This is a genomic window from Aeromonas sp. (assembly GCF_050252055.1).
In the GTDB taxonomy this organism is placed as follows: domain Bacteria; phylum Pseudomonadota; class Gammaproteobacteria; order Enterobacterales; family Aeromonadaceae; genus Aeromonas; species Aeromonas caviae.
On record NZ_JBFWLQ010000009.1, the window covers coordinates 1 to 55733 of the forward strand.

Annotated in this window: 53 protein-coding genes, 2 rRNA genes and 1 pseudogene (1 of these 56 running past the window's edge); 35 read left to right on the forward strand and 21 right to left on the reverse strand. The window is 63.0% G+C overall.

Annotated features, from left to right (window positions below):
- Window positions 1-107 (forward strand): 23S ribosomal RNA (locus AB7E19_RS15775); the annotation flags it as partial.
- A gap of 81 nt (window positions 108-188) precedes the next feature.
- Window positions 189-303 (forward strand): 5S ribosomal RNA (gene rrf / locus AB7E19_RS15780).
- 101 nt (window positions 304-404) lie between these two features.
- Here rrf and AB7E19_RS15785 read toward each other — a convergent pair.
- From AB7E19_RS15785 to ilvY, 3 genes are all read right to left on the reverse strand, one after another.
- Window positions 405-2978, reverse strand: coding sequence for a bifunctional acetate--CoA ligase family protein/GNAT family N-acetyltransferase (locus AB7E19_RS15785; RefSeq protein ID WP_322131885.1), 2574 nt, complete (start codon window positions 2976-2978; stop codon window positions 405-407).
- An 89-nt stretch (window positions 2979-3067) separates the two neighbouring features.
- On the reverse strand, window positions 3068-3259 hold the full coding sequence (locus AB7E19_RS15790; protein ID WP_124245145.1) for a hypothetical protein: 192 nt from the start codon (window positions 3257-3259) through the stop codon (window positions 3068-3070).
- A gap of 107 nt (window positions 3260-3366) precedes the next feature.
- Window positions 3367-4260: an HTH-type transcriptional activator IlvY gene (gene ilvY, locus AB7E19_RS15795; RefSeq protein ID WP_043153306.1), complete on the reverse strand. Its 894-nt coding sequence runs from the start codon at window positions 4258-4260 to the stop codon at window positions 3367-3369.
- A 193-nt stretch (window positions 4261-4453) separates the two neighbouring features.
- Between ilvY and ilvC the strand changes: the two genes are divergently transcribed.
- On the forward strand, window positions 4454-5935 hold the full coding sequence (ilvC, locus tag AB7E19_RS15800; RefSeq protein ID WP_322131886.1) for a ketol-acid reductoisomerase: 1482 nt from the start codon (window positions 4454-4456) through the stop codon (window positions 5933-5935).
- 163 nt (window positions 5936-6098) lie between these two features.
- On the opposite strand, the gene pgi is transcribed toward ilvC, so the two are convergent.
- Complete coding sequence (gene pgi / locus AB7E19_RS15805; protein WP_427935900.1) at window positions 6099-7748, reverse strand: glucose-6-phosphate isomerase; 1650 nt, start codon at window positions 7746-7748, stop codon at window positions 6099-6101.
- 421 nt (window positions 7749-8169) lie between these two features.
- Here pgi and AB7E19_RS15810 point away from each other — a divergent pair, with 421 nt between their 5' ends.
- The gene (locus AB7E19_RS15810; protein WP_029314882.1) at window positions 8170-8358 is read left to right on the forward strand and encodes a hypothetical protein; all 189 of its coding nucleotides are present in this window, start codon (window positions 8170-8172) and stop codon (window positions 8356-8358) included.
- Between the two features lie 115 nt (window positions 8359-8473).
- Here the strand turns inward: AB7E19_RS15810 and AB7E19_RS15815 are convergent, their stop codons facing one another.
- From AB7E19_RS15815 to coaBC, 5 genes and pseudogenes are all read right to left on the reverse strand, one after another.
- Entirely contained in the window at window positions 8474-9310 is an 837-nt protein-coding gene (locus AB7E19_RS15815) for a mechanosensitive ion channel domain-containing protein (RefSeq protein ID WP_042864726.1), read from the reverse strand.
- A 386-nt stretch (window positions 9311-9696) separates the two neighbouring features.
- A pseudogene (locus tag AB7E19_RS15820) lies at window positions 9697-9780 on the reverse strand (nucleoid occlusion factor SlmA); the annotation flags it as partial.
- 27 nt (window positions 9781-9807) lie between these two features.
- Window positions 9808-10404 (reverse strand): nucleoid occlusion factor SlmA, encoded by a 597-nt coding sequence (gene slmA / locus AB7E19_RS15825; RefSeq protein ID WP_010676117.1) that lies wholly within the window; start codon window positions 10402-10404, stop codon window positions 9808-9810.
- Between the two features lie 70 nt (window positions 10405-10474).
- Window positions 10475-10933: a dUTP diphosphatase gene (gene dut, locus AB7E19_RS15830; RefSeq protein WP_010676116.1), complete on the reverse strand. Its 459-nt coding sequence runs from the start codon at window positions 10931-10933 to the stop codon at window positions 10475-10477.
- 76 nt (window positions 10934-11009) lie between these two features.
- The gene (coaBC, locus tag AB7E19_RS15835) at window positions 11010-12212 is read right to left on the reverse strand and encodes a bifunctional phosphopantothenoylcysteine decarboxylase/phosphopantothenate--cysteine ligase CoaBC (protein WP_042879081.1); all 1203 of its coding nucleotides are present in this window, start codon (window positions 12210-12212) and stop codon (window positions 11010-11012) included.
- Between the two features lie 147 nt (window positions 12213-12359).
- On the opposite strand from coaBC, the gene radC reads away from it, so the two are divergent.
- From radC to AB7E19_RS15865, 6 genes are all read left to right on the forward strand, one after another.
- A complete protein-coding gene (gene radC, locus AB7E19_RS15840; RefSeq protein WP_039040991.1) occupies window positions 12360-13034 on the forward strand; it encodes a RadC family protein in 675 nt (224 codons plus the stop codon).
- A gap of 136 nt (window positions 13035-13170) precedes the next feature.
- Window positions 13171-13407, forward strand: coding sequence for a 50S ribosomal protein L28 (rpmB, locus tag AB7E19_RS15845; protein ID WP_005307492.1), 237 nt, complete (start codon window positions 13171-13173; stop codon window positions 13405-13407).
- Between the two features lie 11 nt (window positions 13408-13418).
- Window positions 13419-13586 (forward strand): 50S ribosomal protein L33, encoded by a 168-nt coding sequence (gene rpmG / locus AB7E19_RS15850; RefSeq protein ID WP_005323752.1) that lies wholly within the window; start codon window positions 13419-13421, stop codon window positions 13584-13586.
- 90 nt (window positions 13587-13676) lie between these two features.
- Window positions 13677-14132, forward strand: a complete 456-nt coding sequence (locus AB7E19_RS15855; RefSeq protein ID WP_041212007.1) for a hypothetical protein — start codon at window positions 13677-13679, stop codon at window positions 14130-14132.
- A 14-nt stretch (window positions 14133-14146) separates the two neighbouring features.
- Window positions 14147-14959, forward strand: coding sequence for a bifunctional DNA-formamidopyrimidine glycosylase/DNA-(apurinic or apyrimidinic site) lyase (mutM, locus tag AB7E19_RS15860; RefSeq protein ID WP_223919796.1), 813 nt, complete (start codon window positions 14147-14149; stop codon window positions 14957-14959).
- A gap of 176 nt (window positions 14960-15135) precedes the next feature.
- Window positions 15136-16008, forward strand: a complete 873-nt coding sequence (locus AB7E19_RS15865) for a VirK/YbjX family protein (RefSeq protein ID WP_319873552.1) — start codon at window positions 15136-15138, stop codon at window positions 16006-16008.
- A gap of 74 nt (window positions 16009-16082) precedes the next feature.
- Here the strand turns inward: AB7E19_RS15865 and coaD are convergent, their stop codons facing one another.
- A complete protein-coding gene (gene coaD / locus AB7E19_RS15870; protein WP_010676110.1) occupies window positions 16083-16565 on the reverse strand; it encodes a pantetheine-phosphate adenylyltransferase in 483 nt (160 codons plus the stop codon).
- Window positions 16566-16786: 221 nt separating this feature from the next.
- On the opposite strand from coaD, the gene AB7E19_RS15875 reads away from it, so the two are divergent.
- The gene (locus AB7E19_RS15875) at window positions 16787-17830 is read left to right on the forward strand and encodes a glycosyltransferase family 9 protein (RefSeq protein ID WP_041214218.1); all 1044 of its coding nucleotides are present in this window, start codon (window positions 16787-16789) and stop codon (window positions 17828-17830) included.
- A gap of 338 nt (window positions 17831-18168) precedes the next feature.
- Here AB7E19_RS15875 and AB7E19_RS15880 read toward each other — a convergent pair whose 3' ends face one another.
- Window positions 18169-18945 carry a glycosyltransferase family 2 protein gene (locus tag AB7E19_RS15880; RefSeq protein ID WP_010676108.1) on the reverse strand — a complete coding sequence of 259 codons (777 nt, stop codon included), beginning with the start codon at window positions 18943-18945 and terminating at the stop codon, window positions 18169-18171.
- Between the two features lie 339 nt (window positions 18946-19284).
- Between AB7E19_RS15880 and waaF the strand changes: the two genes are divergently transcribed.
- The 3 genes from waaF (at window position 19285) to AB7E19_RS15895 (ending at window position 22642) form a co-directional block, all read left to right on the forward strand.
- A complete protein-coding gene (gene waaF, locus AB7E19_RS15885; RefSeq protein ID WP_113069244.1) occupies window positions 19285-20382 on the forward strand; it encodes a lipopolysaccharide heptosyltransferase II in 1098 nt (365 codons plus the stop codon).
- Window position 20383: 1 nt separating this feature from the next.
- Window positions 20384-21652 (forward strand): lipid IV(A) 3-deoxy-D-manno-octulosonic acid transferase, encoded by a 1269-nt coding sequence (waaA, locus tag AB7E19_RS15890; protein WP_322131888.1) that lies wholly within the window; start codon window positions 20384-20386, stop codon window positions 21650-21652.
- Window positions 21653-21763: 111 nt separating this feature from the next.
- A complete protein-coding gene (locus AB7E19_RS15895; protein WP_322131307.1) occupies window positions 21764-22642 on the forward strand; it encodes a DMT family transporter in 879 nt (292 codons plus the stop codon).
- Between the two features lie 188 nt (window positions 22643-22830).
- Here the strand turns inward: AB7E19_RS15895 and AB7E19_RS15900 are convergent, their stop codons facing one another.
- Complete coding sequence (locus AB7E19_RS15900; RefSeq protein ID WP_011707879.1) at window positions 22831-23694, reverse strand: YicC/YloC family endoribonuclease; 864 nt, start codon at window positions 23692-23694, stop codon at window positions 22831-22833.
- A gap of 146 nt (window positions 23695-23840) precedes the next feature.
- On the opposite strand from AB7E19_RS15900, the gene rph reads away from it, so the two are divergent.
- The 9 genes from rph (at window position 23841) to AB7E19_RS15945 (ending at window position 33410) form a co-directional block, all read left to right on the forward strand.
- A complete protein-coding gene (rph, locus tag AB7E19_RS15905; RefSeq protein ID WP_322131306.1) occupies window positions 23841-24557 on the forward strand; it encodes a ribonuclease PH in 717 nt (238 codons plus the stop codon).
- Window positions 24558-24631: 74 nt separating this feature from the next.
- The gene (gene pyrE, locus AB7E19_RS15910) at window positions 24632-25285 is read left to right on the forward strand and encodes an orotate phosphoribosyltransferase (RefSeq protein WP_010676102.1); all 654 of its coding nucleotides are present in this window, start codon (window positions 24632-24634) and stop codon (window positions 25283-25285) included.
- A gap of 179 nt (window positions 25286-25464) precedes the next feature.
- The gene (locus AB7E19_RS15915; protein WP_322131305.1) at window positions 25465-27894 is read left to right on the forward strand and encodes a heavy metal translocating P-type ATPase; all 2430 of its coding nucleotides are present in this window, start codon (window positions 25465-25467) and stop codon (window positions 27892-27894) included.
- Entirely contained in the window at window positions 27891-28280 is a 390-nt protein-coding gene (gene cueR / locus AB7E19_RS15920; protein ID WP_010676100.1) for a Cu(I)-responsive transcriptional regulator, read from the forward strand. Before AB7E19_RS15915 ends, cueR begins: the two co-directional genes overlap by 4 nt.
- A 153-nt stretch (window positions 28281-28433) precedes the next feature.
- Window positions 28434-29588, forward strand: a complete 1155-nt coding sequence (locus AB7E19_RS15925) for a GGDEF domain-containing protein (RefSeq protein WP_041211999.1) — start codon at window positions 28434-28436, stop codon at window positions 29586-29588.
- A 30-nt stretch (window positions 29589-29618) separates the two neighbouring features.
- Window positions 29619-29882 carry a YihD family protein gene (locus AB7E19_RS15930; protein WP_010676098.1) on the forward strand — a complete coding sequence of 88 codons (264 nt, stop codon included), beginning with the start codon at window positions 29619-29621 and terminating at the stop codon, window positions 29880-29882.
- A 197-nt stretch (window positions 29883-30079) separates the two neighbouring features.
- Window positions 30080-31528, forward strand: a complete 1449-nt coding sequence (gene ccoG, locus AB7E19_RS15935; protein WP_010676097.1) for a cytochrome c oxidase accessory protein CcoG — start codon at window positions 30080-30082, stop codon at window positions 31526-31528.
- Window positions 31529-31602: 74 nt separating this feature from the next.
- On the forward strand, window positions 31603-32592 hold the full coding sequence (locus AB7E19_RS15940; RefSeq protein WP_039039688.1) for a serine/threonine protein kinase: 990 nt from the start codon (window positions 31603-31605) through the stop codon (window positions 32590-32592).
- A gap of 209 nt (window positions 32593-32801) precedes the next feature.
- On the forward strand, window positions 32802-33410 hold the full coding sequence (locus AB7E19_RS15945; protein ID WP_010676095.1) for a thiol:disulfide interchange protein DsbA/DsbL: 609 nt from the start codon (window positions 32802-32804) through the stop codon (window positions 33408-33410).
- 74 nt (window positions 33411-33484) lie between these two features.
- On the opposite strand, the gene pncB is transcribed toward AB7E19_RS15945, so the two are convergent.
- Window positions 33485-34663: a nicotinate phosphoribosyltransferase gene (gene pncB, locus AB7E19_RS15950; protein WP_010676094.1), complete on the reverse strand. Its 1179-nt coding sequence runs from the start codon at window positions 34661-34663 to the stop codon at window positions 33485-33487.
- 101 nt (window positions 34664-34764) lie between these two features.
- On the reverse strand, window positions 34765-35400 hold the full coding sequence (locus tag AB7E19_RS15955) for a nicotinamidase (RefSeq protein WP_069652407.1): 636 nt from the start codon (window positions 35398-35400) through the stop codon (window positions 34765-34767).
- A 74-nt stretch (window positions 35401-35474) separates the two neighbouring features.
- On the opposite strand from AB7E19_RS15955, the gene AB7E19_RS15960 reads away from it, so the two are divergent.
- Both AB7E19_RS15960 and AB7E19_RS15965 read left to right on the forward strand, forming a co-directional pair.
- A complete protein-coding gene (locus AB7E19_RS15960) occupies window positions 35475-36125 on the forward strand; it encodes an NUDIX hydrolase (protein WP_427935913.1) in 651 nt (216 codons plus the stop codon).
- Between the two features lie 76 nt (window positions 36126-36201).
- A complete protein-coding gene (locus AB7E19_RS15965; RefSeq protein WP_103255145.1) occupies window positions 36202-36687 on the forward strand; it encodes a DUF523 domain-containing protein in 486 nt (161 codons plus the stop codon).
- Here the strand turns inward: AB7E19_RS15965 and AB7E19_RS15970 are convergent.
- From AB7E19_RS15970 to AB7E19_RS15980, 3 genes are all read right to left on the reverse strand, one after another.
- Window positions 36633-37589, reverse strand: coding sequence for an acyltransferase (locus AB7E19_RS15970; protein WP_319891177.1), 957 nt, complete (start codon window positions 37587-37589; stop codon window positions 36633-36635). The genes AB7E19_RS15965 and AB7E19_RS15970 overlap by 55 nt on opposite strands.
- 7 nt (window positions 37590-37596) lie before the next feature.
- Window positions 37597-38496 (reverse strand): acyltransferase, encoded by a 900-nt coding sequence (locus AB7E19_RS15975; protein WP_319891178.1) that lies wholly within the window; start codon window positions 38494-38496, stop codon window positions 37597-37599.
- Between the two features lie 132 nt (window positions 38497-38628).
- The gene (locus AB7E19_RS15980; protein ID WP_052815775.1) at window positions 38629-40146 is read right to left on the reverse strand and encodes a YifB family Mg chelatase-like AAA ATPase; all 1518 of its coding nucleotides are present in this window, start codon (window positions 40144-40146) and stop codon (window positions 38629-38631) included.
- Between the two features lie 384 nt (window positions 40147-40530).
- On the opposite strand from AB7E19_RS15980, the gene ilvG reads away from it, so the two are divergent.
- From ilvG to ompA, 6 genes are all read left to right on the forward strand, one after another.
- Window positions 40531-42177 carry an acetolactate synthase 2 catalytic subunit gene (gene ilvG / locus AB7E19_RS15985; RefSeq protein WP_322131304.1) on the forward strand — a complete coding sequence of 549 codons (1647 nt, stop codon included), beginning with the start codon at window positions 40531-40533 and terminating at the stop codon, window positions 42175-42177.
- The gene (gene ilvM / locus AB7E19_RS15990) at window positions 42174-42431 is read left to right on the forward strand and encodes an acetolactate synthase 2 small subunit (RefSeq protein WP_010676086.1); all 258 of its coding nucleotides are present in this window, start codon (window positions 42174-42176) and stop codon (window positions 42429-42431) included. Before ilvG ends, ilvM begins: the two co-directional genes overlap by 4 nt.
- A gap of 12 nt (window positions 42432-42443) precedes the next feature.
- Window positions 42444-43388: a branched-chain amino acid transaminase gene (locus AB7E19_RS15995; protein ID WP_039039680.1), complete on the forward strand. Its 945-nt coding sequence runs from the start codon at window positions 42444-42446 to the stop codon at window positions 43386-43388.
- Window positions 43389-43534: 146 nt separating this feature from the next.
- Complete coding sequence (gene ilvD, locus AB7E19_RS16000; RefSeq protein WP_043153414.1) at window positions 43535-45376, forward strand: dihydroxy-acid dehydratase; 1842 nt, start codon at window positions 43535-43537, stop codon at window positions 45374-45376.
- A gap of 64 nt (window positions 45377-45440) precedes the next feature.
- Window positions 45441-46973, forward strand: a complete 1533-nt coding sequence (gene ilvA / locus AB7E19_RS16005) for a threonine ammonia-lyase, biosynthetic (RefSeq protein WP_041211987.1) — start codon at window positions 45441-45443, stop codon at window positions 46971-46973.
- 248 nt (window positions 46974-47221) lie between these two features.
- Window positions 47222-48352 carry a porin OmpA gene (ompA, locus tag AB7E19_RS16010; protein WP_041211986.1) on the forward strand — a complete coding sequence of 377 codons (1131 nt, stop codon included), beginning with the start codon at window positions 47222-47224 and terminating at the stop codon, window positions 48350-48352.
- 52 nt (window positions 48353-48404) lie between these two features.
- On the opposite strand, the gene AB7E19_RS16015 is transcribed toward ompA, so the two are convergent.
- A complete protein-coding gene (locus AB7E19_RS16015; RefSeq protein ID WP_419188813.1) occupies window positions 48405-48863 on the reverse strand; it encodes an HPP family protein in 459 nt (152 codons plus the stop codon).
- A gap of 87 nt (window positions 48864-48950) precedes the next feature.
- On the opposite strand from AB7E19_RS16015, the gene AB7E19_RS16020 reads away from it, so the two are divergent.
- Entirely contained in the window at window positions 48951-49490 is a 540-nt protein-coding gene (locus AB7E19_RS16020) for a TetR/AcrR family transcriptional regulator (RefSeq protein ID WP_201888812.1), read from the forward strand.
- Here AB7E19_RS16020 and priA read toward each other — a convergent pair.
- Window positions 49487-51694 (reverse strand): primosomal protein N', encoded by a 2208-nt coding sequence (priA, locus tag AB7E19_RS16025; protein ID WP_322131303.1) that lies wholly within the window; start codon window positions 51692-51694, stop codon window positions 49487-49489. The two genes, AB7E19_RS16020 and priA, sit on opposite strands and share 4 nt — an antisense overlap.
- A 147-nt stretch (window positions 51695-51841) precedes the next feature.
- Here priA and rpmE point away from each other — a divergent pair, with 147 nt between their 5' ends.
- The 3 genes from rpmE to AB7E19_RS16040 all read left to right on the forward strand — a co-directional run bounded on the left by rpmE (window position 51842) and on the right by AB7E19_RS16040 (window position 55043).
- On the forward strand, window positions 51842-52057 hold the full coding sequence (rpmE, locus tag AB7E19_RS16030) for a 50S ribosomal protein L31 (protein ID WP_010676078.1): 216 nt from the start codon (window positions 51842-51844) through the stop codon (window positions 52055-52057).
- 116 nt (window positions 52058-52173) lie between these two features.
- On the forward strand, window positions 52174-53607 hold the full coding sequence (locus AB7E19_RS16035; protein WP_322131302.1) for a DUF2867 domain-containing protein: 1434 nt from the start codon (window positions 52174-52176) through the stop codon (window positions 53605-53607).
- A 179-nt stretch (window positions 53608-53786) separates the two neighbouring features.
- On the forward strand, window positions 53787-55043 hold the full coding sequence (locus tag AB7E19_RS16040; protein ID WP_043153426.1) for a malic enzyme-like NAD(P)-binding protein: 1257 nt from the start codon (window positions 53787-53789) through the stop codon (window positions 55041-55043).
- A gap of 71 nt (window positions 55044-55114) precedes the next feature.
- Here AB7E19_RS16040 and AB7E19_RS16045 read toward each other — a convergent pair whose 3' ends face one another.
- Both AB7E19_RS16045 and rstB read right to left on the reverse strand, forming a co-directional pair.
- Window positions 55115-55297: a hypothetical protein gene (locus AB7E19_RS16045; protein WP_010676075.1), complete on the reverse strand. Its 183-nt coding sequence runs from the start codon at window positions 55295-55297 to the stop codon at window positions 55115-55117.
- Window positions 55298-55351: 54 nt separating this feature from the next.
- Window positions 55352-55733, reverse strand: partial view of a two-component system sensor histidine kinase RstB gene (rstB, locus tag AB7E19_RS16050; protein WP_319859182.1) — the 3' portion only. Its footprint extends 944 nt past the window's final position; the window shows 382 of its 1326 coding nt (coding positions 945-1326); its start codon lies beyond the right edge, outside the window; it ends in the stop codon at window positions 55352-55354.

Consider the following 55733-nt stretch of genomic DNA (forward strand, 5'->3'; position numbering starts at 1 on the left):
TGAGGGTCCTAAAGGGCCGTTGGAGACCACAACGTTGATAGGTGGGGTGTGTAAGCGTAGCGATACGTTGAGCTAACCCATACTAATTACCCGTGAGGCTTAACCATACAACACCCAAGAAGTGTTCTAAGGCTTGTAGCAAATACGAACGAATTACTTACATCAGCTTTCTCAGATTGAAGAATTTGCCTGGCGGCCATAGCGCCGTGGAACCACCTGATCCCATGCCGAACTCAGAAGTGAAACGCGGTAGCGCCGATGGTAGTGTGGCATTCGCCATGCGAGAGTAGGACACTGCCAGGCACCCAATACAAGAAACCCCGCTCACTCGAGCGGGGTTTTTTATTGCCTGAAATTCACGTTATCCATCTATATCTGGTTGATTTACCACCACGATTGCATCGTTATACAACCTGATCAGCACAGGGCAGCTCCATGTTGACTATCCCATCTTCCAGCTGAATATCGATCTTGAAACCGAGCCGTTTGGCCAGATTGATCATGCCGCGATTGCTGGGCATGGTCATGCCAGAGAGCTGGCCTATGCCACGCTCTCTGGCATAGCGCACGATCTTTTCCATCATCAACTTGCCGAGTCCGAGGCCTTTCAAGTCTGAGCGGACCAGGATGGCAAACTCCGCATCCGATTGATCCGGGCTGGCAATGGCTCGCACCACTCCCAGGATCTGCTGGCTGAAAGGGCCGTCCTGACCCACGGCGACGAAGGCCATTTCCCGGTCATAATCGATCTGGGTCATGCGGGCCAGCTCCTCATGCCCCAGCTCCCCCACGTCGGCGAAGAAGCGTTTGTACCTGTCTTCATCAGACACCTGCCGCACGAACTGCTTGTGGGCCGGCTCGTCTTCGGGGCGAATGGGGCGCAGCAGCACATGACTCTGATCTTTCAGCCAGGCACCCTCTTCCAGCTCGGTGGGATAGGGGCGAATGGCCAGTGGCAGCACTTGTTGCCCTCGCTCTGCCAAGACGAGCCGGGCATCCAGGATCACCATCTCTTCGCCACAGGCCTGCAGCGGGTGCAGATCCAGTTCTTGTATCTCGGGGAAGGCCAGCAGCAGCTCGGAGAGCTGGCACAGCACCTGGCCGAGGGCGTCGATATCGAGCCGTACCGGACTGGCCTGCTCGCGGATCTTGCCATCCTTGAGGGCACCAATGATCTGGTAGCGAGCCAGTGCCTGGTTGAGGGGAGGAAGGGCCGCGACCATGTCGCGGGGCTCTGCGCCGGATTCCCCGAGCAGGATGACGGGGCCGAAGACAGGATCCTGCTGCAAGCGGATCCGTAGCTCCAGACCCCCGCTGCGGCGTGCCATGCGTTGTACCAGAAGCCCTTCTATGCGGGCGCCAGGATCGTGCTGACGTACCCTGTCCAGAATGGCATCCGCCGCCTGGGCGACTTCCGCCGAGGTGCGTAGGTTCAGCATGACACCGTGTACATCGGATTTGTGGGCGATGTCGGGAGATCGCAGCTTCACCGCTACGGGGTAGCCAATCTGTTCTGCAGTCAGTGCGGCCTCGATGGCATCGGAAACGATCCAGGTCGCGAGGGTGGATAGCCCGGCTGCCTGCAAGATGGGATGGGCCAGGTGAGTGTCCAGCACCCGCTGCTGGCGGTCCAGCGCTTGCCCAAGGAGCTGCTGGCAGCGCTCGACATCGAGCCTGTCGCCCTGCAGGGAGGCCGGTGTTTCCATCAACTGTTTCTGGTTGCGGCGATATTCCACCATGTGCATGAAGGCCGTGACGGCGCTTTCCGGGGTGCGATAGGTCGGGATGCCCGCCTCGTTGAACAGGCGTCTCCCCTCTTGGGCGGAGTATTCGCCTGCCCAGTTGGTCAGTATGTTGAATCGTCTGGCCCTGGGATGCTGCTTGATGAAGTCGATCAGGTTGCTGGCGAGGGTGACACCTCGGGCGGTGAGGGATGGTGCATGGATCAGCAGGATGGCATCGGCACTGTCCCCTTGGAGCAGCGTCTCGAGTGCACTCTTGTAGGCCTCGATATCTGCATCGCTGCCGATGTCGAGGGGTGGCATCGCCAGCTTGCCTCCCCGAGACAGCAGTACGTCTGCGGCCATGTTGGCGAGGCCGCGCCCATTGGAGAGGATGGCGAGCCGCTCCCCCTTGAGGGTCAGGGAGTGGCTCAGGGTCTCGACAGTGGCAAACAGTTCGTGGGTATCCCGGACGCGCAGCATGCCAGCCCGGCGGATGGCGGCATCATAGACATTGTCGAGACCGTTGGCCGGGTCGTGCCGACCGCTCTTGAGGATCAGGATGGGTTTGTTACGCGAGGCGGCACGGGCGGCGGAGAGAAAGTGCCTGGCATCGTGCAGCTTGTCCATGTAGATCAGGATGGCGCGGGTCGTCCCGTCCCGGGAGAGCTGATCCAGCAGTTGGCCAAAGTCGATGTCGCAATGATCGCCCAGGGAGATGAAGGCCGAGAAGCCGATTTCGCGCTGCTTGGCCCAATCCAGGATGGTGGTGCTGACCGCTGCCGACTGGGAGAGAAACGCCACCTGTCCCGGAGTCGCTGCAATGGGGGAAAAGCTGGCGTTGATACCCTGCCCGGGGAGCAGCATGCCCATGCTGTTGGGGCCGAGCAGCCGGATGCCGTATTGCTGGCACAGATGCTTGAGCCGCAGGCGCTCGTCAGTGGAGAACTGGGCGGCCAGTATGATGGCGGCTCCGGTTCCTTTCTTGCCGAGCTCCTCGATGAGCGGCAGTACCCGTTCGTGCCGGGTACAGACGATGGCGAGATCGGGGGAGAGGGGAAGGCTCTCTATGTCCGGATAGGCGAGCACGCCAGCGATGGCCTGGCTGCGGGGGGCTACGGGCAGTATAGGGCCCTGGAACTGACCCGCCAGCAGGTGCCGGATGACCACATGGCCTGCCTTCTGCGGATCACTGGAGGCGCCGATGACGGCGATCGAGTGAGGTTTGAAGAGCCGATCCAGGCCGCTTTGTTTCATGGGCACTCCTCGTGGTGGCCCCCGGGGCGAGGGGACGGATGGTGCCAGTCTAATACGCTTTGCGTGCGGGTTCTGTGACCGATTGCGGATCACGATCTGGCCAGTGCGCTGGCGCGCAGATAAAAGCGCAGCTCCCCCTGAATGCATTGCACCGTGGCGAGGTGCCTGTCCTGGAGATAGATCTCCTGCTCCCGATCGAGTTCATGGCGCTGGACCCCGAGGCTTTGCAGATATTCTGCGAACAGGATGGCACTGCGGATTTCGACAAGATGCTCGCTCACGCTCTATTCCTTGATGGTGGCTGGATGGTGCCGGCCAGTGTCCCCTCTTCTCCCCCACTTTCATACTGATACATTTGACACTCACAGTGGCTCCGACGCCTGCCGGATCAGCGAAGGCCTCCCTGGCCGCGTGCGGTGTCCCAGAAGGCGCGGATCAGCGGCTCTTCCAGCCGCTTCTTGAGCACGGCGATGCCGACGTCGAACGCCTTGAGCGCCGGTTTGGGCTCTACCACACGCACCTTGTCCCCCATGGGGCTGTGATCGATGACGGCGGCAGGCACGACACCCACACCGAAGCCGAGGGCCACCATGGCGACGATGCCCTCGTTGCCCGCCACTTCTGCATAGATGTTGGGAGCTATCCCCTTGTTGCGAAACCATTGATCACAGCGCTTTCGGGCCAGCCCCTGCTCGGAGAGGATCAGTGGCAGCCGCTCCCAGTCTGGCTCTCCCTGAGAAAACCACTGGCTCTGCTGCGGTGCGGTGCGGGGGGCGATGAACACCAGCGGTACCTGCTGCAGACTGGCAAATTCCAGCTTGGCGGAGAGGGCATCCGGGCGGGCGGCGATGGCCAGATCGGCCTCGTCGGCCAGGATCTTGTCCACCGCCAGCGCCGGGTCGCCGGTCTCCAGCTTGATCTCCAGCTGGGGATAACGGCGGCGAAAGCGCTCCAGTACTTCGGGCAACAGAAAGTAGCTGGCGGTGACCGAACAGAAGACCCGCAGCCGTCCCTGCAGCGGCTCGTCGCTGCGCTTGAGCTCCTGTTTGAGTTGGCGCCACTCCTGCAGCAAGGCACCGCCAAACTCCCGCAGCTTGTCACCAGCAGGGGTGAGCCGCACCGAGCGGTTGTCACGCTCGAACAGCACGCAGCCGGTCTCCTGTTCCAGTCGCTGGATGGCGCGGCTCAGGGTGGAGGGGCTGACCGCCATGGCATCGGCGCTTTTGCCGAAGTGGAGGGAGTCGGCGAGGTGGAGAAACAGTTCGAGATTGCGAAGGTCCATCTTTTTATTCCTGCGGCGTTGTCAGGCGTCCTGTAGCACGATGGCTCGGCGGCGGGAGATTGCGGGAAATCACATTTCAATTCCTGCAACGTACTGTTTCGAATATATCAGTTCAGGCAATAAGTGTCCCGCGCTATAGTGGTTTCGACAACGCCGCTATCCGGCATGGAATCAATCGAACGGAGCAATCACCATGGCTAACTATTTCAACACCTTGAACCTGCGTCAGCAGTTGGCCCAGCTGGGCAAGTGTCGTTTCATGCAGCGCGAAGAGTTCGCGGACGGCTGCAACGTGCTGAAGGGCAAGAAGGTGGTGATTGTGGGCTGTGGCGCCCAGGGCCTGAACCAGGGTCTGAACATGCGCGACTCCGGGTTGGACATCTCCTACGCCCTGCGCAAGGCCGCCATCACCGAGAAGCGCGCCTCCTGGCAGAAGGCCACCGACAACGGCTTCGTGGTCGGCACCTATGAAGAGCTGATCCCGACCGCCGATCTGGTGCTGAATCTGACTCCGGACAAGCAGCACTCCGACGTCGTCAAAACCGTGATGCCGCTGATGAAGCAGGGCGCCGCGCTTGGCTACTCCCACGGCTTCAACGTGGTGGAAGAGGGGCAGCAGATCCGTTCCGACATCACCGTCGTGATGGTTGCGCCCAAGTGCCCGGGTACCGAAGTGCGTGAAGAGTACAAGCGCGGCTTTGGCGTACCGACCCTGATCGCCGTCCACCCGGAGAACGATCCCCAGGGCGAGGGCATGGCCATCGCCAAGGCGTGGGCCTCTGCTACCGGTGGTGACCGTGCCGGCGTGCTGGAATCCTCCTTCGTCGCGGAAGTGAAATCCGACCTGATGGGCGAGCAGACCATTCTGTGCGGCATGCTGCAGGCCGGTTCCCTGCTCTGCTACGACAAGCTGGTTGCCGAGGGCACCGACCCGGCCTATGCCGGCAAGCTGATCCAGTTCGGCTGGGAGACCATCACCGAGGCCCTGAAGCAGGGTGGCATCAGCCTGATGATGGACCGTCTCTCCAACCCGGCCAAGCTGCGTGCCTTCGAACTCTCCGAGCAACTGCGCACCCTGATGCGTCCGCTGTTCGAGAAGCACATGGATGACATCATCGCCGGCGAGTTCTCCCGCGGCATGATGGCTGACTGGGCCGAAGACGATGCCAAGCTGTTCGGCTGGCGCGAAGAGACCGGCAAGTCCGCCTTCGAGAATGCTCCTGCCTATGCTGGCAAGATCGCCGAGCAGGAGTACTTCGACAATGGTGTGGTCATGGTGGCCATGGTCAAGGCGGGTGTCGAGCTGGCGTTCGAAACCATGGTGGCCTCCGGCATCTATGAAGAGTCCGCCTACTACGAATCCCTGCACGAGTTGCCGCTGATCGCCAACACCGTTGCCCGCAAGCGTCTGTACGAGATGAACGTGGTCATCTCCGATACCGCGGAGTACGGCAACTACCTGTTCGCCAACGCTGCCGTGCCGCTGCTGCGCGAGCACTTCATGCCGACCCTGCAAGCAGGGGACCTGGGCAGTGCCCGTGCCGATAGCAAGGCGGTGGACAACCTGGCCCTGCTGGCTGCCAACGAAGCGACCCGCAACCACCCGATCGAGAAGATCGGCCAGACCCTGCGTGGTTACATGAAGGACATGAAGCGTATTGCCGTCGGCGGTTAAGCCTTCGCTGAGCGGCATCGGAAGGGGCGGGGATGACGATCCCCGTTACTGGCTGGCTTAGACACCCGGCCTGTCGTCCGGATGATGCAAACAGACCGATTGATAGCAATAAAAAAGCCCCGCTCATCGAGCGGGGCTTTTGCATTCTGAAGGGCGGGAGCAATCAGGCCTTCCAGGCTTTCCAGGTGTTGATCAGGCCGTTGGTGGAGCCGTCGTGGCTGGTGACGGCCTCATCGGTGCCCAGCTCCGGCAGGATCTTGTTGGCCAGCTGTTTGCCCAGCTCCACACCCCACTGGTCGAAGGAGAAGATGTTCCAGATTGCGCCCTGTACGAAGATCTTGTGCTCGTACATGGCGATCAGGGCACCCAGCGTCTTCGGGGTCAGGCTCTTGAACAGTATGCTGTTGGTCGGGCGGTTGCCTTCGAACACCTTGAACGGCACCAGCTCTTTAACTTGGTCGAGCGTCTTGCCGGCGGCCAGGAACTCGGCCTCCACCGCTTCCTTGCTCTTGCCGAAGGCCAGGGCTTCGGTCTGGGCGAAGAAGTTGGCCAGCAGTTTCGGGTGGTGGTCACCGATGGGGTTATGGCTGATGGCCGGCGCCAGGAAGTCGCAGGGGATCAGCTTGGTGCCCTGGTGGATCAGCTGGTAGAAGGCGTGCTGGCCGTTGGTACCCGGCTCACCCCAGATGATGGGACCGGTCTGGTAGTCCACCGGATTGCCGTCGCGGTCCACGTACTTGCCGTTGGACTCCATGTTGCCTTGCTGGAAGTAGGCAGGGAAGCGATGCATGTACTGATCGTACGGCAGGATGGCTTCGGACTCGGCACCATGGAAGTTGTTGTACCACAGGCCGATCAGGGCCAGCAGTACGGGCACGTTCTGTTCATAGGCGGCAGTGGCGAAGTGCATGTCCATCTCGAAGGCACCTTGCAGCAGGGCCTCAAAGTGCTCGAAGCCGAGGGAGAGGGCGATGGGCATGCCGATGGCGGACCAGGAGGAGTAGCGGCCGCCGACCCAGTCCCAGAACTCGAACATGTTGTCGGTGTCGATGCCAAACTCGGCCACGGCCTTGCCGTTGGTCGAGAGGGCGACGAAGTGCTTGGCAACGTGGGCCTTGTCACCGGCGTGACCGAGGAACCAGTCGCGGGCGGTCAGGGCGTTGGTCATGGTCTCCTGGGTGGTGAAGGTCTTTGAGGCCACCAGGAACAGGGTGGTTTCCGGATCGATCTTCTTGAGCGTCTCGGCGATGTGAGTGCCGTCGACGTTGGAGACGAAGTGCATCTCCAGGTGATTCTTGTAGGGGCGCAGGGCCTCGGTGATCATGACGGGGCCCAGATCGGAGCCACCAATGCCGATGTTGACCACGTGCTGGATGGCCTTGCCGGTATAGCCCTTCCACTCGCCACCGATGACCTTCTCGCAGAAGCCCTTCATCTTGGCCAGTACGGCGTTCACTTCCGGCATCACGTCCTTGCCGTCAACCTCGATGGGACGGTCGGTGCGGTTGCGCAGGGCGGTGTGCAGTACGGCGCGTCCTTCGGTCATGTTGATCTTGTCGCCGTTGAACATGGCGTCGATGGCGCTGCGCAGATCGGTCTCGCCAGCCAGGTTCACCAGCAGCTTGAGGGTCTCTTCGGTGATCAGGTTCTTGGAGTAGTCGACCAGGATGTCGCCACCGAAGGTGAGGGAGAACTTGTCAAAACGCTTGGGATCCTGTGCGAACAGATCCTTGAGACGCATCTCCTTGTTGGCTGCAAAATGGGCTTCCAGTGCCTGCCAGGCCTGGGTCCGGGTTGGATTGATATTTTTCATAGGATTATCAGTCTTCCAAGTTGTGTTTGAACCTTGCAGGCAAGGCTCCCGCCAAACCTTATTATGCGAGCATTATACCGGGCACTCCGTGCGCCCCGTGTAACAGAGCATTACCAATTGTCTGCAACGAGGGAGTGTACAACCAAAACAGTGCGATTATGAGTCACCCAGTACCCCGGGATCTTGCGTTCGCGCATGCTTGTTCGGGTTGAAAAGGCTTTCATTTCAAGGGGAGCGCTGCCGTGGCTCTGGAAAGCTGGCGTGACAGATCAAAGGGTATTCAACAGACGCTCATCGGACGGTTTTTTGAGCAGGCGCAAATGGTGGGCAACAGACGCTGGCTATCATATGAGCCGAATGGACGAGATCTCCCAGGGATGGCCAAGGTATGGAATCAATGGTGTGGAATGAGGAGATCGAGATGAAAGCCCTGCTATCCCTGTTTGCCCTGAGCCTGATCGCCACCGGTCTCATCGGTTTGCTGACCCTGACGCTGGCCAATGCGGCGCCGACGCTGGAGATCCGCGTACTGGCGGTGATCGGAGCCGTGCTGGGGGGTTATGTGCTGATGCAGCCCCTGCTCAACCGGGTTGCACGCCGGCTGGGGTGAGAACGCGGTGCGACCTGGTGCGCAAGACCGGCCTGTGGCCGGTTTTTTCATGTCACAGAAGGCAGAAACGACAGTGCCAGCCCGAAGGCTGGCACTGGAGAACGCACACCGAGGATCAATCCGCCGTCTTTTGCATGTGGACCACACGCTGGGGGAAGGGAATCTCGATGCCCTCAGCGTCGAAGGTGAGCTTCACCTTCTCGTGGAAGTCGAACCAGACACCCCAGTAGTCGCCGGTCTTGACCCAGGGACGCACCACGATGTTGACTGAGGAGTCGGCCAGCGCGGCAACGGCAATGGTGGCGGCCTGCTCCTTCAGGATGCGGGGCTCTTCGCTCACCAGCCGCTCCAGGATCTGTTTGGCCTTGCGCAGGTCGGAGCCGTAGCCGATGCCGAAGGTCATGTCGACGCGGCGGGTATCCATGCGCGAGTAGTTGACGATGGTGCCGTTGAGGATGGCGGAGTTCGGCACTACCACCATCTTGTTGTCACCCGAGGTGAGGGTGGTGGTGAAGAGCTGCACCGATTGCACAACGCCATTGGTGCCTGCCACCTCGATGAATTCCCCTGCCTTGATGGGGCGGAAGATGATGAGCAGGAAACCGGCGGCAAAGTTGGAGAGAGAGCCCTGCAGCGCCAGACCGATGGCCAGACCGGCGGCACCGATGATGGCTACGAAGGAGGCGGTCTGCACCCCGACCCGGCCCAGAGCGGCGATCACCACGAACACCAGAATGGTGTATTTGAGGATGCTGCCGACGAAGTGGGTGACGGTGGTGTCCAGCTTGCGGGTCTGCATCACCTTGACCACGCCACCGCTGAGAAGGTTGGCGGCAATGTAACCGACCAGCAGGGTGATCAGGGCGGCGGCGATGTTGACCGCATACTCGATGATCAGTCCCTGGTTGTTGGTCAGCCAGGTCTGTGCTTCGGTAATGATCTCGGGTTCCATAGGATGTCCTGTTGGTGTGAAGATTTATGGCAGATGAATCTAACACTTGAGCGCGACAAGCTGGGTCGCATCTGGTGCTTGTCTCTTCTTTTGTGCCACAAAAAGCAAGGGAGGCCAAGGCCTCCCGTTTTGTCACAACCCTGCTGGCGCAGGGACGCTCGGCATGTGCGCACTCAGCTTTGCAGCTGCTGGCTGCGGATAAACTGCCACTGATCCTCAGTGGGCTTGATTTTGAACTCGGAGCGGACGTGCATTGGTTGATGCGGTCTGCTGGCTCAGCTTTGCAGCTGCTGGCTGCGGATGAACTGCCACTGATCTTCAAACCCGGCGGTGGGTTTGATTTTGAACTCGGAGCGGACGTGCATTGGTTGATGCGGTCTGCTGGCTCAGCTTTGCAGCAGCTGGCTGCGGATAAACTGCCACTGATCTTCAAACCCGGCGGTGGGTTTGATTGTGAACTCGGAGCGGACGTGCATTGGTTGATGCGGTCTGCTGGCTCAGCTTTGCAGCAGCTGGCTGCGGATAAACTGCCACTGATCTTCAAAGCCGGCAGTGGGCTTGATTTTGAACTCCGAGCGGACGAACTGGCTGATGCGGCCCTCGGTATAGGCCAGCAGCAGGTTGGCCAGCATGGTCTCGTCGAGCTGGAAGCCCTGGCCTTCCCGCAGCCGTTTCTCGCGCAGTACCTGCTTGATCTGGGTCTCCAGCTTGTCGAACAGGATGCTGATGCGATCCCGCAGCCGATCGTGTTCGCCCAGCAGGGCATCGCCATTGAGAATGCGGGTGATGCCGGGGTTGCGCTCGGCGAATACCAGCAGCAGCTGCAGTATGTGATGGCAGCGGGCCATGGTGTCCTTCTCTTCGGCCATGATCAGGTTGACCCGTGACAGCAGGGAATCCTCGATAAAGTCGATCAGCCCCTCGAACATCCTCGCTTTGCTGGGAAAATGCCGGTAGAGGGCCGCCTCGGACACGCCCACCTCGGCCGCGAGGCGTGCCGTGGTGATGCGCTGGCCCGGGCTGGTTTCCAGCATGTGGGCGAGTGCCTGCAGGATCTGATCGCGCCGACTCTGTTTCTGGTTACTGCTTGCCATGGATTCCCCTAAAAAAACAATGGCTTGATTCTATTATTTGGCACGTGCCCCAGGAGGCCGTGTGGTCTTGTTATTGGCGACCAGAAGAACCAAACCCGCCTTCACCCCGTTCACTCTGATTGAATTCGTCGACCAACTGGAAGCTGGCCTGTACCACCGGCAGGATCACCAGCTGGGCGATGCGCTCGCCAGGCTGCATGGTGAAGCTGTCGTTGCCACGGTTCCAGACCGAGACCATCAACTGACCCTGGTAGTCGGAGTCGATGAGGCCGACCAGGTTGCCCAGCACGATGCCGTGCTTATGGCCGAGGCCGGAGCGGGGCAGGATGGTGGCGCACAGACCCGGATCCTGGATGTGAATGGCCAGCCCGGTCGGCACCAGCGTGGTGTCGCCCGGGGCCAGGGTCAGCGGGGCATCCAGCAGGGCGCGCAAGTCCATGCCAGCGGAGCCCGGTGTGGCGTAAGCGGGCAGCGGGAAGTCGGTGCCGATGCGGGCATCCAGGATTTTCAGTTCAATTTGTGTCGTCATGAATCTTTTTCAATTGGATCGCCTGGCGATCGGGTGGTACTGCAGGAGCCTGGGGCTCCCGGCATGTTCAATGGGCTCATGGTCGATAATGGCGTGCAATCAGGGCGACAAGATGACGGGCGAGCGTCAGCTTATCGGCCAGGGGCAGGGCGGCTTGACCCCCTTGCCAGAAGACGGTCAGGGCGTTGTCATCGGCATTGAAACCCTGGCCTGCACGGGACACATCGTTGGCTGCGATCATGTCCAGCCGCTTACGTCGAAGTTTGTCGAGGGCGTATTGTTCCACATCCACGGTTTCGGCGGCAAATCCGACGGTGAAGGGTTTGTCTGACAACGCCCCCACATCGGCGATGATGTCGGGGTTTTTGACCAGGGTCAGCTGCATCTGGTCGTTGTCGCCGGTCTTCTTGATCTTTTGCTCGGCCACCTGGGCGGGACGGTAGTCGGCGACGGCAGCGCAGCCGATAAAGAGGTCGCACTCACCGACCCGGCTCATCACTGCTTCGTGCATCTGCAGGGCACTCTCCACATCGATGCGGGTAACGCCGGCCGGGGTGGCCAGTGCCACCGGGCCGCTCACCAGGGTCACCTCCGCGCCCGCTTCGCGCGCGGCGCGGGCGATGGCGTAGCCCATCTTGCCGGAGCTGTGGTTGCTGATATAGCGCACCGGATCCAGCGCCTCGCGGGTCGGCCCGGCGGTGAGCAGCAGCCTGACGCCTGCCAGGAGCGGTTCGGCGGCGAGCTGCTGGCAGCAGCGTTCCACCAGTTCCAGGGGATCCAGCATCCGGCCCGGGCCCACGTCGCCGCAGGCCTGGCTGCCGGAATCTGGCCCCCACAGCTGAATGCCGCGCTCGGCGAGGGTCTGAAGGTTGGCCTGGGTAGCGGCGTTGCGATACATCTGCTGGTTCATGGCTGGCGCCAGGGCGACAGTCGCCGGGGTGGCCAGGCAGAGGGTGGTGAGCAGCTCGTCCGCCATGCCGGCGGCCATGCGGGCCATCAGATTGGCGCTGGCGGGGGCGATCAGCACCAGATCGGCCCACTTGGCCAGCTCGATGTGGCCCATGCCCGCCTCGGCAGCCGGGTCGAGCAGACTGTCGGCCACCGGGTGGCCTGAGACGGCTTGCAGGGTCAGCGGGGTGATGAACTCCTTGGCGGAGCGGGTCATCACCACTCGCACCTCGGCCCCCTGATCTTTCAGGCGACGTACCAGTTCGGCACTCTTGTAGGCGGCGATCCCGCCACTGACACCCAACAGGATGCGTTTATCGGCCAATCTCATCTGCTGCTTCTCTTCCGGCTCACTCTGACTGGTCGGCTAAGATAGCACAGGCAATGGGTGGCGACAGAGGCTGACATGGGGGAGTTGTGGTCGGGCTCGCGGGATTCTTTGCTATGTTTTCTCTCAATAGCCATGAGGGAGAGACAAATGAGCATCAAGGAGTGGCCGGAAGAGGAGCGCCCGAGGGAAAAGCTGCTGCGCCGAGGGGCGGCGACGCTCTCCGATGCCGAACTGCTGGCCATCTTCCTGCGCACCGGAGTCAGCGGGTTGAGTGCGGTGGATCTCTCCCGCCAGTTGTTGCAGCAGTTTGGTTCCCTGCGGGCACTGCTGGGGGCCGAGCAGCAGGATTTTTGTGGCGCTCACGGGCTGGGACCTGCCAAGTATGCCCAGTTGCAGGCGGTGCTGGAGATGGGGCGGCGCCATCTGGCCGAACAGTTGCAACGGGGAGAGGCGCTCACCTCGCCCGGGCTTACCCGTGACTTTCTGCAAGCCCAGTTGCGGGATCGGGGGCGGGAGGTGTTCGCCCTGCTGCTGCTCGACAACCAGCACAGGGTCATCCGGTTTGTCGAACTTTTTTACGGCACCCTCGACTCGGCGAGCGTCTGGCCCAGAGAAATCGTGCAGATCGCGCTCAAACATAATGCAGCCGCCGTGATTCTGGCGCATAATCACCCGTCCGGCGTGGCCGAGCCCAGTCGGGCGGACCGCCAGATCACGGATCGGATCCTGGCCGCCCTGGCCCTGGTCGATATCAGAGTGCTTGATCACCTGGTGATCGGTGATGGCATCACGGTTTCTTTCGCAGAGCGTGGTTGGTTGTGACTGGGCTCTGGCACTGTATTAGTTGATCTTTGATCACGGATGCTGTATAAAATGCCGCCTTCTGTTTGCCCCGCAATCGAAGGCCAGCGGGGCAGATATTTGCTCGAGCAATGAAGTAAGATTTGGAGAGACTGACATGTCTAGAGTATGCCAAGTAACCGGCAAGCGCCCGGCAGTTGGTAACAACCGTTCGCACGCTAACAACGCTACCAAGCGTCGTTTCCTGCCGAACCTGCACACTCACCGTTTCTGGGTTGAGAGTGAAAAACGCTTCGTGAGCCTGCGCGTATCCGCAAAAGGCATGCGTATCATCGACAAGCGCGGCGTTGAAGTGGTTCTGGCTGAACTGCGTGCCAGCGGCGTTAAGGTATAAGGAATTAGATCATGGCTAAAGGTATTCGCGATAAGATTCGCCTGAACTCCAGCGCCGGTACTGGTCACTTCTATACCACTACCAAGAACAAGCGCACCATGCCCGAAAAAATGGAGATCAAGAAATTTGATCCCGTGATTCGTCAGCATGTGATCTACAAAGAAGGCAAAATCAAGTAATTACTTGGTTTCGCTGCAAAAACCCGGCCTCGTGCCGGGTTTTTTTATGGCTGGAATTCAGTACACTGCCGATTCGAAGGGAGGCTAGCCATGTTCAAACTGAGCCGCAAAGGCTGGAACAACGTGATCATCGTGGTCGTGTTGATCGTCATTACCCTGTTGCACCGGCTGGAGCAGGCCCAGCAGGAGAACAGTGCCAAACGCGCGCGTCCGCTGTTGCCGGAGAGTGCCGTGGTGCTGACCTGGCAGGGGCCGAGCTGGCAGATAGAGCGTATCGGCCAGGGCTGGCGCAGCGCGCCGGATCTGGGGCTTGGCAGCACCCAGCTGGCGGCCCGCATCGAGGCGTGGCAAGGCTGGCTGCTGCCCCCCGGCGAGCCCGTGCGCGGCACCCCGGTGACCCTCAAGATCTGGATCGCCGGACAGAGCGATCCGGTGGAAGTCGGGCTCTATCAGGACGACGGCAAGTTTGCCGCCCTGCTGCCCTCCTCGACCTGGCTCAGCTTGAGTCAGGCGCAATACCGTGACCTGATGCGTCCCATTCCCTGAACGAGAGATCGCCCATGCCTGAATTACCGGAAGTCGAAGTCAGCCGCCAGGGCATCTCCCCCTGGCTTACCGGCATCAAGGTGACCCGCGTGGTGGTGCGGGACGGCCGCCTGCGCTGGCCCGTGCCCGGCGAGATCCAGGAGCTGGTGGATCTCGTCATCCACCGCGTCAGCCGCCGCGCCAAATACCTGTTGCTGGAGACCGACTTTGGCACCGCCATCCTGCATCTCGGGATGTCCGGCAGCCTGCGGGTGCTGGACATCGGCACCCCGGCCGAGAAGCACGATCACGTGGATATCGAGCTGGCCAACGGCAAGCTGCTGCGGCTCAACGATCCGCGCCGTTTTGGCGCCCTGCTGTGGACCCGCGAACCGACCGAGGCCCATGCCCTGCTCGCCAAGCTGGGGCCGGAACCCCTCACCGATGCCTTCCATGCCGATTACCTGCGGGAGCGGGCGAAGGGGCGCAGCACCGCCATCAAGCAGTTCCTGATGGACAACCACGTGGTGGTCGGGGTGGGCAACATCTACGCCAACGAGGCGCTCTATGCCGCCGGCATTCATCCCAGGCGGGCGGCGGGCAACATCAGCGCCGAGCGGCTGGGCACCCTGGTGAGCGAGATCAAGCGGGTGCTGGCCGAAGCCATTCGCCAGGGGGGCACCACCCTCAAGGACTTCACCAGCGCCGACGGCAAGCCGGGCTATTTCGTCCAGCAGTTGCAGGTCTACGGCCGCGGGGGGCAGCCCTGTTTCCACTGCCACACCCTGCTCACCGAGGTGAAGATGGGCCAGCGAACCACGGTGTTCTGCTCCCACTGCCAACGCTGAAAGTGGGATTTTTGAGCCGGGATCGGCCAAGTTGTAAGAGAGTATTTCCGGTCTGTTGAAGCGGCGTCAGCCCATGACTACTATCTCGCCAGTTCAGGCTGCGAGGTAATAAAATGACAGCTAAATCAATAGACTGGGAACATTTATCCCGGCAGGGGCACTATTGTGCCCACGATATGGCCCGCTTCCTCTATCCCGAAGACAGCGCCCGCAAGACCTTCAATCGTGGCAAGTTTTTGCTGCGCAGTCTGCTCTACCGTGCGCAGTTGAACCGGGTATTCGAGCTGTTCCAGAGCGCCCCCCTGCGGGCGCTTCCCGCCCGCCACCCCGAGCTGCTCGACAAGCCGATGCGCCCCTATCGCTTCGCCTGCTCGACGGTGAACCAGCGGGTCAAGATGGTGGAGGATCACTACCGCCTGCTGCTGGGCCTGTACCCCGAGCTCATCGACCCGCTCTATCTGGGGGAGGGGATAGTGCTGGGCCATTATCCCGATGGCGGCTGGCACATCGTGCTGCGTCACGACGGCACCTTCCGCCGGGAGGCGGAGCTGGCGCTCTCCATCGTCAACGCGCGGGGGGAGCGACTCTACAGCTGTGCCTTCTCCCTGGCGGGCAACGAACAGGAGCTGGCCCTGGTGATCGGGTCGGTGCAGGGGCCAGAGCCCTGTGTCGAGCAGCCCCAGGAGCAGGTGCGGGCATTGACCCGGGCGGGTCAGGGTCTGAGACCCAAGTCGCTGGTGGTGATGCTGGTGATGGCGCTGGCCGGGGCCATGGGGGCCCACCGGGTCTGTGCGGTGCGCATGAAGGCCCACATCTTCCAGGCAAGACGGTACAGCAAGAAGAAGAAAGCCTGCCTGCAGGCGGACTACGACGAGCTGTGGCAGGAGTTTGGCGCCCTCGAGCAGGACGCCAACTTCGTGCGGCTGCAACCCGTGGTGCGCAAGCCGCTGGAGGAGATCGCCTCCAAGAAGCGGGCCATGTACCGGCGCCGTTACGAGTGGCTCGATCAGCTGGAGCTGGCGATCCGCCAGCAGTTTGCCCGCAGCTAGGCGTGCAGTGCGTTGATGCAACAAGGGCTACCCGCGGGTAGCCCTTGTTCGTTTCTGCCCATCAGGGGAGGGGATTAGCGCTGCTGTCTGGCGGCAATGGCCTGAGCCACCAGGGGGTCGACGAACTGGTGGATGTCACCTCCGTGCAGCGCCACCTCCTTCACCAGGGTGGAGGAGATGAAGGAGTTCTCCTCCGCCGGGGTAAGGAAGACGCTCTCCAGGGTAGGCATCAGGCGACGGTTCATGTTGGCGAGCTGGAACTCGTATTCGAAGTCGGAGACGGCGCGCAGGCCGCGGATCAGCACGTTGGCCTGCTGCTCCCTGGCAAAATCCACCAGCAGGCCGGAGAAGCCCACCACCTTGACGTTGGGCAGGTGAGCCGTCACCTGCCGGGCCAGCTGAACGCGCTCCTCGAGATCGAACAGCGGCCGTTTGCTCGGGCTGTTGGCCACCCCGACCACCACCTCGTCGAACAGTCTGGCGGCGCGGCCAATGAGATCGGTATGGCCGTTGGTGATGGGGTCGAAGGTGCCGGGATAGATTACCTTGTTGGTCATGCTGCTGATTCCTGAAACCGGAAAACTGGTCGCATTATAGGGGCTGTTGCCGGTTTGTCGCGACCGGGATGGCGCGGATTTCTGGCGCTGATCGGCGGCCGGGGTCGCACAAATCGGGGCCCCGTGGCGTCTTCGCTTGAGAATCGCCCTGCATCAGGCAAGAATACCCGCATCGCGCATCAAGCCTCCTTCGCTGGTGACAGGGAGCATAGGGATTTTTTATGAAACGTATTCTGGTAGTCCGCAATGACAAGATTGGTGACTTCATGCTGGCGTGGCCGAGCTTTGCCATGCTCAAGCGCTCCATGGAGTGTCATGTGACTGCCCTGGTTCCCGCCTACACGGCGCCCTTGGCCCGCCTGTGCCCATGGATCGACGAGATCATCCTGGATCCGGGTGCCCGGGCCGACAAGGAGCAGCAACGCGCCCTGCTGGCGCGCATCAAGGCGGCTGCCTTCGATGCCTCCATCTGCCTCTTCTCCAACACCCGCAATGCCAAGTTGGTGTGGAAGGCGCACATTCCCTACCGGCTGGCACCAGCCACCAAGCTGGCCCAGGTGCTCTACAACCAGCGTCTGGTGCAGCGCCGCTCCCGCTCCCAGAAGCCGGAGTACGAATACAACCTGGATCTGGTGCGCCGCTTCCTCGCCGATCAGCATCAGACCGTGGTGGAGCCACAGGGTCCCTACCTCGACTTCGACCCCGAGAGCCTGCTGCAGGTGCGCGAGCAGGTCGCCGCTCGTCTCAGGCTCGACGCCAGCCGCCCCTGGCTGATGGTGCATGCGGGCAGCGGTGGCTCGGCCAACAACCTCTCCATCGAGCAGTATTCGCGCCTCATCATCAAGCTCAACCAGGCCTGTCCCGAGTTGCAGTGCGTGCTGACGGCAGGCCCGGGGGAGGAGGGGAAGGCGGAGCAGTTGGCGGCCGAACTGCTGGCCCATGGGGGCAACGGCTGGATCTATCGCTCCGACGAGGGGCTGCCGAAGTTCTGCCAGGTGATGGCCAACGCCGCCCTGTTCGTGGCGGGCAGCACGGGGCCCCTGCACATCGCTGCGGCCATGGACGTGCCGACCGTCGGTTTCTTCCCGGCACACCGTTCGGCGACGCCGCTGCGCTGGCGGCCGCTCAACGGCGAGGGGCGCCATCTGCCCTTCAGCCCGCCGGAAGACAGCGACCACCCGGAGGACATGAGCCAGCTCGATCCCAAGGCCATGGCGGCAGAGATCGCCCGCTGGGCGCCGCCCTTCTGGCGCGCCGAGCGCTGAGAGCGCACACAGAACATACAGACAGGGCCCGCGTGGCCCTGTCTGTATGGGGATGCGCCCTGCTGGCAGGCCGGCCTACCGGGCGTGGCTCCCGACAGCCCCTTGACGGGCCTGCCCGGGCCCCGGGCAGGGGAAACCTGGCGGTATAAGCCGGAGTCGGGTCATGTTGCCAATATCCATGCATTCGGCTTATAGCGGCCAGTTTTCGTCCGTGGCGCCCAGGTTTGCGCCGTGAGCGGCCCCGCGAGGGCTGCGCCCGCTCCATGGCAATGGGGTTTGCCCCTTGTTCCGCTGGAACAAGGGGTGAGTGATTAATGCGATGTTTGAGGCGCGATGCCCTATTTCGGCTGCTGGGGCTGCTGGCGAACCCAGAGATCGGCGTATTTGACGAAGGTGGAGTGGGCGGAGAGGATGGCCAGCAGCAGGCCCTGCTTGCCGTCGAGGAAACCGGCCTTGAGCAGGTACATCTTGAGGAAGCAGCCGACGGCGTGGACCAGCCCCTGGCCGAGGGATCCCTTCTTGCCGCGGGCGGTGCGCTGATCGGCCCAGGCGCGGGCGTAGCCGGCGGATTTGACCAGGTAGTGTTCCAGATCCCGGTAGGTGTAGTGGAGGAGGTCGCCCTGCAGGTTGACGATCTTCATGTTGGCGCGCACCTCCACCTTCTCGTGTACCAGCGCCTCGTTGTAGCCGGTCAGCGCCTTGGGGTAGAGGCGCAGCACCCGATCCGGGTACCAGCCGCTGTGGCGGATGAAGCGGCCGAACACCCAGGAGAGGCGCGGGATGGAGTAGATGGTGTCGCTGGCCGGGTTGGCCATGACCCCCTGGATGGCTTCCCTGAGTTCGGGGGTGAGCCGCTCGTCCGCGTCCAGCCACAGCACCCACTCCGACTGGACATGGGACTGGGCGAGGCGGCGCTGACGGCCGAAACCGGGCCAGGTGGTGTTGACGAAGAAGCGGGCGCCAAATTCGGCGGCGATGGCCGGGGTGTCATCCTGACTGCCGGAGTCGAGAATGACGATTTCATCCGCCAGGCCTTCGAGGGAGGCGAGGCAGGCACGGAGGTTGTCGGCTTCGTTCTTGACGATCAGGACGGCCGCCAGGGTCGGTTTTTTCACAGGCAAGGGACTCTTGTTGGTGCCCGGTGGGCGGGTCATGCTCGGATTGGCGCCCATTCTAGCCTAAAACCCCGCGCGGGGCATGACCTGAGGGCCCGGTGGGCCCGCTTTTGAATGCGGGGGAAGGGGGATCTCTGCTACCCGGCAGTCGGTGGCCCAGGGCACGCCGTGTCCGGGTGGAAGAGAGCCTCAGGAGGGATGCGTGGGGGAGCAGATCCTGCCAGGTAGGCGTTTTGCGGGAGCAGACGGGTATCTTCTGTTATTTCTTCGGCCTTTCTTGGGGCATAATCTCGCCCAGTAATGATCAACAGCCGGGCCAGTCCCGAGAGAAGACGCGCGATGAAGATATTGGTGATCGGCCCCTCCTGGGTCGGCGACATGGTGATGTCCCAGAGCCTCTACAAGGCGCTCAAGAGCAACCACCCGGGCAGCGAGCTCCATGTGATGGCGCCGGCCTGGTGCGTTGCGCTGCTGGAGCGCATGCCCGAGGTGGACAAGGCCATCCCCATGCCGCTTGGCCACGGTGACTTCAAGCTGGGGGCACGCCGCCGCCTTGGCAAGCAGTTGGCCACGGAGCAGTACGATCAGGCCATCATCCAGCCCAACTCCATGAAGTCGGCCCTCATCCCCTGGTTTGCCAGGATCCCGGTGCGCACCGGCTGGAAGGGGGAGCACCGCTTCGGTCTGCTCAACGATATGCGCAGCAACAAGCAGGCCTTCCCGCTGATGGTGGAAGGCTATGTGGCTCTGGCCTACCCCAAGGGGCAGATGAAGAGTCGGGACGACATTCCCGCTATTCCCCATCCCTCCCTGCACGTGGATCTCATCAACCAGGGCAAGGCGCTGGAGCGGCTCGGCCTGAATCGTGCCCGCCCTGTGCTGGTGCTCTGTCCGGGGGCCGAGTTCGGCCCGGCCAAACGCTGGCCGGAGGGGCACTACGCCGTGGTGGCGCAAAAGCACCTCGACGAGGGATGGCAGGTGTGGATCTTCGGTTCGGGCAAGGACGTGGACGTGGCCAACACCATCCGCGATCGGATCAACCCCCTGTCGCGCCCCAACTGCCACGTGCTGGCGGGCAAGACCAGCCTGCACGAGGCGATCGACCTGATGGCCCTGGCCGGTCGGGTCATCGCCAACGACTCGGGCCTGATGCACGTGGCGGCCGCCCTCAACCGGCCGCTGATCGGCGTCTACGGCTCCACCTCGCCCCTCTATACCCCACCGCTGGCGGACAGGGTCGAGATCGTCCACACCGACATCGAGTGCCGCCCCTGCTTCAAGCGCACCTGCAAGTTCGGCCACCTCAAGTGCCTGATCGAGCTGATGCCGGAACAGGTCATCGAGGCGGGAAATCGGCTGGAGCGTGGGGAAACGGCAGATCTGACCATAGTGCGGCAGCCGGTGGAATCCTCTGCTGCTGAACCAGGTAATAGCTAGCATGATCTACCGGTTGCTCTACAACCTGCTGATCCACCTGGGGTTGCCCCTGGCGCTGCTGGCGCTCTACAAACCCAAAAAAGGCAAGCCCGGCTTCGGGGCGCGCTGGGCCGAGCATCTGGGACGATTGCCGCCGACCGGACAGGAGGCTCCACTCTGGATCCATGCGGTGAGCGTGGGGGAGACCCTGGCCATCACCCCCTTCATCCGCGCCCTCAAGGCCGAGCGCCCCGAGCTGCCCATCCTGCTCACCACCACCACCCGCACCGGCGCCGAACAGGCGGCCAAGCTTGGGGATCTGGTGGTGCACCGCTATGCGCCTCTCGACTACCCCTGGGCCGTCTCGGCGTTTCTGAGCACCGTCAAGCCCCGCGCCCTCTGGGTGATGGAGACAGAGCTGTGGCCGAACTGGCTGGCGGCCTGCGAGGCACGCCACCTGCCAGTGACCATCCTCAATGCCCGCCTCTCGGAGCGATCCTGTCAGCGCTATGGTCGCTTCCAGGGTGCCTTCGATGCCCTGAGCCGCCCGCTGACCCACCTGCTCTGCCAGCATCAGGACGATGCGGATCGCTTCCATCGGCTGGGGATAGGGCGCAACCGGCTGGCGGTGACCGGCTCCATCAAGTTCGACATCCAGTTTGGCGACGAGGTACAGGCCAGGGGCCGTGCCCTGCGCCAGCAACTGGGGGAGGCACGACCTGTCTGGATCGCCGCCAGTACCCACCAGGGGGAAGACGAACAGGTGCTGGCCGCCTTCGATCGGGTGCTCAAGGCCCACCCCTCCGCCCTGCTGATCCTGGTGCCGCGCCATCCCGAGCGTTTCGATCGAGTGGCCGAGCTGTGCGCCCCCTACGGTTGCGTGCGGCGCACGGCGGGCAGTGCGGTCGGCGAGAGCGACAAGATCTACCTGGGTGACACCATGGGCGAGCTGCCGCTGATGTTGGCGGCGGCGGATCTCGCCTTTGTCGGTGGCAGCCTGGTGCCCGTGGGCGGTCACAACCTGCTGGAACCGGCGGCGCTGGGCAAACCCTGCCTGACCGGCCCCGTCTATTTCAACTTCAGCGACATCACCCGCCAGCTGGTGGTCCAGGGGGGGGCTGCCGTGGTGGCGGACGCCGAGGCGCTCGGCCACCGGGTGAGCGCCCTGCTCGGCGATGCCCCTGCCCGCCGCGAGATGGGGGAGCAGGCCCGCGCCGTGGTGCTGCGCAATCAGGGGGCGCTGGCGCGCACCCTCTCCCATTGCCTCGCCAGCCTGGAAAGTGACGACTGAGGCGGGGCGGCGTGGTGGCCGCCCCGCCAGCATGTCTGCCAAACCCCGGGAGACAATCCGCGCCTCTTTCCTTTATGCTCTGCCCTTTGCCCCTGACCCTGTGATGCCCCGATGAACCGCGCTCCCCTGCTGTTGATGATACTGGTCACCCTGCTGGCCGCCGCTGGCTGGCTCTTCTCGAAAGAGGCGATTCGCGAACTGCCCACCGCCGCCTTTATCGGCAGCCGCTTCCTGCTGGCCGCCCTGCTGCTGTTGCCGCTCGCCTGGTTGCGCGAGCCGCCCCCCAGTGGCTCACAACTGCTGCGTGCCGCCGGGTGCGGCACCTTGCTCGGGGCCAGCCTGCTGTTCTGGGTTACCGCCATCAGCCAGAGCGATGCCCTCGGCAGCGGCGCCTTCATCATGAGCGTGGCCACCCTGATGGCGCCGCTCGCCGCCTGGGCCGCCTTCAAGGCCAGACCCGGCCGTCACTACTGGCTGACTCTGCCCGTGGCCGTCGCGGGTCTGCTGCTGCTCTCCAGCAGCACTCACTGGGGCGTGTCGCTCTCCCTGTTCTGGTTTCTGGCGGCGGCCGCCACCCTGGGGGTTCAGCTCGCGGTGCACCGCCACTTCGCCCAGTCCATCCCTCCTACCTGGCTCACCTGCATCCAACTGGCGGTGACCGGGCTGCTCGGCACCCTGCTCTCCCTGCTGACTGAGCAGTGGCCCGCCGACATCAGCCAGGGCATCTGGGGCTGGTTTGCGGCCAGCGTCCTGATCGCCACCACTCTGCGTTACTGGCTGCTCACCCACGCCCTGAGCCGGATGACCACGGCCCACGCCGCCCTGCTGATGCTGCTGGAACCGGTCTGGACCCTGATCTTAAGCACCTTCTTCTATGACGAGCCGCTGGGCCCCGCCAAGCTGGCAGGCGCCGGCCTGGTGCTGGGCGCCCTGGTGCTCTACCAGCTCCCCCTTCTGCTGCGCAGCCGAAGGCTGAAGTCACCGGTCTAGCCTGAACGGGCGACAAACCTAAGTGGTTCGGAAAAGCGAGAGGGTCTGCATGGCAGACCCTCTTTGCGTGATGGTACATGTCGGGCTCCCTTTGCTCGGGGTTGCCATCAGTCAGGCGGCTGAGCGCTGCGGGAAACGAGCATAAGAAAGCCCCCGGGTGGCGGGGGCTGGTGCATCGATGAGGGAGATCACTCGATGTTCTGGATCTGCTCGCGCATCTGCTCGATGAGGACCTTCAACTCGACGGCGGACTGGGTCACTTCGGCGTTGATCGACTTGGAGCCCAGCGTGTTCGACTCGCGGTTGAACTCCTGCATCATGAAGTCGAGACGACGGCCACAGGCGCCACCCTTCTTCATGATCTTGTTGGTTTCGCTGATGTGCATCTCCAGGCGATCCAGCTCTTCGGCCACGTCGATCTTCTGGGCCAGCAGCACGATCTCCTGCTCGATGCGGGCCGGATCCAGCTCCACCTTGGCTTCGGCCAGCCGGTCGGTGAGCTTCTGGCGCTGCCACTCGATGATCTGCGGCAGGTGCACGCGCACCTTCTTCACTTCTACCTGAATGCCCGCCAGACGCTGTTCGATCAGGGCCTTGAGGTTGGCCCCTTCGCTGGCGCGGGAAGCGAGGAAATCTTCCATGGTCAGGTCAAATCCGCCGAGCAGCTCGGTGGCAACCGCATCCATGTCCTGCTCGGCGGCAGCCATGACGCCCGGCCAGCGCAGCACGTCGACCGGGTTGAGCTGGCCCTGGCCCGCCTCTTTCATCACCCAGTTGGCGCTGTCGATGATGAGCTTGGCCAGCTCTTCATTGATGTGGAGCTGGCTGGCAGCGGCTTGCGCGGCCTCGAAACGCAGGTTGCACTCCACCTTGCCGCGCTGCAGCTTGGCGCGGAAGCGCTCACGCAGAACCGGCTCCAGGCTGCGCAGTTGTTCCGGCAGGCGAATGTAGGTCTCCAGATAGCGCTGGTTGACCGAACGAATTTCCCAAACGGCTGTGCCCCAGTCGCCCTTGAGTTCCTTGCGGGCGTAGGCGGTCATGCTGTGAATCATTGATTGTTCCGGGCTTGATGAAGTGTGGGGCCAGTATACTCAGCCAGCCCTGCTCCGTCAGCCGACAGCGTGGTTTTAGCGGCTGATATTTGGGCTGGGATCACTTATACTCCTGCGCCAATTCAGCCAGCCCAGAGGTCCGTCCCATGTCACGTCCCAGCGATCGCACTGCCGCGCAGCTTCGTCCGGTCACCATTACCCGCCACTTCACCAAGCATGCTGAAGGGTCCGTGCTGGTGGAATTCGGCAACACCCGCGTGCTCTGCACCGCCAGCGTCGACACCAGCGTGCCACGCTTCCTGAAAGGGAAAAATCAGGGCTGGGTGACCGCCGAGTATGGCATGCTGCCGCGCTCCACCCACTCCCGGATGAACCGCGAAGCGGCCTCCGGCAAGCAGAGTGGCCGCACCCTGGAGATCTCCCGGCTGATCGCCCGCTCCCTGCGCGCCGCAGTAGACCTGACTGCGCTGGGCGAGCACTCCATCACAGTTGACTGCGACGTACTGCAAGCCGACGGCGGTACCCGTACCGCCGCCATCACCGGTGCCTGTGTGGCGCTGGTGGATGCGCTGAACTGGATGGTGGAGAAGGGGCTGATCAAACAGAGCCCGCTCAAGCAGATGATCGCGGCCGTCTCCGTCGGTATGTATGAAGGGGAAGCCATCTGCGATCTGGAGTACATCGAAGACTCCGCCGCCGAGACCGACATGAACGTGGTGATGACCGAAGATGGTCGCATCATCGAGGTGCAGGGTACCGCGGAGGCCGAACCCTTCACCCATGAAGAGCTGCTGGCCATGCTGGCCCTCGCCAAGGGCGGTATTGCCGACATTATTGCGCTGCAGAAGCAGTCACTTGCATGATTTTAAAAACGCGGCATTGACCGCGTTTTTTTATACCCCACACAAGTAAACGACAAGCCAAGTAAGGAGCCAGAATGAAAGCCTACCAGCGTCAATTTATCGAGTTCGCCCTGGAGAAACAGGTCCTCAAATTCGGTGAATTTACCCTGAAATCCGGTCGTAAAAGCCCCTACTTCTTCAACGCCGGTCTGTTCAACAGCGGCCGCGATCTGGCCCGTCTCGGCCGCTTCTATGCCGCCGCCCTGATGGATGCCGGCATCGAATTCGACGTGCTGTTTGGCCCGGCCTACAAGGGGATCCCCATCGCCTCCGCCACCGCGGTGCAGCTGGTGGAGCAGCACGACGTGGACGTGCCCTGGTGCTTCAACCGCAAGGAGGCCAAGGATCACGGCGAGGGTGGCAATCTGGTGGGCAGCCCGCTCAAGGGGCGCATCATGCTGGTGGACGATGTCATCACTGCCGGCACCGCCATCCGCGAATCCATGGATCTGATCCAGGCCAACGGCGCCTCCCTGGCTGGCGTGCTGATCGCGCTGGACCGTCAGGAGAAGGGTAAGGGCGAGCTCTCCGCCATTCAGGAAGTTGAGCGTGACTACGGTGCCCACATCATCGCCATCATCCAGATGAGCGACTTGATCCAGTATCTGGAAGAGAAGCAGGCCGAACAGCCGGAGCTGGCGGCGCAACTGGCCGCCATGAAGGCTTACCGCGCCCAGTACGGTATCTGAGTCGCCGCGCATACCGCGCAATAGTTGAAGGCGGCGCCCGTTTGTTCTCTGGCAGCAAACGGGCGCCGTTTTTTCATCTGCAAAAAGTGGATCATGTGGCTTGAGCTTACCCTTACAGTAAAGGTTAGGGTTTGCCAGTCGGCGTTTTGTGGTGCCGACGGGTTCCTGGGAGGAACAACATGACCACTCATCTTCAATCACCCATTCATCTGCAGTTGCCGCTCAGCGGCATGAGCTGCGCCAATTGCGCCGGCCGCATCACGACCGCCCTCAACAAGCTCGATGGGGTTTCGGCCACCGTCAACTTCGCACTGGAGCAAGCCGCCATCGAGCTGGCCAGCTCTGACCGTTTGCCGGCGGTGCTGGAGAGCATCAAGGCGCAGGGTTACGACTACGGCAGTGAGACCATCCTGTTTCAAATCACCGGCATGACCTGTGCCGGTTGCTCGGCCCGCCTGAACAAGATGCTGGCGGCGCTGCCCGGCGTCATCTCCGCCGACGTCAACTTTTCCATCGAGCAGGCTCGTATCGTGCTGGTACCCGGGGTGCAGACGCCCGCGGCCCTGCGCGAGCAGATCGAGGCCCTCGGCTTTGGCGCCCAACTGGCGCAGGGCTCGGCCAGCGGCCGCCGCCAGCAGTTGCTGGAGCGGGAAGCGCAGGAGGCCGCCAGCGCCCGTCAGGCGCAAACCCGGGTCATCGTCTCGGCTTTGCTTACCCTGCCGCTGCTGGCGGGGATGCTGGCCATGGCCGGGTTGTTCCCCTGGCATCTGCCCGCCTGGCTGGAGCTGGTGCTCGCCACCCCGGTGCAGTTCTGGATTGGGGCCCGCTTCTATCGCGGCGCCTGGCTCGCCATCAAGAACCGCTCCGCCAACATGGATGTGCTGGTGGCGACCGGTACCAGTGCGGCCTACTTCTACAGCCTCTATCTGCTGCTTAATCTGGGGGTGGCCGCCAGTGGCCAACTCTACTTCGAGGCGAGTGCCATCATCATTACCCTGATTTCCCTCGGAAAACTGCTGGAAGCGCGAGCCAGACGCAGCACCCAGTCCGCCATTCGCGAACTGATGGCGCTGCGGCCGGAAACCGCCACCGTCTGGCGCGGCGAGCGCTGGCAGATCGTCGCCATCGACGAGGTGCTGCGCGGCGACAGGCTGCGGGTGCTGGTGGGGGAACGGGTGCCGGTGGACGGCAGAATCGTGAGCGGCGAGAGCGAGCTGGACGAGTCGATCCTCACCGGTGAGAGCCTGCCGGTGCCCCGCGGTGAGGGCGACAAGGTGCTGGGCGGTGCCATCAACCGCTCCGGCGTGCTGGAAATTGAAGCCACTACGGTGGGGGAGGACTCCAGCCTCAGCAAGATCATCGCGCTGGTAGAGAACGCCCAGATGGGCAAGGCCCCGTTGCAACAGCTGGTGGACAAGGTCTCTGCCGTGTTCGTGCCGGTGGTGATGGCCATCGCCCTGTTCACCCTGCTGGTGTGGTACGCCATCAGCAGCGACTTCGGTCAGGCGCTGCTGGCGGCGGTGGCCGTGCTGGTGATCGCCTGTCCCTGTGCGCTGGGGCTGGCGACGCCGGCGGCCATCGTCACCGGTACCGGGGTGGCGGCGCGCCACGGCATTCTGATAAAAGACGTGGATACCCTGCAGAAGGCCCACGCCATCAAGGCGCTTATCTTCGACAAGACAGGTACGCTCACTCAGGGCAGGCCCGTGCTGGCGAGCTGGAGCGGCACAGCCGAGCAGCTGCGTCTGGCCGCCGCTCTACAGCAGGCGAGCGAACACCCGCTGGCGCTGGCCATGCGCGAGGCGGTCGGCAAAGAGGCGATGCTGCCCCAGCCGGAAGCCGTCGAGGTGCGGGTCGGTGCCGGTATTGTCGGTCAGGTGGCGGGCCATAGGGTCGCCATCGGCAATGGCTCTCTGCTGGCCCAGCTCGGTATTGAACCGTCACAACACGATGAACAACCCGCCGACGGCGCGACCCGGGTCTGGGTGGCCATTGACGGCGTGGTAGCTGGCATTGCGGCGCTGGCCGATACCCTGCGCCCCGAGAGTCCGGATGCCATCGTCACCCTGCGTCAGCGCGGCATCGCCAGCTGGCTGGTGAGCGGTGATGGACCGGTGCCGGTGGCCCATATTGCCGCCAAGCTGGGGCTGGACGGGGCGTTCGACTCCGTGCTGCCGGCCGGCAAGGTGGAGAAAGTAGAGGCGCTGCGGGCGCAAACCAGCGGGCTGGTCGCCATGGTGGGGGACGGGGTGAACGACGCTCCGGCGCTGGCGGCGGCGGATGTGGGTATCGCCATGGGCTCCGGCTCCGACGTGGCGATGGAGACCGCCTCCATCACTCTCATGCGATCCGACCCGCGGCTGGTGGCCGATGCCATCGACATCTCGGCGGCCACCTGGCGCACCATCCAGCAGAATCTGTTCTGGGCCTTCGTGTTCAACATCATCGGTATTCCGCTGGCGGCGCTGGGTTACCTCAGCCCCGAGCTGGCGGGGGCGGCCATGGCCCTGAGCAGCATCACCGTCTTGAGCAATTCCCTGTTATTGAAGCGCTGGCAGCCCCGGGCGGGCAGCCTGCGTGCATCTGAATCCCAAAGGAGTCATTCATGAACATCAGCAAGGTCGCCAAGGCCACCGGCCTGACCGCCAAGACCATCCGCTACTACGAGAGCATCGGCCTCATCTCGTCGCCGGTGCGCAGCGACAACGGGTATCGCAGTTATACGGATGCCTCCCTGCGGGAGCTGCGCTTCGTCAAGCGGGCGCGGGAGACCGGCTTCAATCTGGAGGAGTGTCAGGAGCTGCTGGCGCTCTATCGGGACGAGCACAGAACCAGTGCCCAGGTGAAGAAGCTGGCCCAGGAGAAAATCGTCGATCTGCGCTCCCGCATCGCCGGTTTGCAAGCCATGCTCAGCGCCCTCGAGGAGGTGGTGAGCTGCTGTCACGGAGATGCGAATCCCCAGTGCCCCATCCTCGACGAGCTGGAGAAAGGGTGAGGGAGGGCTGCGCCATTCGACCCTGCAGAAAAGGGTCTGTCGGGGCCTGTGCGAGAGAGGACGCGCTGAGTGGCAGCTTAATAGCGATCGATTGATTGTTGAGCAGGAAAGGGGAGTGTTAAACTGTGCGGCTCTTGTACAGGGAGTACCCAGTTGACACAGAGTGTGAAATATCAGGTGCGGCGGGCCATCATGGTCCAGCTCTATACCCATGCCTCCTTCAGCCTGCCTTGCCTGGGGCTGCTGGCGATCAGCTGGAGCCTGCTGTTCCACGATTACCTGCCGGCCAGCGAGTCGCTGGGCTGGCTCGGTCTGGTCCTGCTGCTGTTGCTGGGGCGCTGGTGGCATCTGCGCTGGCGCCAGCCCAGGCTGGCACAGCTTCCGCTGCCGGTGCTCGAGCGCGAGCTCTTTGTCGGGGTGACCATCACCTCCATCGTCTGGGCACTGGGCGTGCTGCTCTACATGGACAAGCTGCCCGACACCTATCGTGCCGCCATGATGATGCTCTCCAGCCTGATCCTGACCGGCAGTGCCATCATGCTGTTCGGCAGCCGTCGTACCCTCTATGGGGCCGTGCTGCCCCTCGGGTTTGCCATGTTGTTCGAGCTCAGTGGCGGCAACACCCAGGAGCGTATCGTCTCCTGCATGCTGGCGGGGTATCTGTTCGTCTTTCTGCCGACCCTGCTGCGGCGCCTGCGGCGGGATCAGGTGGCCTCTCTCTACCACAGTTTTTCCAATGCGGATCTGGTGGCCGAGCTGAAGGCGGTCTCCGAGCACCTCAAGCTCACGTCCCGCCTCGACGGTCTGACCGGCATCGCCAACCGGGCCCATCTCGACGACTCCCTGGCGCGCGCCTGGCGTCGCTGCCACCGTGCCAGGGCGCCTCTCTCTCTGGTGCTGGTGGATGTGGACTACTTCAAGCAGTTCAATGATCACTATGGTCATCAGGTGGGGGACCAGTGCCTGCAACAGGTGGCGAGCCTGCTGGCCGAAGTGCTGCGGCGGGAAGACGATCTCGCTGCCCGTTACGGCGGAGAGGAGTTCGCCCTGCTGCTGCCCTGCACCACCTTGCAGGGGGCCATGCAGATCGCCGAGCAGGTGCGTACCTCGTTGCGAGCCCTCGGCATTCCCCACCACAAATCCCGGGTCTCGGGGCGGGTCAGTTGCAGCTTCGGGGTGGCGACCCTGGTGCCGGATCAGCATCACTCCATTGCCGAGCTTATCCAGAAAGCGGATGCGGCGCTCTATCAGGCCAAGCATAATGGCCGGGATCGTATCGAAGTAGCCTTGATGGGTAAGGTTGCCTGAGTTTCACAAGACAGATTAAAGAGGTCGTCTATGCAATGTCATCGTATCGAAGAGCTGCTGGAACTGCTGCAGCCTGCCTGGATCAAGGAGCAGGATCTCAGCCTGGTGCAGTTTGTTGCCAAACTGGCCGAGGAGGCGGGATTTGACGGTCCGCTGTCCGCACTGACCGACGACATGCTGATCTACCACCTCAAGATGCGGGAATCCGACAAGCAGGCGATGATCCCGGGGCTGGCCAAGGATCACGTGCCCGACTTCAAGGAAGCCCTGCTCAAGGCCCGCGGCATCAAGTAATCCTGGCGTCATATCGCCATCAGAGAAAGGTTTCAAGAGAATCTGTGAAAAGGCGCATAGTCAACTGGCTATGGGCCTTTTTTGTTGCCTGAAATTGCGACGGGACTCGAACTATAGATACATTTAACCCACACAATTAGCAGGTTGTTTAAGATATAATCGCTTTCATAACAATATGAGTGGAGCGATGTGTTGCAATGGCCGACAAGGACAAGATCGACATCAAGGATGTGACCGGTGACGTCACCGGGACTTTCAATCCCAACACCTTCAAGGCGGGAGATGACAGGTTCAACCCCGGCAACCGCATCTATGTCCGCTCCCAGACCGGCTACTGGCAGCGGGTGCGCAAGGCCATGGGCTGGTTCTTCGTCGCGCTCTTTGTCCTCCTGCCCTGGCTGCGTTATGACGGCCGTCAGGCGGTGTTGTTCGATCTGGAGCACCAGCAGTTCCATATCTTCGGTGCCACCATCTGGCCGCAGGATCTCACCCTGCTGGCCTGGGTCTTCATGATCGCGGCCTTCGCCCTCTTCTTTGTGACCACCTTCCTGGGCCGGGTCTGGTGCGGCTACCTCTGTCCCCAGACGGTGTGGACCTTCCTGTTCATCTGGTTCGAGGAGAAGCTGGAAGGGGCCGCCAACAAGCGTCGCAAGCTGGATGCGGCGCCCTGGAGCGGCGAGAAGCTGGCCCGGAAGGGCGCCAAGCACCTGGCCTGGATCCTGCTGTCGCTGGGCACGGGGCTGACCTTCGTCGCCTACTTCCAGGATGTCTTCCACCTGGTGCCCGATTTCTTCACCCTGCAGGCGGGAGGCTGGGTCATCTTCTGGGTGCTGTTCTTTGCCGCCTGCACCTATGGCAACGCCGGCTGGATGCGCGCCATCATGTGTATCCACATGTGCCCCTATGCCCGCTTCCAGTCCGCCATGTTCGACAAGGACACCTACATCGTCGGCTATGACAGCCAGCGTGGCGAGACCCGCGGCGCCCGTGGTCGCAAGGCCGATCCCAAGGCTCTGGGGCTGGGGGACTGCATCGACTGCGACCTCTGCGTGCAGGTCTGCCCGACCGGTATCGACATCCGTGACGGTCTGCAGTACGAGTGCATCAACTGCGGCGCCTGTGTCGACGCCTGCGATCAGACCATGGAGCGGATGGGGTATCCGAAGGGGCTCATCAGTTACACCACCGAGCACAAACTGGCCCACAGTGAAACCCAGGTGGCGCGGCCCAAGCTGATTGGCTATGGCCTGGTGATGGTCGTCATGCTGGGGGTCTTCGTCTATAACGCCATGTCCATCATGCCCATGGGGCTCGACATCCTGCGGGATCGCAACCAGCTGTTCCGGGAAAACAGTGAAGGGCTCATCGAGAACACCTATACCCTGAAGATCCTCAACAAGACCCTGAACTCCCAGACCTACCGGCTGGACGTGGAAGGGCTGCCGGAGTACCAGTGGTTCGGACCCCGCGAGGTGACCCTGAAGGCGGGCGAGATCTATACCCTGCCGGTGAGTCTGGCGGTGGATCCCTTCAACCTGAAGCGCCCCACTCTGGACGTCCAGTTCGTGCTCAAGCGGGAAGGCGCGGCGCCGGACGACAGCAAGGGGACCTTGCGCCAACCGAGCAAGTTTATCAGCAGGTTGTGACGGCAAGGCGCACCGCCATGCACGGAAACGGCAGACAGTGGTGATAGAATGGGGCGCAACAGCGCCCCTTTTCTATGGTGGATGACATGCGTTTCAACTATTCCGACCTCAATCCCGATCTCATCATGGATGCCATCGATCTCAGCGGCTTGCGCATCGACTCCGGCCTTATCGAGCTCAACAGTTACGAGAACCGCGTCTATCAGTTCCAGGATGAGGATCGCCGTCGCTACGTGGTGAAGTTCTACCGCCCCGGTCGCTGGAGCCGGGCACAGATCCTGGAAGAGCACGCGTTTGCCGCTCGCCTCTGTGAAGCTGAGATCCCGGTCGCCGCTCCCATTGCCTTTGCCGGCGAGACCCTGCTGGAGCATCAGGGCTACCCGTTTGCCATCTGGCAGAGCGTCGGGGGGCGTCAGTTCGAGGTGGACAACCTGGACCAGCTGGAGTGGGTGGGGCGTTACCTCGGTCGCATCCACAGCGTCGGTGCCAGCCATGCCTTTCATCACCGGGTTCCGCTGGATGTGGAGAGCATGCTGCACGAGCCGCGTCAGTTGCTGGCGGCAGGCGAGTGGTTGCCGAGCGGGCTGGCCAAGTCCTTCTTCGGGGTGCTGGACGAGCTGATCCGGCACGTATGCGACGCCATGACCCTGGATGTGGCACGCATCTCCCTGCATGGGGACTGCCACCCGGGCAACATCCTGTGGCGTGACGGCCCCCTGTTTGTCGATCTCGACGATTGCCGCACCGGCCCCGCCATCCAGGATCTCTGGATGATGCTGAACGGGGAGCGTCATGAGCAGCAGATCCAGCTCGATACCCTGCTGGCGGGGTATGAGGAGTTCATGGAGTTCGACCCGCGGGAGCTGGCGCTCATCGAGCCGCTGCGTGCCATGCGCATCGTCCACTACATGGCCTGGCTGGCAAGACGCTGGGAAGATCCCGCCTTCCCCCGCCACTTCTCCTGGTTCAACACCGAACACTACTGGCGCCAGCAGATTGCGACCCTGCATGATCAGCTCGAGGCATTGAAGGCCCCGCCGCTCAGCCTGATGCCGCAGTGGTAGGGGCGCGAACCCGGAAGATCGCCACGCCACGGGGCGTCCGTTGGTGGTGTCGCCCGTACCATTGCCACAGCGGCAAGGTGCCCGTGGGAGGCGGGATGGCGGTCCCGCCTGTCTGCCTTTGCCATTGACGGCACGAGGGTGAGGCAATAGGCTTGGACTGCTTCGGTTCGCCGGGCGTGCCTCACAGTGATCCCTTAACAGGAAACGTCATGAAAAAAGTACTATTTTTCCTCGCTGCCATGCTGATGATCCCCATGGTTCACGCCGCCCCGCAATTCAAGGAAGGTGTCAACTATGACGTGGTCAGCCAGACCGGCAGCGCCCAGCCGGAAGTGATGGAGTTCTTCTCCTATTTCTGCCCGCACTGCGCCAAGTTCGAGCCGATTGCCGAGGATCTGAAGAAGAGCCTGCCGGAAGGCGTGCCGATGAAGAAGAACCCGGTGGCCTTCCTGGGCCGTGAAATGGGCCCCGAGATGCAGCGTGCCTACGCCGTTGCCAATCTGCTGAACGTGGAAGGCAAGCTGACCCCGGCCATCTTCGACAAGATCCACACCCAGCGCCAGATCCCCCAGAGCCGCGCCGACGTGAAGCAGGTCTTCGTGGACAATGGCGTGCCGGCCGAGGAGTTCGACGGTGCCGTCGACAGCTTCGCCGTCTCCGGCATGGTCTCCCAGTTCGATCGCAACACCGAGAGCTACAATGTGCGCGGTGTGCCGGCCTTCCTGGTCAACGGCAAATACATGGTGAAGATTGAATCCATCACTTCCCAGGAGCAGTTCAACCAGCTGGTGAAATTCCTGCTGGCCAAGAAGGACTGATCATTCCTGAGTCGATACAAAAGCCCGCCGGTGCAAACCGGCGGGCTTTTTGTTTGGCGTCTCGCGGGCCTGACTCAGACCCCGACGTGGAAGGCCTGCTTGAGGTTGCGAATGAAGTCCGCATCCCGGCAGAGGGTCTTGCCCGGGCTGTCGGATATCTTGGCGACCGGGCCGCCGTTGCACTCCATCAGCTTGAACACGATGTTCATCGGGCTGACGCCGGGCAGATCGCAGGTGAGCTTGGTGCCGATGCCGAAGCTGGTGTTGATGCGGCCGCGGAAGTGGCGCAGCAGCTCGACGGCCTTGTCGAGGTTGAGCCCGTCGGAGAAGACCAACGTCTTCTCGGCAGGGTCGATGCCGAGCCGCTGATAGTGGCTGATGGCCTTCTCGCCCCATACCACGGGATCGCCGGAGTCGTGGCGCAGCCCCTGGTAGCGGCTCGCCAGCTCGAAGTCGAAGTCACGCAGGAAAGCATCCATGGTGATGCAGTCGGTGAGCGCGATACCGAGGTGGTTGGTGAATTCGTCCAGCCAGCTGGTGAGGGCGGCGCGCTGGCTGAGCTCCAGCGGGAAGCCGAGCTGCTGGTGGGCCTGGAACCACTCGTGGGCCTGGGTGCCCACCGCGGGCAACCGGTACTTCTGGGCCAGCAGGTAGTTGCTGGTGCCGCGAAACGCCGGCAGCCGCTCCTTGAGGCGACCCACCACGGCGTCTTGTACCGCGAGGGAGAAGCGGCGACGGGTGCCGAAGTCGATGAGGTTGAACTCGCTCATCTCCTCCCGGCTCAGTTCCCGCTCCAGCTTGTCGATCTTCTGATCGAGCCGCTCCAGTGCCTGGCTGACACCGAACTGGGGATAACGGAAGCGGTTACGCATCTCGCTGATGATGGCGAGCACCGGGATCTCCCACAGGATCACGTCCTGCCAGGGGCCCTCGACCCGCACATTGATGCGGCCATCCTGCTCGAACACCTTGAGCAGGGAGGCGTCCAGCGGCTTGCGGCGCAGGTGGTCCAGGTAGTCGGGCGTGAAGAAGGGGCGTTCGGCCAGGAAGTCGAGTTCGGACCGGGTCAGGCGCAGGGAGCCGGCGAGGCGCAGTTGTTCCTCGATCTGGCCCATCATGGGCAGCAGGTCTTCTTCGTTGCGGCTGTGGAACTCGGCGACGACGTCGGCATCCGGATAGCGATGGAACACCGCCTGCTGCATGTGCAGCTTGTAGGCATCGGTGTCGAGCAGGCTGTGGAGGATGGGAGGCATATCAGGCTCCTGTGATGAGTGCTGCGCGGGCAACGCACTCTGGCTGCATCTGTGACGGGTGGGCGCCGGTGTCGGGTGGGCAGTGGAAAATGGAAGGCATGTCATGCATCCAGCAGGCGTTGAATGTCGGCCAGGGTCTGGGCCAGCTCGGCGCCGGCCTCGATCATCCGGGTGCGGGCCTGGTCGATTGTCTCGGGGGCGATGCCGCGGCAGGCGTCGAGGTGGACGATGACCCGGAAACCGGCGCGACGCAGTTGCAGCACGCTGGTCTTGACGCAATAGTCGGTGGCGAGGCCGCCGACCAGCACGGTAGTGACGCCGCGGGCTTGCAGAAACTCGATGAGCCCGGTGCTGCGCCGCTCCGCCAGGTCGTGATAGCAGGCGCCATAGGGATGCAGGTCCGGCTCGACCCCCTTCCAGACGAAGAAGTCGTAGTCGATGGGGGCGGGCAGGCCGTCGAGCAGCTCGAACCCAGGTGTGCCGGGCACGCAGTGGGCCGGCCAGGTGAGATCGGCATTCGCCAGAGCAAGGGGTTGCAACATGGCGCCGGGTTCGGTCACCACCCAGGGGGCGTTCGCGGGGTGGGCATCCTTGCTGCCGGTTCGCAGGGTGGCGAGGGCAGCCTGGGCATTGAGCGCCGCTACTATGGTATCCCCGCCAGCGACGGGCAGCTCGTTCGGGCAGAGGGGGGTGAATCCCTTCTGCGCATCAATATCCAGGCTGGCGATGATTCCCATGGATGGCTCCTTCACATAATATTCTTGTGATATTATCTACCAAACATTATTAGAAGGCGAGCAGGTCGACCAGGATGCCGAGAATGAGTCTGGATATGGTGGTGCTGCGGTTGCGCGAGGAGCGGCTCGAGCTGCTTCTCGAGACCCGGGATCGCCCCCCCTTTGCCCACTGCTGGCAGTTGCCGGCCCTGCGCATCGACGAGACCCGGGATCGGGATCTGGACGCGGCTCGCCATCGCCTGCTGGCAGAGTGGGGGCTAGAGCACTGCTACAGCGAGCAGGTCTGTACCCTCGGCAGCCTGGAGCGGGATCCCCGCGGCTGGTCCACCACCCTCGTCTATCTCTGTCTGGCGGATCCCGATGGGGGGGCGGTGCGCGGTCGCTGGCATCCTCTGGACGATCTGCCCGGCCTGCAACTCGCCTTCGATCACGGCAAGCTGGTCGCCATGGGGCTGGAGCGGCTGCGCATCAAGAGCCGTTACAGCACCCTGCCGCTGCATCTGCTGGGGGCAGAATTCACCCTCTCCGAGGTGCAACGGGCGTTCGAGATCGTCCTGCAGACCCCCATGAACACGGCCGCATTTCGCAAGCGGCTCCACCGTGCCGACATCCTGGTGGACACAGGGCGCAAGCGCACCGGCAAGCAACGTCCCGCCATCCTCTATCGGCTGGAGACCCCCTGTTGCGTCATGTTCGATCAGGTGATGCACGGTGCGGAAGCATAAGCCGATGTCTGCGAAAGCCGGATTGTCACCCCATAGCGGGTCTGGTGCACTGGCACCTCACACAGGAAGTCAAAGCATGGGAGAGACGGGAATGCACAAGGTGCTGGTGAGCGCCTGTCTGCTGGGGCAGCCAGTACGTTACGACGGCCAGAGCAAGGGGATTGTCAGCGACTGGCTGCAGGCGCTGGGAGCCGAGGGGCGGGCGCTGGCCTTCTGCCCCGAGGTGGCGGGTGGCCTTCCGACGCCACGCCCCCCTGCCGAGCGCCAGGGGGAGCGGGTGGTCACCGAAAGCGGGCTGGATGTGACGGAGGAGTTCGATCGGGGCGCCGCCCTTGCGCTGGCCCTCTGTCAGCAGCAGGACATTCGCTTCGCCCTTCTGAAGGAGGGGAGCCCCTCCTGCGGCAGCGGTCGCATCTACAATGGCCGCTTCGAAGGGGTTTCACTGGCGGGAGAGGGCAAGACCACGGCTTTGCTGCGCCGCCATGGCATCGCGGTGTTCAGCGAGGATCAGCTGCCCGAGCTGGCCTCAGCGCTCGCCTTGGCTGCCTGCGGATCGGTCTGAGCCGCCGCATCGGCCGCCTGCCACTGAGCCAGCATGTCGTCTTTTTCCTTCCAGCGTGCGTTCAGCCACTCCTGGAAACCGCGTTTGAACTGCTTGTCGTTGAAGTAATCCCCCACCAGTTGCTCGTCCACCGGCAGCTCCTCGATCCGCACCCGGATGCGCTTCATCTTCCCCATCAGGAAATCCTTGAAGGGGGTGTCGGAGTTGTCCGGGTAGCTGATGGTGACGTTGATCAGGCTGTCGAACTGATCGCCCATGGCTGCCAGGGTGAAGGCGAGTCCTGCCGCCTTGGGGGGCATGAGATGGCGATAGCGGGAGCGGGTGGCCTCGCGCTTCTGATCGGTGAAGCGGGTCCCCTCCACGAAGTTGATGACGGTGGTGGGAATGTGGCGAAACTTCTCGCAGGCGTTGCGGGTGGTCTCGATATCCTTGTCCCGCAGATGCGGATTTCTTAACAGAAACTCTCTCGAATAGCGGCGCATAAAGGGCATGTCCAGCCCCCAGCAGGCGAGCCCCAGCAGCGGGATGTAAATGAGCTCGTGCTTCATGAAGAACTTGGGCACCGGCAGCCGATTGCGAAACAGGTGGCCTAGCACCACGATATCGGTCCAGCTCATGTGGTTGCTGATGATGAGATACCAGCCATCCTTGCGCAGCCGGGTATTGTCCTCAATCTGCCAGTCGATGCGGGTAGTGAGGCGGATCACCAGGGCGTTGCAACCGAGCCACAGGCCCATGAAGCGATTGTTGAGCCGGCTGCAGGCGCGACCAAAGGCCGGCACGGGCAGCAGCAGTTTGGCCAGAGAAACCAGCAGGATCAGGCTGGCACACAGGGCGGTAAACAGTATGGTCAGGCCGGCGCTGATGAACAGCACCAGGGGGCCCGGGAGCAGGTTTGGCATGAGTGTCTTACTGCGTCTTGTCCGCCAGCAGCTTATCCAGGGTCTGGTCCTTCTCGTGCCAGATCCCGTTCAACCACTGTTGAAACTCTTGTTGGAACTCGGGGTCATTGAAGTAATCCCCCACCAGATTGCGTTCGATCGGCAGAAAGCGGACCCGAACCTTGATCTCCTTGACCCGACCGCACATGAAGTCCCAGTAGCTGGGGACGCCGCCGGGATAGGCGATGGTCACATCCACCAGCTTGTGCAGTTGATCCCCCATGGCCGCCAGGGTGAAGGCGATGCCCCCTGCTCTCGGGTGCAGCAGATGACGATAGGGTGCCCCTTGCTTGTCGTGCTTGCCGATGGTGAAGCGGGTCCCTTCCACGAAGTTCATCACACTCACCGGCATATGGCGGAAACGGGCACACGCCTTGCGCGTGGTTTCTATGTCTTTTCCCCTCAGATGCGGATGCTTTTCCAGAAATTTTCGGGAATAACGCCGCATGAATGGGAAATCCAGCGCCCACCAGGCCAGACCGAGAAAAGGTACCCAAATCAGTTCTTTCTTGAGGAAAAACTTCAGGAAGGGGATTTTTTGATTAAAAATCCGCTGCAATACCAGTATGTCGACCCAGGATTGGTGGTTGGCAATCACCATATACCACTCATTCCGGCGCCCTTTGTCCACTCCGACCACATCGAAAGGGGTGTTGATGATGGTTTTCTGGATCAGATTGTTAAAACCTATCCAGTGGGTGGCGCAGCCGTCCAGGAGGGTGTTGCAGAGACGTCGCCCCCCCTTGAAGGGCAGCAGCAGCTTGATGAGGCCAAGCAGCAGGACGGGGACAAACCAGAACAGGGTGTTGATGAAATAGAGCAGGGTCGAGAGGCTGCCGCGCAGTCGCTCTATCAGCTTGTTGGGCATGGTGGAATCCGTCTTCGTATCGGTGGATGGCAACCAAGTGGTCAGATCTGTGGCCATAATATCAGCCGGCCCACGACTAGACCATGGTGGCGCCCTTTCCGGGTCGGGAGGTGGCTGCTGCCGTTCCCCCGCTCACTGGCCCCCGCGCAGCCGTGACAACAGCCTGTCCATGGCACGATAGCCCAGGGCTTCGATCAGATGCGCTCTCTCGATGGTGGCGTGTCCCGCCAGATCGGCGATGGTGCGCGATACCCGCAGGATGCGGTGCCAGGCCCGGATGCTGAGCCCCAGCTTCTGGATTGCACCCTCCAGAAACTCGGCATCCTGTGGCGATAATCTGCAAACATCTTCGATTTCACGACTATCCAGCAGATTGTTGAGTTTTCCGCTGCGACTCAGCATGCGCTCTCGCGCCCCCAGCACCCGTTCGCGTATCTGCTGGCTCGATTCCCCCCGCTCCGCCTTGCCGGTCAGGCTCCCCCTGGGCAAGAGCGGGACCTCTACCGTCAGATCGAACCGATCGAGAAAGGGGCCGGAGAGCTTGCCCAGATAGCGCAAGATCTGATCCGGGCTGGAGCGGGTCTGGCCGTCGCCATAATGGCCGCAGGGGCTGGGATTCATGGCACCCACCAGCTGGAAGCGGGCGGGAAAATCCACCTGGCGGGCGGCGCGACTGATGGTGATGTGCCCGGTTTCCAGCGGCTCGCGCAGGGAGTCGAGCACCTTGCGCTCGAACTCCGGCAGTTCATCCAGAAACAGTACCCCGTTGTGGGCGAGGGAAATTTCGCCAGGCCTGGGATGGGTACCCCCGCCCACCAGCGCCACCGCCGAGGCGCTGTGATGGGGCGTGCGATACGGCCTGTGGTGCCAGTGGCCGGCGCGGGGGGTGAGGCCGCCGATGGAGTGAATGGCGGCGGTCTGCTGCGCCTCCTGTTCGCTCAGCGGTGGCAGAATGCCGGGCAGACGGCTGGCCAACATGCTCTTGCCGGTGCCGGGGGGGCCGATGAACAACAGGTTGTGGCTGCCAGCTGCGGCGATCTCCAGCGCCCGCTTCGCCTGGGACTGACCGATCACGTCCTGCAGATCCGGCACGTCGGGCAGGGTCTCCGCGCTCTGGGGTTCCGGCAGCGGCAGTTCGTACTGGCCCGCCAGCCAGGCGGTGACCGCCAGCAGCTGGTGGGCGGTGCGCACCTCGGCATCCTGTATGAGGGAAGCCTCCGGACCGTTCTCCCGTGGGACCAGCAGGGTGCGCCCCGCGTCGCGGCAGGCGAGCACCGAGGGGAGCACCCCAAGCACGGGGCGGATCTCGCCCGTCAGGGCCAATTCCCCTAAAAATTCGTGATCGAGCAGGTATTTTGCGGGTATCTGCTTGGATGCGGCGAGAATGCCGATGGCGATGGCCAGGTCGAAGCGGCCCCCCTCCTTGGGCAGATCCGCAGGGGCCAGGTTGACCGTGATGTGCTTGGCCGGAAATTCGAAATTGCCGTTGAGCAGGGCGCTGCGCACCCGATCCCGCGACTCCTTCACCGAGGTTTCCGGCAACCCCACCATGTTGAAGGCGGGCAGGCCGTTGGAGAGGTGCACCTCCACCGTGACTTGTGGCGCCGCTATCCCCAGGCTGGCACGGCTATAAACAACAGCTAATGACATAAATACCGTCCTTGGTTTGATGTATATGCTGGTTAACCGTTTTTTATTAGTTTTTTGTTCCAGTGGTCAGGTTTCAGAGCAGTTAAAATCAGAGTCTTGTCAGGTAAAAAGTGCTTGCCCAATAAAAATCACCGTGCTAGTTCTAATAGCCATTCGCGGCAAGCTCCGCTCCCATTTCACAGGATTTCCGGTTGTAACTATGAACATGGCCTCCCGTTTCGTCAGCATTATTGTGGTCCTAGTGGTGATTATTATCTCACCGCTCGGGGCTCGTTTGGCTGCACGGAACAAGGGATAGACCCACCACCGGACAGAACGAAACAAGCGACCCCCGAGCCTCACGGCCCGGGGGTTTTTTTTCGACCAAAGGACAGGATTTTCCACATGAACGGCGCGCAGTTTTTGGTACAGGCTCTCAAGAAACAGGGTGTGACCCAGGTGTTTGGTTACCCGGGCGGGGCCATCATGCCGGTCTACGACGCCCTGTATGACGGTGGCCTGGCCCATCAGCTCTGCCGCCACGAGCAGGGTGCCGCCATGGCTGCGGTGGGTTATGCCCGCGCTTCCGGTCAGGTGGGGGTCTGCATCGCTACCTCTGGCCCCGGCGCCACCAACCTGGTCACCGGCCTCGCGGAGGCACTGCTCGACTCTGTACCGCTGGTGGCCATCAGCGGCCAGGTGCCCTGCGCCGCCGTCGGTACCGATGCCTTTCAGGAAGTGGACGTGCTCGGCATGTCCCTCTCCTGCACCAAGCACTCCTTCATGGTGACGGACCCGGCGGATCTGGGACGGGTCATTGCCGAAGCCTTCGCCATCGCCACCGAAGGGCGTCCGGGCCCCGTGCTCATCGACCTGCCCAAGGATGTGCAACTGGCCGCCGTTCCCTCTCAAAGCCCGCTGTTTGCCGTGGAGGAACCCGACCCCCTGAATCCGGCCGAACTGACGGTCGCCCGTACCCTGCTGGCCGGAGCTGAGCGTCCGGTACTCTACGTCGGCGGCGGGGTGGGCATGGCCAATGCCGAGCAGCAGCTGCGCGACTTTGCCGCCACCACGGGGATGCCGGCGGTCACCACCCTCAAGGGGATAGGTGCCCTCGACCCCGACAGCCCCGTTTATCTGGGCATGCTCGGCATGCACGGTACCAAGGCCGCCAACCTGGCGGTACAGCAGTGCGATCTGCTGGTGGTGGTGGGCGCCCGTTTCGATGATCGGGTGACCGGCAAGCTGGAAGAGTTTGCCCCCGAGGCGAAGGTGATCCACTTGGATGTGGACGCCGCCGAGTTCGGCAAGCGTCGCGCCGCCGATGTGGGCATCACCACGGATCTCAAGCGTGTGCTGCCCGCCCTGGCGATGAGGCTGACCCTCGACCCCTGGCGCGAGCACTGCGCCACCATGGCGCGGGAATACGCCTTCCGCTACGACCATCCGGGTCAAGCCATCTACGCCCCGTCCCTGCTCAAAGAGCTTTCAAGCCAGCTGCCTGACACCAGCGTGGTGGCCTGCGACGTGGGTCAGCACCAGATGTGGGTGGCCCAGCACATGCGTTTCACCAGCCCGCGCAGCCACCTCTCCAGTGCCGGCCTCGGCACCATGGGCTTCGGCCTGCCCGCCGCCATCGGCGCCAAGATGTCGCGCCCCGATGACGAGGTGGTGCTGGTGAGCGGCGACGGCTCCTTCATGATGAACGTGCAGGAGCTCGGCACCATCCGCCGGGCCCGGCTCAAGGTGAAGATGGTGCTGCTGGACAACCAGCGCCTCGGCATGGTGCGCCAATGGCAGGAGCTGTTCTTCGACGGTCGCTACAGCGAGACCAATCTGTCCGACAACCCCGATTTCGTCGCCCTGGCTGCCGCCTTCGGCATTCCCGGCGAGACCATCACATGCAAGGAAGAGATAGGTCCGGCACTGGATCGCCTGCTGGCGAGCGAGAGTGCCTATCTGCTGCATGTGGCTATTTCAGAGGAAGAAAATGTCTGGCCCCTGGTTCCGCCAGGAGTCGCCAACCACAAGATGATGGAGCAACGCCCATGAACCAGCTCAATACCAGCACCCTGGAAATCCATGCCCAACCCAGACCCGAAGTGATGGAACGGGTGCTGCGGGTGGTCCGTCACCGCGGTTTCAATCTCTGCGCCCTCAACATGGAGCAGGATTGCCAACAGCTGCGGATCACGGTTACTGTCGAATCGGTACGTCCCATCCAGCAGTTGTGGAGCCAGCTGGTGAAGCTGGTGGATGTCTCCCGGGTCGATGCACTGGAACAGCAACCCCGGATCAGAGCTTAAGGAGCCAAGCCAATGTCACAGCCTTCCCAATCCGCCGCCCACCCCCAATACATCTGGTTCAACGGCAAGCTGGTCCCCTGGCAGGATGCCCAGGTGCATGTCATGAGCCATGCCCTGCACTACGGCTCCTCGGTGTTCGAGGGGGTGCGCGCCTATGACACTCCCAAGGGGACCTGCATCTTCCGCCTGCAGGAGCACACCCGCCGCCTGTTCGACTCCGCCAAGATCTACTGGATGGACGTCCCCTACAGCGAGTCTGAGGTGAATGAAGCCTGCCGCACCGTGGTGCGCGAGAACGGCCTGAAGAGCGGCTACCTGCGCCCGCTGGCCTTTGTCGGCAACGTGGGGCTGGGGCTGCATCCGCCGCTGGATGCCAAGGCCGACCTCATGGTCGCGGCCCTGCCCTGGGGCGCCTACCTCGGTGAAGAGGGGCTGAAAAACGGAGTGGATGTGTGCGTCACCTCCTGGAACCGGCTCGCTCCCAACACCATCCCGACCGGTGCCAAGGCGGGGGGCAACTATCTCTCTTCCCAGCTCATCAGCCGCGAGGCCAAGCGCAACGGCTTCGCCGAGGGGCTGGCGCTGGATGTGAACGGCTATCTGAGCGAAGGGGCGGGGGAGAACCTGTTTCTGGTGAAGAACGGCGTGCTGTTCACCCCGCCCGCCACCGCCGCCATCCTGCCCGGCATCACCCGCGACACCATCATGACGCTGGCGCGCGACTTGGGTTACGAGGTACGCGAGCAGGCGCTGCCCCGTGAAGCGCTGTACGTCGCAGACGAAATCTTCATGACCGGCACGGCGGCCGAGGTGACCCCGGTGCGCTCGGTGGATCGGATGAAGGTGGGCGCCGGTTGCCGTGGCCCGGTGACCGAGCAGTTGCAGAACGCCTTCTTCGGCCTGTTCAACGGCAAGACCGAAGACAAGTGGGGCTGGCTGACGCCGGTCAACGACTGATGAGAGCGGGGAGGCGTCACGCCTCCCCGAGTCGCTTCCGGTGAAGGCTCCCCGAGGTGCCTTCACCAGGATCGATTCCCGATCCGCGAATCACACATTCATGTTGAAAGACAATGCGCCCCAGGGGCATTCAGGGAGTAGAGACAATGCCGAAGTTGAGATCCGCCACCACCACCCACGGACGTAACATGGCCGGGGCCCGCGCCCTCTGGCGTGCCACCGGCATGACCGATCAGGATTTCGGCAAGCCCATCATCGCCGTGGTCAACTCTTTCACCCAGTTCGTGCCGGGCCACGTCCACCTCAAGGATCTGGGCCAGCTGGTCGCCCGCGAAATCGAGGCCGCCGGCGGCGTCGCCAAGGAGTTCAACACCATCGCCGTGGATGACGGCATCGCCATGGGCCACGGCGGCATGCTCTATTCCCTGCCGTCCCGGGAGCTCATCGCCGATTCCGTGGAGTACATGGTCAACGCCCACTGCGCCGACGCCATGGTCTGCATCTCCAACTGCGACAAGATCACCCCGGGGATGCTGATGGCTGCCCTGCGCATCAACATCCCGGTGATCTTCGTCTCCGGCGGCCCCATGGAAGCGGGCAAGACCAAGCTTTCCGACCAGATCATCAAGCTGGATCTGGTGGACGCCATGATCCAGGGTGCCGACCCCAAGGTCTCCGACGCCCAGAGCGACCAGATCGAGCGCAGCGCCTGCCCCACCTGCGGCTCCTGCTCCGGCATGTTCACCGCCAACTCCATGAACTGCCTGACCGAGGCACTGGGTCTCTCCCAGCCGGGCAACGGCTCCCTGCTGGCGACCCACGCCGATCGCGAGCAGCTGTTCAAGCTGGCGGGCCAGCGCATCGTCACTCTGGCCAAGCGCTGGTATGAGCAGGACGATGCCTCGGCACTGCCGCGCAACATCGCCACCAAGGCGGCGTTCGAGAACGCCATGGCGCTCGACATCGCCATGGGCGGCTCCACCAATACCGTGCTGCACCTGCTGGCGGCAGCCCAGGAGGCGGGCGTCGACTTCACCATGGCCGACATCGACCGCATGTCCCGCAAGGTGCCCCAGCTGTGCAAGGTGGCGCCTTCCACCCAGAAGTACCACATGGAAGACGTGCACCGCGCCGGCGGCGTGGTTGCCATCCTGGGTCAGCTGGAAAAAGCGGGCCTGGTGCACGGGGATACCCGCAACGTGCTGGGTACTTCCCTGGTGGAGCTGCTGGCCGAATATGACGTCAGCCGCAGCAATGACAAGGGGGTTCACGACTTCTACCGTGCAGGCCCTGCCGGCATCCGTACCACCAAGGCGTTCAGTCAGGATTGCCGCTGGCCCGAGCTGGATCTGGACCGCGCCGAGGGGTGCATCCGCTCCTTCGATCACGCCTACAGCCAGGAAGGTGGCCTGGCGGTCCTCGCTGGCAACCTCGCCCTCAACGGGGCCATCGTCAAGACCGCCGGGGTGGACGAGGAGAACCTCACCTTCCGCGGCCCGGCCCGGGTATTCGAGAGCCAGGAGAGCGCGGTGAGCGGCATTCTGGACGGCACGGTGAAAGCCGGTGAAGTGGTGGTGATCCGCTACGAGGGCCCGAAAGGGGGCCCCGGCATGCAGGAGATGCTCTATCCCACCACCTATCTCAAGTCCATGGGATTGGGCAAGGCATGCGCCCTCATCACCGACGGTCGCTTCTCCGGCGGTACCTCGGGTCTCTCCATCGGTCATGTCTCCCCGGAGGCGGCCTCCGGTGGCACTATCGGTCTGGTGGAGGATGGCGACATCATCAACATCGACATCCCGGCCCGCAGCATGGTGCTGGAGGTGGCAGACAGCGTGCTGGCTGCTCGTCGCGCCGCCGTCTCTGCCCGTGGCTGGAAGCCGGTCGATCGTCAGCGCGAGGTCTCCTTTGCCCTGCGCGCCTACGCCATGTTCGCCACCAGCGCCGACAAGGGCGCGGTGCGCGATCGCACCCTGCTGGGGGAGTGAGAGAATGAACTGTCATGATATGGGCGCATTGCGCGCCCTTCGCCACGAGACGGGGGTATAAACCATGGTCTCTGCGGCGGATTATCTACGCAAGGTACTGCTCTCCCCCGTCTACGAGGCGGCGAGGGTCACCCCTTTGCAAACCCTGAAGAAACTCTCCGAGCGGCTCGGCAATCACGTCAGCCTGAAGCGGGAGGATTTGCAACCGGTTCACTCCTTCAAGCTGCGCGGCGCCTACCACAAGATCGCCACCCTGACCCAGGAGCAGAAAGAACGCGGCGTCATCGCCGCCTCTGCCGGCAACCACGCCCAGGGGGTCGCCCTGTCGGCCGCCAAGCTCGGCATCAAGGCGATCATCGTGATGCCCAAGACCACGCCGGACATCAAGATCGACGCGGTGCGCCGTCAGGGCGGCAACGTCATGCTGTTTGGCAACAGCTTCGATGAGGCCTACGGCGAGAGCCGCCGACTCGCCGAGTTGGAGGGCTACACCCTGATCCCGCCGTTCGACGACGTCGAGGTGATCGCGGGCCAGGGCACCATCGGCAAGGAGCTGCTGGAGCAGGATACCCACCTCACCCACGTCTTCGTGCCGGTGGGCGGCGGCGGCCTGGCCGCCGGGGTGGCGGTCTACATCAAGCAGCTGCTGCCGGATGTGAAGGTGATCGGGGTGGAGGCGGAGGGGTCCGCCTGCCTCAAGGCGGCGCTGGCGGCCGGCGAGCCGGTCAATCTGGAGCGGGTCTCCCTGTTTGCGGACGGGGTGGCGGTCAAGCGCATCGGCGAGGAGACCTTCCGCCTGTGCAACCAGTATCTGGACGAGGTGGTGACCGTCTCCAACGACCAGATCTGCGCCGCGCTGAAAGATATCTTCGATGACTGCCGCGCCATCGCCGAGCCGTCGGGGGCCTTGTCGCTGGCCGGTCTCAAGGCCTACAGCGAGCGGGAGCAGGTGAAAGGGGGTCGGATGGCGGCCATCTTGTCCGGCGCCAACGTCAACTTCCACAGCCTGCGTTACGTGTCGGAGCGCTGCGAGATCGGCGAGAAGCGCGAGGGCATGCTGGCGGTGACCATCCCCGAGCGCAAGGGCGCCTTCCTCGACTTCTGTCGCCAGCTCGGACCCCGCATGGTGACCGAGTTCAACTACCGCTATGCGGATGCCGAGCAGGCGTCGCTGTTCGTTTCGGTGCGCCTCACCGGCGGTGACGAGGAGCTGGGCCAGATCATCGATCAGCTCGGCGGCAACGGCTATCCGGTGGTCAACATGACCGAGAGCGAGCTGGCCAAGAACCACGTGCGCTACATGATTGGCGGCCGCCCGGCCCGGCCCCTCGGTGAGCGTCTCTACAGCTTCAAGTTCCCTGAGCAGCCGGGGGCCCTGATGCGCTTCCTCGAGACCCTGGGCTGTCGCTGGAACATCAGCCTGTTCCACTACCGCAACCACGGCGCCGACTACGGACGGGTGCTCTGCGCCTTCGAGCTGCCGGACGAGGACGTGGCGGCTTTCCACGACTACCTGCACGAGATTGGCTACGGCTGGAAAGAGGTGAGCGAGGATCCCGCCTACCGCCTGTTCCTGGCGAGCCAGGGCAGTCAGTGAGCGGGGAGCCATCACCTTGCCAGATGAAAAACGAAGAGCCCGGCTCTTCGTTTTTTTATGGGCAACGCGCCGGCCCCCATGATTGGGGGCTCGGTGGCTGATAATGTCGCCAATATCACACTCCTGAGTCCCTGGTCGTTTGAGGCTGGTTGCAGATGGGATAATCTGAATGCGGGGCTTGGGTTCAGGGCCCCGTCAGGGAAGAGAGACGCAGCCGCGTCATAACAATTCATTGCAGGGGCTCATCCATGAACAGATCTATGCTCGCCGTCCTGATCGGCGCTTTGATGGCAACAGGGACGGTGCAGGCTGCCGCCCAGGACAACACCTGGTATGTCGGCGGCAAGGCCGGCTGGTCAAATTATTACGGGGTGGATTACAACGCCCAGGTCGAAGAGCTGTTCGATGCGACCAAGGTGAACGAGAACAGCGATGATCTCGGTCTGGGGCTGTTTGCCGGTTATCAGGTGAACAGAAACGTGGCGATTGAGCTCGGCTATGACTGGCTCGGCAAGTATCAGGTGGACAAGCACTACTCGGGCAACGGGGTTGATTTCGCACTCGATGGCGAGGCCAAGGCCCAGATGGTGCAGGCCACCATGAAGATTATCCTGCCTGCAACCTCGGCACTGGATATCTACGGTCGTCTCGGGGGTGCCTATGCCTGGACCGAGAGCTCACTCAACGTCAGGGCCAGCGATGGCACCAGCAGCCTCTCCGAATCCCATGAGGGCAACAAATATCATGGTGCCGCCTTTGTCGGGGCGCTGGGGGTCGAATACGCCATCGACAAGGATTGGGCCGCCCGCCTCGAATACCAGTACACCACCCCCCTTGGCAAGACTTCCCTCGACGAGTCAGGCATCGAGATGGACAACGGCCTGCTGTCGGTCGGCATGCTCTATCGCTTCGGCCAGATCGGCGACGAGCCGGTGGCACCAACGCCTGCGCCCGAACCTGCGCCCGCCCCGGCCCCCGTGCTGGTAGAGAAGCAGTTCAGCCTGGATTCCGATGTGCTGTTCGAGTTCAACAAGGCGACCCTGAAGCCGGCCGCCAGTCAGGCCCTCGACAACCTGTTTGCCCAGATCCTGGCGGCCAATCCGAAAGACGGGGTGGCGACGGTGATCGGTCATACCGACCGCATCGGCTCGGAGGCCTACAACCAGTCCCTCTCCGAACAGCGTGCCCGCACGGTGGCGGATTATCTCATCGCCAAGGGATTGTTTGCCGACAAGGTGCGTGCCGAAGGGCGGGGAGAGTCTTCGCCCGTGACCGGGGGCAGCTGCCCGGATGGCGCGAAGGCGCAGATGATCGCCTGCCTGGCCCCGGATCGCCGGGTCGAGGTGCGCCTGACCGGGGTCTCCCAGGTCGCCGAATAAGCCATCTGTGCCTTGCTATTAAACAACGAGGGGGCCAAGGCCCCCTCGTTGTTTATGTGGGTGTGAGCCGTGACGTTTGCAGCCGCTTGGCGCAATGACTCACCATGATCAGCAGCAAGGCGCCGGGCAGCACTGTTTGCCAGAGGAAAGGCCAGGACTGGGTGGTGAGCAGGATCAACAGTGGATTGGCTCCGGCGGGGGGGTGGATCAGCCCCAGTCCCTGCATGAGTGCAATGGACAGGCCCACACCCAGCGCCAGCTTGAGTTCCATCGGTAGCGGGAGCAATTGCACCACCAATCCCACGGTGGCCGATAACAGGTGGCCTCCCAGCACGTTCTGCGGACGGGCCAGCGGACTGTCCGGCAGTGAGAAGAGCAGCACACAGCTTGCCCCGAACGGTGCCATCAACAGGGTTGACTGCCAGCTCATGTCCAGCCAGCCGAGCAACATTATGGCCAGGCAGGCACCGAGCCCTGCCAGCCAGGCACTTCGCCATCGTCTTGTTTCCATCTCCTGTCTCCTTGTCTGTGCCGGATCACTTGATCCAGCCTGCGACATTAGGTAGACAGATCGGTGTACTTCAAGAGGAAATTCACCATGAGCGAAAAACGGCAACAGCTGATGACGACAGCCTATCGGCTGTTCAATCGTCACGGCTTTCACGCCACCGGCATCGATCGCATCTGGGCCGAGGCGGGCAGTACCAAACGCACCCTCTATCGCCACTTCCCCACCAAAGATGCCTTGATCGAAGCGGTGCTGATGGCACGGGATGCGGAGTTCTTTGCCCTGCTTGATGCCAGGATGGATGGGGTGTCGGGGCGGGAGGCCAGGTTGCTGGCGCTGCTCGATGGCTTTGCGGACTGGTTTGGCCGCAGCGACTTCTACGGCTGCAACTTCATCAACGCGAGCGCCGAGTTCTCCGATCCTCGCCACCCGGTGCGCAAGCTGGTGGTGGCCCACAAGCGTGCGTTGCTTAACTGGGTCAGGAAGGCCCTCGAATGCACCGAGGTGCAGGCCACCGGGTTATGCCTGCTGCTGGAAGGGGCCGTGGTGATGGCCCACAGCTATGAGCAGCCCCTGGCTCTGGAACAGGCCAGGGTGTTGGCGGAGGCCGTGCTGGCAGAGCCGCGCTAGTTCAGCTCCGTGGGGTCGATATCCAGACTCCAGCGCACCCGCTTGGTCTCGGGCCACCCCTCCAGCTCCTTCACCGCCCAGTTGAGCAGCTGGGCCAGCGGTGCCCGGCTGGGCCCCTGCACCAGCAGCTGCATGCGAAACTTGCCCGCCTTGCGCTCCATGAAGCCGCTGATGGGCCCCAGCACCTGCACCTGGGGATAGCGGGCGCTGCGCAGGGTATCGGCGAGGCGGCTGAGGAACAGCTGCACCTCGTCACGGCCATTGGCCTCGGCCCGAAACAGCCCCTGATAGCTGAACGGTGGCAGCCCCAGCAGGCGGCGCTCTTTCAGCGCCGTGTCGGCGAAGTGGCCATAGCCGTTCTGGGTCAGATCCTGCAGCAGAGCGTGTTCGGGATGGTGGCTCTGCAGCACCACCAGCCCCGGCTTGCTGGCGCGGCCGGCACGACCCGCCACCTGGGTGTAGAGCTGGGCCAGCTTCTCGGCGGCGCGAAAATCGGCACTGAACAGCGCGCCATCCACATCCAGCAGCCCAACTAACGTCACATCCGGGAAGTGGTGGCCCTTGGCCAGCATCTGGGTGCCGATCAGGATCTTGTACTTGCCCGCCTTGATGTCGCCGAGGTGCGTCTCCAGCTCCCCCTTGCGGCGGGTGTTGTCCCGGTCGATGCGCACCACCGGATATTGCGGGAACACGGTGCCAAGCAGTTGCTCCAGCTGCTCGGTGCCGACCCCGGAGCCGATCAGCTCGTTGCTGCCACACTCTGGGCAGTGGTGGGGCAGCGGGCGCACGCTGTCGCAGTGGTGGCAGTGCAGCCGCCGCCCGGCCTGGTGCCAGGTGTACCAGGCGTCACAGCGCTCGCAGGCGGCACTCCAGCCGCACTGGTGGCAGATAAGAGCCGGGGCATAGCCACGACGGTTGAGAAACAGCATCACCTGGTTGCCCGCCGCCAGGTGCTCGGCCATCAGCTGTTCCAGCTGGGGGGAGAGCCCCGCCTGCAGCCGCACGTTCTTGATGTCGAGGATCACCTGGCGAGCGGTCTGGGCGTTGCCAGCGCGGCGAGTGAGCGTGAGGTGGTGATACTTGCCGCTGCGGGCGTTGTGCAATGTCTCCAGCGACGGGGTGGCAGATCCAAGCAGGATGGGAATGCCGGCGCGATGGGCCCGCATCACCGCCAGATCCCGCGCGTGGTAGCGAAAGCCGTCCTGTTGCTTGAAGGAGCCGTCGTGCTCCTCGTCGATGATAATGATGCCGAGGTCCTTGAACGGCGTGAACACCGCGGATCGGGTGCCGATCAGAATGGCGGCACCACCGTCGCGGCAGGCGAGCCAGGCATCGAGCCGTTCCCTGTCGTTCATGGCGGAGTTCATTGCCACCACGGGCACGTTGAAGCGGCGGCGAAAGCGGTTGATGGTCTGGGGGGTGAGGCCGATTTCCGGCACCATCACCAGCGCCTGCTTGCCCGCCTTGAGCAGGGGCTCGAGGATGCTGAGGTAAACCTCGGTCTTGCCGGAGCCCGTGATGCCGTCCAGCAGGAAGGCACCGAACTTGTTGCTCTGGCTGGTGACGGCGGCCACCGCCAGCGCCTGCTCGCCGTTGAGGCGCAGCCCCTCACCCGGCTCGAAGCGAGTGGCCCAATCGCCATCATGGCTCGGCTCCAGCGAGCGCTTCTCCAGCAGTCCCTTCTTCTCCAGCGCGGTGAGGGCCGCGCTCTGGATCTCCTCCTGTTTGAGGGCGGAGGGGGTCTGCGGCCCCTTGCGCAGCAAGGCGAGGGCCTGCTGCTGCTTGGCCGCCCGTTTGAGCTCGTTGAGGTCGATGGCCATGCCCGCATCGGTAGCAAACCAGAACTCCAGCTCCCGATAGGCGGCGGGCTCACCCTTGCGCACCAGCACCGGCAGGGCATGGGGCAGCACTTCCCCCAGCGGATGCTGGTAGTAACCGGCGCTCCAGGCCATCAGCGCCAGAATGTCGGGCCCCAGCACGGGGGAGCTGTCGAGCACCCTCTTCAAGGGTTTTAATTTGTTGCGGGGGACCTGGCTCTCGGTCGGGTGATCCACCACCAGACCAACCAGGGTCTGCGGGCCGAACGGGATCTCGACCCGGCAACCGGGGGCAGGCAAGGGCAGGGGAGAGAGATAGTCGAAATGACGGCGTAACGGCACCGGCACAGCCACACGAACCAGATCCAGCGTTTGGGAAGAATTCACCAGGGGTTGCCTATTTTTTCTGCGAAGCCACTTGCCTGATCTCAGGCGTTTCCTATATTATTCGCAGCCTTTGAAACTGTGTTCAACAATCGTGTGGTGTCCGACAAGAGATCGGATGGCGACACGGCCTGATAATTGAGGTTGTCCATGAAAGCTGGTATCCATCCTGACTACGTAGCCATCACCGCCAAGTGCTCTTGCGGTAACGTCATCAACACCTTCTCTACCATCGGTAAAGATCTGAACCTGGACGTGTGCTCCGAGTGCCACCCGTTCTACACCGGCAAGCAGAAAGAAGTTTCTAGCGGCGGCCGCGTAGACAAGTTCAACAAGCGTTTCGGTGGCTTGACCTCCAAGAAGTAATCTTGCTTCTGAAGAATTCTGAAAAAGGCGCCCATCGGGTGCCTTTTTTATTGGCCGCCATTCTGTAATTCCCCGCTTTGCCCTATGGTGTTGGCTCAACCAAGGGAGAAGAGCCGATGCGCACATGTCTGGTGATGGGAGCTGCCGGGTACATAGGATCCTACCTGGTGCCCCATCTGCAGGGTCTGGGGTACAGGGTCATCGCCGGTGCCCGTCGTCCCTGCCGTCTGCCGGAGGGGGTGGCGTTTCGCCTCGCCGACAGCCTCAAGCCTGCCACCCTGCCCCCTGCGCTGGCGGGGGTCGACACCGTCTTCTATCTGGTACACGCCATGGGGGCGGGGGCCGGTTTTCACCGGCTGGAGCAGCAGGGAGTGAAGAACTTCGCCGCCGCCGCCCGTGCCGCCGGGGTGCGCCGCATCGTCTATCTCGGCGCCATCCAGCCCGAGCCCTGCAACAGTCGCCACCTCAACTCCCGGCGCTACTGTGGCGAGCTGTTTCGCAGCGCAGGGGTGCCCACGGTAGAGCTGCGTGCCGGCATCATCATAGGCCCCGGCTCGGCGGCGTTCGAGGTGATGCGGGATCTGGTGTACAACCTGCCCATGATGGTGACGCCCAAGTGGGTGCGTTCCCGCACGCCCCCCATCGCCCTCTCCAACCTCTTGCACTATCTGGGCGGGCTGGTGGAAGCCGACGGGGTGGATGGCCAGATCTTCAATGCGGCCGGCCCCGAGCTGCTCAGCTACCAGCAGCAGCTCCAGAAATTCGCCACCCATATCGGCAAACGCTGCCCCATCATTCCGATACCTTTTTTGAGCCCCCGGCTCTCCGCCTGGTGGCTGCAGTTCGCCACCTCGGTTCCCCAGCCCATCGCCAAGGCGCTGGTGGGGGGGCTCAAGCACGACATCCCGGCGGATGACGGCCCCTTGCGCGCCCTGCTGCCCCAGCATCTGCTCAGCTTCGATGAGGCGCTGGCGGAGAGCCTGGCGCTGGAGCAGAGGCTCGGTGCCGAGCAGCACGGGGAGGAGACGCCCCTTGGTCTGCGCTGGCGTCATCCCGAGTATGGCTTCTACGACCGCATTGCCAGCGGGGAGGCGGATTGCCTCGCCACCCCCGAGGTGGTGTGGCAGGTGTTGCAGCAGCTGGGGGGCGAGCAGCGCTACTTCTACATGAACGAGCTGTGGGTGGTGCGCGAATGGATGGATCACCTGATCGGCGGCCCGGCCCGGACCCGGGGACGCACCAACCCGGATCGCTTCGTGAAGGGGGACATGCTGGACTCCTGGCAGATCCTCGGGGTGGATGAAGGACGCAGGCTGGATCTGCTGTTCAACATGAAGGCCCCCGGCGTCGGTCGGCTGGAGTTCAACATCCAGCCCCTGGAGTCCGGCCTGACCCGGCTGCGGGTGACGGCCCACTGGCATCCGCAGGGGGCCTGGGGGCTGGCTTACTGGCTTGCCATGCTGCCGTTTCACCTCTTCATCTTCCAGGGGATGACGGAGGCCATCGCCCGGCAGGCAGAGGCAAAAGCCGGCATTCCAGTCATGGATTGAAATCGAATCTATAACTAATTGGGTAGTTTTGGGTGGCATGACATGCTACTGATTAGCCTGTCATTGCTATCCAGCGATATTTTATGCTGTGAAAGGGCGGGGGATTTCTTTATGATCCTCAGCCCTCGCCCGCTGGCGAGCCAACGCTTCACTCATTCATTTCCGTATCGGGGTCCCCCATGTCCGATCAGCAGCACGATCTCCGCCAACAGGCACTCGACTACCACGCCCAACCTGTCCCGGGCAAAATCGCCATCGCCCTCACCAAGCCCGCCGAGACCGCTCGCGATCTGGCGCTGGCCTACAGCCCGGGCGTTGCCGAACCGGTACGCGAGATCGCCGCCAATCCGGCCGATGCCTACCGTTACACCGGCAAGGGCAACCTGGTGGCCGTCATCTCCAACGGCACCGCCATCCTGGGGCTGGGCAATCTGGGCCCGCTGGCCTCCAAGCCGGTGATGGAGGGCAAGGCCCTGCTGTTCAAGCGCTTTGCCGGCATCGACGCCATCGACATCGAGGTGAAGCACGAGACCAGCGCCCAGTTCATCGATACGGTGGCCGCCATCGCCGACACCTTCGGCGGCATCAACCTGGAAGACATCAAGGCCCCCGAGTGCTTCGAGATTGAAGAGGCGCTGATCGCCCGCTGCGACATCCCGGTGTTCCACGATGACCAACACGGTACCGCCATCGTCACCGCCGCCGGGCTGCTCAACGCGCTGGAAGTACAGGGCAAGGAGATTGGCACCAGCCGCATCGTCTGCATGGGCGCCGGTGCCGCCGCCACCGCCTGCATGGATCTGCTGATCAAGTGCGGGGCTGCGCCGCACAACATCTTCATGCTGGACCGCCAGGGTGTGATCCACAGCGGCCGCACCGATCTCAACCAGTACAAGCAGCGTTTCGCCAACGACACCCCCCTGCGTACCCTGATGGATGTCATCGATGGGGCTGACGTCTTCGTCGGCGTCTCCGGCCCGGACGTACTGCCTGCCGAGGCGGTGGCCCTGATGGCTCCCAACCCGGTGATCTTCGCCTGTTCCAACCCGGACCCCGAGATCAAGCCTGCCCTGGCTCACGGAGTGCGCGGGGATCTCATCATGGGAACCGGCCGTTCGGACTACCCGAACCAGATCAACAACGTGCTCTGCTTCCCCTTCATCTTCCGCGGCGCCCTCGACGCCCGTGCCAGCCGCATCAACGATGCCATGAAGATTGCGGCAGTGGAGGCGATCCGTGCTCTGGCCAAGGAGCCGGTGCCCGCCGAGGTGCTGACCGCCGCTGGCGTGAGTGAACTCGCCTTCGGCAAGGATTACGTCATTCCCAAGCCCATGGACGCCCGCCTGCTGCCGCGGGTTGCCCGTGCCGTGGCGCTGGCGGCGGTTGCCTCCGGGGTGGCCCGCATCGAACTGCCGGCGGATTACATGCTGGGTTGAGTCACGGCAAGCGCGCAAAACAGAAGGGGCCCCCTGTCGGGGGCCCCTTTTTCATGGTGGAAGCGGGCAGCTTACTTGGTCTTGGGAGCAACCTTGACGGCCGGCGCCTTGGCGTGGGCAGCCTTGTGATGCTTTTTCACGACCTTGGTCTGGGTGGCGTGGGGAGCGGCGGCCTTGGTCGGGGTGGCAGCCATGGTGAAGCCGGAGGTCAGGGCGAAGACAGCGGCCAGAGTCAGGGGGATCAGCTTGTTCATATTCCAGTTCCTCGTTCGGTTTGATGACATGGAGCGTTTCTCCATGACTTCATCCTAGGGTTGTTCGACCTGCGGTTCAGTGAGCGACTGGTGACGGTTTGTATCCAAATGTACGGGCAGGGTCAGGCAGAAACGGGCACCGCTGCTGCCGGGCAGCAGTTGCACCTCGCCGCCGTGGTGGTGGGCGATGCTGCGCACGATGGCCAGCCCCAGCCCGGCGCCGCCGGTGCGTCTGTCCCGGCTCTGATCCAGGCGCACGAAGGGCTCGAAGATTTGCGGGGCCAGCGCGGGATCGATGCCGGGGCCATCGTCGGCGACCTCCAGCAGATAGTCGTCCCCCTGTCGCGCTATGCAGAGGCTTGCCTGGCTGGTGGCATGGCGCAGGGCGTTGCCGATGAGGTTTTCCAGCGCCCGGTCCAGCAATCGGGTGTCGCCG

Coding starts and splice junctions, on each gene's coding strand:
- AB7E19_RS16040 (WP_043153426.1), top strand. CDS start 53,787: ATGTCCGATCAGCAGCACGATCTCCGCCAACAGGCACTCGACTACCAC.
- AB7E19_RS16020 (WP_201888812.1), top strand. CDS start 48,951: ATGAGCGAAAAACGGCAACAGCTGATGACGACAGCCTATCGGCTGTTC.
- dut (WP_010676116.1), bottom strand. CDS start 10,933: ATGACGACACAAATTGAACTGAAAATCCTGGATGCCCGCATCGGCACC.
- AB7E19_RS15960 (WP_427935913.1), top strand. CDS start 35,475: ATGCCGAGAATGAGTCTGGATATGGTGGTGCTGCGGTTGCGCGAGGAG.
- AB7E19_RS15815 (WP_042864726.1), bottom strand. CDS start 9,310: ATGGAACCCGAGATCATTACCGAAGCACAGACCTGGCTGACCAACAAC.
- AB7E19_RS15930 (WP_010676098.1), top strand. CDS start 29,619: ATGCAATGTCATCGTATCGAAGAGCTGCTGGAACTGCTGCAGCCTGCC.
- AB7E19_RS15970 (WP_319891177.1), bottom strand. CDS start 37,589: ATGCCAAACCTGCTCCCGGGCCCCCTGGTGCTGTTCATCAGCGCCGGC.
- AB7E19_RS15900 (WP_011707879.1), bottom strand. CDS start 23,694: ATGATTCACAGCATGACCGCCTACGCCCGCAAGGAACTCAAGGGCGAC.
- rpmB (WP_005307492.1), top strand. CDS start 13,171: ATGTCTAGAGTATGCCAAGTAACCGGCAAGCGCCCGGCAGTTGGTAAC.
- waaF (WP_113069244.1), top strand. CDS start 19,285: ATGAAGATATTGGTGATCGGCCCCTCCTGGGTCGGCGACATGGTGATG.
- rpmG (WP_005323752.1), top strand. CDS start 13,419: ATGGCTAAAGGTATTCGCGATAAGATTCGCCTGAACTCCAGCGCCGGT.
- ilvD (WP_043153414.1), top strand. CDS start 43,535: ATGCCGAAGTTGAGATCCGCCACCACCACCCACGGACGTAACATGGCC.
- pncB (WP_010676094.1), bottom strand. CDS start 34,663: ATGCCTCCCATCCTCCACAGCCTGCTCGACACCGATGCCTACAAGCTG.
- AB7E19_RS16035 (WP_322131302.1), top strand. CDS start 52,174: ATGCGCACATGTCTGGTGATGGGAGCTGCCGGGTACATAGGATCCTAC.
- pgi (WP_427935900.1), bottom strand. CDS start 7,748: ATGAAAAATATCAATCCAACCCGGACCCAGGCCTGGCAGGCACTGGAA.
- AB7E19_RS15810 (WP_029314882.1), top strand. CDS start 8,170: ATGAAAGCCCTGCTATCCCTGTTTGCCCTGAGCCTGATCGCCACCGGT.
- ilvG (WP_322131304.1), top strand. CDS start 40,531: ATGAACGGCGCGCAGTTTTTGGTACAGGCTCTCAAGAAACAGGGTGTG.
- AB7E19_RS15980 (WP_052815775.1), bottom strand. CDS start 40,146: ATGTCATTAGCTGTTGTTTATAGCCGTGCCAGCCTGGGGATAGCGGCG.
- ompA (WP_041211986.1), top strand. CDS start 47,222: ATGAACAGATCTATGCTCGCCGTCCTGATCGGCGCTTTGATGGCAACA.
- AB7E19_RS15785 (WP_322131885.1), bottom strand. CDS start 2,978: ATGAAACAAAGCGGCCTGGATCGGCTCTTCAAACCTCACTCGATCGCC.
- AB7E19_RS15940 (WP_039039688.1), top strand. CDS start 31,603: ATGGTGGATGACATGCGTTTCAACTATTCCGACCTCAATCCCGATCTC.
- waaA (WP_322131888.1), top strand. CDS start 20,384: ATGATCTACCGGTTGCTCTACAACCTGCTGATCCACCTGGGGTTGCCC.
- AB7E19_RS15875 (WP_041214218.1), top strand. CDS start 16,787: ATGAAACGTATTCTGGTAGTCCGCAATGACAAGATTGGTGACTTCATG.
- ccoG (WP_010676097.1), top strand. CDS start 30,080: ATGGCCGACAAGGACAAGATCGACATCAAGGATGTGACCGGTGACGTC.
- radC (WP_039040991.1), top strand. CDS start 12,360: ATGAGCATCAAGGAGTGGCCGGAAGAGGAGCGCCCGAGGGAAAAGCTG.
- cueR (WP_010676100.1), top strand. CDS start 27,891: ATGAACATCAGCAAGGTCGCCAAGGCCACCGGCCTGACCGCCAAGACC.
- AB7E19_RS15895 (WP_322131307.1), top strand. CDS start 21,764: ATGAACCGCGCTCCCCTGCTGTTGATGATACTGGTCACCCTGCTGGCC.
- ilvA (WP_041211987.1), top strand. CDS start 45,441: ATGGTCTCTGCGGCGGATTATCTACGCAAGGTACTGCTCTCCCCCGTC.
- rpmE (WP_010676078.1), top strand. CDS start 51,842: ATGAAAGCTGGTATCCATCCTGACTACGTAGCCATCACCGCCAAGTGC.
- slmA (WP_010676117.1), bottom strand. CDS start 10,404: ATGGCAAGCAGTAACCAGAAACAGAGTCGGCGCGATCAGATCCTGCAG.
- AB7E19_RS15945 (WP_010676095.1), top strand. CDS start 32,802: ATGAAAAAAGTACTATTTTTCCTCGCTGCCATGCTGATGATCCCCATG.
- AB7E19_RS15995 (WP_039039680.1), top strand. CDS start 42,444: ATGTCACAGCCTTCCCAATCCGCCGCCCACCCCCAATACATCTGGTTC.
- AB7E19_RS16015 (WP_419188813.1), bottom strand. CDS start 48,863: ATGGAAACAAGACGATGGCGAAGTGCCTGGCTGGCAGGGCTCGGTGCC.
- AB7E19_RS15865 (WP_319873552.1), top strand. CDS start 15,136: ATGGCCCGCTTCCTCTATCCCGAAGACAGCGCCCGCAAGACCTTCAAT.
- AB7E19_RS15955 (WP_069652407.1), bottom strand. CDS start 35,400: ATGGGAATCATCGCCAGCCTGGATATTGATGCGCAGAAGGGATTCACC.
- ilvM (WP_010676086.1), top strand. CDS start 42,174: ATGAACCAGCTCAATACCAGCACCCTGGAAATCCATGCCCAACCCAGA.
- AB7E19_RS15975 (WP_319891178.1), bottom strand. CDS start 38,496: ATGCCCAACAAGCTGATAGAGCGACTGCGCGGCAGCCTCTCGACCCTG.
- AB7E19_RS15855 (WP_041212007.1), top strand. CDS start 13,677: ATGTTCAAACTGAGCCGCAAAGGCTGGAACAACGTGATCATCGTGGTC.
- rph (WP_322131306.1), top strand. CDS start 23,841: ATGTCACGTCCCAGCGATCGCACTGCCGCGCAGCTTCGTCCGGTCACC.
- AB7E19_RS15915 (WP_322131305.1), top strand. CDS start 25,465: ATGACCACTCATCTTCAATCACCCATTCATCTGCAGTTGCCGCTCAGC.
- ilvC (WP_322131886.1), top strand. CDS start 4,454: ATGGCTAACTATTTCAACACCTTGAACCTGCGTCAGCAGTTGGCCCAG.
- AB7E19_RS16045 (WP_010676075.1), bottom strand. CDS start 55,297: ATGAACAAGCTGATCCCCCTGACTCTGGCCGCTGTCTTCGCCCTGACC.
- AB7E19_RS15965 (WP_103255145.1), top strand. CDS start 36,202: ATGGGAGAGACGGGAATGCACAAGGTGCTGGTGAGCGCCTGTCTGCTG.
- mutM (WP_223919796.1), top strand. CDS start 14,147: ATGCCTGAATTACCGGAAGTCGAAGTCAGCCGCCAGGGCATCTCCCCC.
- ilvY (WP_043153306.1), bottom strand. CDS start 4,260: ATGGACCTTCGCAATCTCGAACTGTTTCTCCACCTCGCCGACTCCCTC.
- pyrE (WP_010676102.1), top strand. CDS start 24,632: ATGAAAGCCTACCAGCGTCAATTTATCGAGTTCGCCCTGGAGAAACAG.
- coaBC (WP_042879081.1), bottom strand. CDS start 12,212: ATGAGATTGGCCGATAAACGCATCCTGTTGGGTGTCAGTGGCGGGATC.
- coaD (WP_010676110.1), bottom strand. CDS start 16,565: ATGACCAACAAGGTAATCTATCCCGGCACCTTCGACCCCATCACCAAC.